This is a genomic window from Embleya sp. NPDC005971 (genome assembly GCF_040629175.1).
Classification (GTDB): Bacteria; Actinomycetota; Actinomycetes; order Streptomycetales; family Streptomycetaceae; genus Embleya.
In genome coordinates this window covers 57672-98861 of record NZ_JBEXUX010000038.1, presented here as the reverse complement: position 1 = coordinate 98861, position 41190 = coordinate 57672, and the positions used below count along the sequence as shown (strand labels likewise).

The window sequence follows — 41190 nt, the reverse complement described above, 5'->3', positions numbered from 1 at the left end:
ATCAGGCCCTCGCGGCCGGTCCGGCGGATCTCGATGGTCTTCACCGAGCCTCAAACGCCGGCCGGGCCCGGTTTCGGTCCGGCCGGCGTTTGAGGCCACCCCACGAGCCCTCGGCCCTACCGGGCCACGGCGAGCGCGTCCAAGGCCACCGTGCCGCCGCCGCGGGGCATCACCATCAGCGGGTTGATGTCCAACTCGGCGAGTTCGTCGCCCAGTTCGAGCGCCATGCGCTGTACCCGCATGACCACGTCGACGAGCGCGTCCAGGTCGGCGGGGGGCTGGCCGCGCATGCCCTGGAGGCACTTGAGGCCGCGGAGTTCGCCGAGCATGCGCTTGACCTCGTAGGCGCCGAACGGCGGCACCCCGATCGCGATGTCGTCGAAGACCTCGACGAAGATCCCGCCCAGACCGACCGAGACGGTCGGCCCGAACAGGTCGTCGTGCGAGATGCCGACCACCATCTCGACGCCGCGATCGACCTGCTGGCACACCAGGACGCCTTCGAGCCGACCCGCGCCCGCCTCCTTGGCCGCGTCGGTGATCTCGCGGTACGCGTCCCGCACCTGGCTCGCCGAGCGCAGGCCCAGCTTGACCAGACCCAGGTCGCTCTTGTGCGGCAGTTGCGGGCCGCACGCCTTCATCACCACGGGGTAGCCGATCAGCCCGGCCGCCCGCACCGCGGCGGCGGCCGAGGTGACCAGTTGCTCGCGCGGCACCCGGATCCCGTACGTGCGCAACAACTGCTTCGCCGAGTGCTCGGACAGCGGCTTGCCCGAGGACAGCAGCCGCTTGGCCTTGGCCGCGGCCGGCGACGCGAGCCGCGGGACGTCCTCGAACGGCGACGAGTACTGGGTGCGGAAGCGGTGGTAGTCGAAGTACGCCCGCAGCGCCCGCACACAGTTGCCGAACGTGCGGAAGACCACCACCTTGTTCGACTTGAGCAGGATCTCGCGATAGGCGCTTTCGTCGCCCACCGGCGAGCCCCAGACCACGCAGACCACCTTGTCGGTCGCCTCCGCCGCGTCCACCAGGTCCTGCGCGAGCCGGTCGCTCATCGGCGGGAACGCGCCGGTGATCGGACACACCAGCACCCCGATCGCGGGATCGGCCAGGATCGCGTCGATGATCTTGCGGCCCCGCTCGTCCCCGGCCGGGTGGCCGCCGTTGTCCACGGGGTTGGACACGGTCAGGTAGGGCGGTATCCAGGTGTGCAGCTTCTCCTGGGTGGACCGGTCGAGCGGCGGCACCGTCAGGCCCTCGGCGGCGGCGAGGTCGGCCATGTGCGCGCCGGTGCCGCCGGAGATCGAGTAGACGCAGACCCCCTGCGCGAGCGGGGTCCCGGTGCGCGCGAACAACTGGGACGTGTCGATCAGTTCGTCGAGGCCGTCGACCCGGGTGACCCCGTACTGGCGGAACACCGCCGACGCGGTGCGGTCGCCGCCGGTCAGCTTGCCGGTGTGCGACTGGGCCATCCGGGCCCCGGTCTCGGTCCGTCCCACCTTGACCACGACCACCGGTACGCCCTGCCGGGCCGCGTGGTCGGCCGCCAGCGCGAAGGTCCGGCCGTCCTTGAACCCCTCGACGTAGGCGGCGATCACGCCGACCTCCTCCTGATCGGAGAAGTGTCGGACGAAGTCCGCGATTTCCAGGTCCGCCTCGTTGCCGACCGGGGCCCAGTGGGACACCCGGATGCCGATCTCCTGGGCGGCGAAGACCGGACGGCCCTGGTGCCCGCTCTGGGTGATCAGCGCGATCGCGGGGCCTTCGAGGTCGGTGCGGAACTCCTCGAACGCGTTGAGGTTGGTGTTCGGCCCGAGCAGGCGCAACGAGCCGCCCGAGGTGAGCTGGGCGAGCCGGGCCTGGGCCTCGGCTCCGGCGGCCCCCGCCTCGGCGAAGCCGGCCGCGAACACGACCGCGAAACCGACGCCGGCGCCCGCGAGTTGCTCCAATACCTCGGCCGGGTCGCCGACCAGGACAACGGCCAGGTCGACCGGCTCGGGGACCGCCGAGATGTCCGCGTGGCACGGTCGGCCGGCGATTCGCTCGTGTTTGGGGTTGACCGGGAACAACCGCGCGCCCACTCGATCGGCCCACGCGATCAGTTGCGCGGTGATCCGTGCGCCGGGTCGGCCCTCGGTGTCCGAGGCGCCGATCACGGCCACCGTGCGAGGTCGGAAGAAGCGGTCCAGGTCGGCGGGGCGGAGCGCGAGTGGTCGGCCGGTCACGTCGAGTTCGGCCGACGGATCCGCGTTCACGGTGACGCTGGTTCGAGTGTGCCCCGGGAAGTGGTGTCCTCTGCTGTCGTGAAGCATCATCGCGCCCGTCCCTTTTTCGATCTTTCGTCGCCGCCAGATCCGATCGACACTGGAATCGAGCTGACGGTTAGTCAGTTAGCTTGCTGATGGGACGTCAGGGCTGTCCACTGTCTCACCGGCCCGGTCCCGACGCATCTGTCCGATCACCTGGACATTTGCTGACTTGGTCAAACATGTTGCTGATATCTGCTGGTCATCGCGCGGTTACTAAATGTCCCCGAAGGACTTCTCACGTTCGGTCAAGGATCTGCGGTCCACTTTGTCCATCCCGGTGAGCGGTAGCTCAGGCACGATCCGGATCGCCTCGGGAAGTTTGTGCGCGGACAACCGCGAGGCCGCGAACTCACGCAATGCGGCCAGTGATGGCTCGGATGCGGCACGTGACACCACGACCGCGACGCCGATCTCGCCCATCACCCGACTGGGTCGGGGGACGACCGCGACCGAGGCCACGTCGGGATGGTCGAGCAACACCGCCTCCACCTCCTGCGGATACACGTTGTATCCGCCGCGGATGTACATCTCCGTCATCCGCCCGGTGATCCGCAGGCAGCCGGCCTCGTCGATCCGGCCGAGGTCGCCGGTGTGCAGCCGACCGTCGCCGTCGAGGGCGGCGGCGTCGGCTTCGGGGTCGCGCCAGTAGCCCGCCATCACGGCGGGCGAGCGCAGGCAGATCTGCCCCTCCGCGCCGACCGGCAGGACGGTGCCGGTCCGCGGGTCGCGGATCTCCAGTTCGGTGCCCGGCCGGGGGCGGCCGACCGTGTGCAGCGCCTCCGAGTCGGGGGCGTCGAACGCGGTGAGCGTACCCAGCCCCCCGGACTCGGTGGACGAGTAGCGAATCGAGTAGCCCGCCCCGAAACGGGTCCGGGCCTCGTGCACGAGGGGGGCGGGGGACGGCCCGCCGCCGACGATGAGACCGCGTACGTGGGTGAGGTCGTAGCGGTCGAACTCCGGTCGGCCGAGCAGGAGGGAGACCTGCGCGGCCACGCCGCCGAGGTAGGGGATCTGCTCGCGGGCGACCAGGCGCAGTGCGTCCTGGGCCCGCCAGCGGCCGAGCAGGTGCAGGGTCGCGCCCATCTTGAGGTAGCCGGCCAGTTTGGTCATGAAGCCGACGTGCGGCAGGCCGGTGGCGACCAGTTGCGGGCCGCCCTCGCCCCAGCGGTCGCCGGTGTCCATCGCGGTGATGGCGGCGATCTGCCGGGACGTGAACAGGGCGCCCTTCGGGGTGCCGGTGGTGCCCGAGGTGAACACGACCGTCTCGGGCAGGTCCGGGTCCTGATCCCCGGTCACCGGTGGTGCGGGCGGAATCTCCTCGCGGCGGAGTTCGGCCCACACGTCCTGCGCGCCGGCGGCCGGCACACAGCGCAGGATTTCGGGTCCGGCCGGGACGCCCTCGGCCAGTTCCTCGGTGGCCAGCACCAGATCCGGTGCGGCCCGGTCCAGGATCGCGGCGCGCTCGGTGGGGGTGTAGCGCGGTCCCACGCCGGTGGTGATCGCGCCGAGCCGGGCCAGGGCGGTGTAGGCGACCACGTACTCGAGCCCGGACGGGAGCACGAGGGCGACCAGGTCGCCGGGCCGGACACCGCGCCGGGCCAGCCCGGCGGCGACCTGGTCGGTCAGCGCGTCCAGCCCGCCGTAGGTGAACCCGCTTCCGCCGTGCACGAGGGCCCGCCGCTCGGGAAAGCGTCGGGCGGCCTCACGAAGCACCTGGGCGAGCACGGTCACAACGGGTCCCTTCGGCCTGCGCGCGAAGTATCGGCGTGGGGGTGGTGTATGCCACACAACACGACACGCCCGGGGTAAGGCGACGTTTCGGAGGTGTGACGAAAGCAATGTTCCAAGGGTATGACGGTGTGTCAGATACTGGTGCTCGCGGGCTGCCGGATCGTCAATGGGGCCGACCGGAACTCGGGCCGGGCAACCGTCCCGACCCGCACGACATGAGTGCCAAGGAGTTGCGGTACGTGGACGTCGAGTTCAGCGATGAGCAGCAGGAGATCCGCAGAGCACTCCGGGACGTGTTCGACAAGCACAGCGACTCGCCCGCCGTCCGGGCCGTGATGGCCACCGAGACGGGCTACGACGCCAAGGTGTGGCGGCGCGTGTGCGAACAGACCGGGCTGGCCGGTCTCGCGATTCCGGAGGAGTACGGCGGGGTCGGTTTCGGCTTCACCGAGTTGGTCGTGGCCCTGGAGGAGATGGGCCGCTCGCTTTTCCCCTCACCGTTCCTGGCGTCGTCGGTGCTGACGGCGTATGCGCTCGTGCACGCGGGCGACGAGGGCGCGCGGGCCGAGTACCTGCCGGGCATCGCGGCGGGTGAGACGCTCGGCGCGCTCGCGCTGGCCGAGCCGGGGCGCCGGGACGTGCGCGCGGTCGAGGCGACCGCGCGGGCCGACGGCGACGGGTGGCGCGTGGACGGCGTCAAGACGCACGTGATCGACGGCTTGATCGCGGATCTGATCGTGGTGGTGGCACGGGTCAATGGCGACCTCGCGCTGCTCGCCGTGGACAAGGACGCCGCCGGGCTGACCCGGACGGCGCTGCCGACGTTGGACCAGACCCGCAAGCAGGCCCGGCTGACCTTCGCGAACACCCCCGCCAGGCTGCTGGGTACGCCCGGCGCGGACGCGGCCGTGGAGCGGGTCCTGGCGCTCGCCGAGATCGCGGTGGCCGCGGAGGCGGTCGGCGGTGCGGCGCGCTGTCTGGAGTCGACCGTGGAGTACACCAAGGGGCGGGTGCAGTTCGGTCGGCCGATCGGTTCGTTCCAGGCGATCAAGCACCGCTGCGCGGACCTGTACGTCGAGGTCGAGACGGCGCGCTCCGCGCTGTACTACGCGGCCTGGGCGGCCACCGAGGCGGAGGCGGCCGGACTCGCGGCGCCCGGCGAACTGGCGGTGATGGCACCGCTGGCGATGACGACGGCGACCGCCGCGTACCGGCATGTCGCCGAGGAGATGATCCAACTGCACGGCGGGGTCGGCTTCACCTGGGAGTACGACTGCCACCTCTACCTGAAGCGGGCCATCACGTCCGCGCACCTGCTCGGTGATCGGGGCGCACAGCGCGAGCGGATCGCGGAGTTGGCGGGCATCTAGGGATCCAGTCGTGTCCTCGAACGCCGGACGGGCCGGTATCGGCCCGTCCGGCGTCTGCGCACACGCGTTGCTACCGGGTCGGGGGCTTCTTCCCCGTGACGCCCATGAACACCAGCGTGGACAGCGCCGGGCGGACGTCCTTCATCTTGATGTTCCAGGATTCGAAGCCCTTCTGGTGCCCGGCCACCGCCGCCAGCATCGCGACGAGGGTGCCCGCCATGGCGTTGGGCTGCACGTCGTCGCCGACCTTGCCCTTGGCCTGCATGTTCTCGATGGCCTCGGTGAGCGAACCGGTGACCGCCGTCAGAATCTTCTGGCGCACCTTGTAGAAGCGCTTGTCGCCCTCGGCCGAGGCCAGGTCGACGACGCGCAGGATCGGCTCGTAGTCCCGCCAGAACTCGAGGAATCCGTCGGCCAGGGCCTCGGCGGCGGCGAAGCCGCCCTTGCCGGACCAGTTCTGGTCCTCGGCGAGAGTCTTCAGCCGCTGGCCGTCCTTGGCCATGTCGTTCGCGATCTCCAGGATCGCACTCTCGACGTCCTGAAAGTACTGGTAGAAGGTGGCGGGAGAGGTGCCTGCCATACGGGCGACGTCGATGACCTTGACGTCCCGGTACGGAGACGTGTCGAGCATCTCGCGGAGGCAGTCGAGCAGCTTTTGCCGCGTCGCCTGTCCGCGTCGCCCGGCGACGCGGCCGTCGACGGTGCGAACTTGTCCTGTCATGCCGTCAGTTTACGGGCGCATGATCGGTCTCGCTGTCCGCCGCACGGAGGAAAGCGGGCATTTCCCCGCCACCGTGCATGAGCAGTTCCGCTCCGCTGACGTACCGTGACATCGGCGACGCGAGGAACAGGCATACGTCCGCGACGTCGGAGGGGTCGGCCATCCGACCGAGCGGAATCGTGTCCGCCACCCGCTGCACGCCGGCCTCGTCCCCGTAGTGCAGGTGCGCCTGTTCGGTCCGGACCAGGCCCACGATCACGGAGTTGAGTCGGATTTTGGGCGCCCACTCGACGGCCAGCGAGCGGGTCAGCGAGTTCATCCCGGCCTTGGCCGCGCCGTAGGCCGCGGTGCCCGGCGAGGGGCGCACACCGCTCACGCTGGAGATGTTCACGATCACCCCGCCGGTTTCTTGACGGTGCATCAAGCGGTGGGCGGCCTGCGCGAAATACAGCGGACCGAGCAGATTCAGCTCGATGATCGCCTTGGAGAACCGCGGCGACGCGGTGGCCGCGTCGGTCTGCGGCGCGCCGCCCGCGTTGTTCACCAGCACGTCCAGCCGACCGAAGCGTTCCTCGACGAACTCCACGGCGGCGAAAGCGGTGTCGGGGTCGCGCACGTCCGCGGAGGTGTACACGGCGGTGCGTCCGCCGGCGGCGGGCAGCGTCTCGGGCTCGCGGCGCGAACACACCACCACGTCGGCGCCGGCGGTCAGGAAACGCTCGCTGATGCCCCGTCCGATCCCCTTGCCGCCACCGGTGACGAGAACGACGCGTCCACTCATGTCGAGCGGGTTGGGGGAGGACGTCATGGCCTGCTCCTGACGGGCTGCGGTGTCGTGGGCGCCACGCTCGCTTCGTCTGGCGTGGGTCGCTCGGGGTCAACTATGGTGGCAGAAATCTGACGATCAGTCAGATCGGGTGGTGATGTGCCTCTCACGACCGGACGGCCGCGTCGGCCGCAGCCGCCGGTACCTGGGACGTCACCGGCCGATCCGACGCACGCGGCCGAATGGATCTGGTTGCCATGGCTATCCGTTACGAGGTGCGTGAGGGCATCGCCGAGGTGGTGCTGGACGCACCCCCCGTCAACGCGCTCACCGTCGCCGGCTGGTTCGAGCTCGCGGACCGACTCCGCGAGGCGAGCCGCGACCCGCAGGTCCGGGCCGTGGTGCTCCGGGCCGAGGGCCGCGGCTTCAACGCCGGCGTGGACATCAAGGAAATGTCGAACACCGAGGGCTTCGACGCGCTGGTCGCGGCCAACAAGGGCTGCTTCGACGCGTTCGCCGCGGTGTACGACTGCGAGGTGCCGGTCATCGCGGCGGTGCACGGGTTCTGCGTGGGCGGCGGCATCGGTCTGGTCGGCAACGCGGACATCATCGTCGCGTCGCACGACGCGTTCTTCGGCCTGCCCGAGGTGGACCGCGGCGCGCTCGGCGCGGCCACCCACCTGGCCCGGCTGGTTCCGCAACACCGGATGCGACAGATGGTCTACACGTCGGAGAACGCCCCTGCGGCCGAACTCCACGCGTACGGCTCGATCTACAAGCTGGTGGACCGGGACAAGCTGGTCGAGACGGCGTTCGAGGTGGCTCGGGCCATCGCGGCGAAGAGCCCGACCGTCATCCGCGCCGCGAAGGCGTCGCTGAACGGCATCGACCCGGTCGACGTCAAGCGCTCGTACCGCTACGAGCAGGGCTTCACGTTCGAACTGAACCTGACCGGCGTGTCGGACGAACTGCGCGACGCCTTCACCGAGGGTCGCGACGCGGACACCTCGAAGTGACGCCGACCCCTCGACGTAGAGACGGAGCAACCATCCATGGCTGACAAGCGCATGACGCCCGATCAGGTCGTCGCACAACTCTCCGACGGGATGACCATCGGCATCGGCGGCTGGGGTTCGCGGCGCAAGCCGATGGCCCTGGTCCGGGCCATCCTGCGATCCGACCTCAAGAACCTGACCGTCGTCTCCTACGGCGGCCCCGACGTCGGGCTGCTGGCCCGGGCCGGCAAGGCGAGCAAGCTCGTCTACGCGTTCGTCTCGCTCGACTCGATCCCGCTGGAGCCCAACTTCCGCCACGTGCGCGAGAACGGCCTGGTCGAGGCGGTCGAGTACGACGAGGGCATGTTCCTCACCGGTCTGCGCGCCGCCGCCCAGCGGTTGCCGTTCCTGCCCACCCGCGCGGGCCTGGGCTCGGACATCCTCAAGGTCTCGCCGCACCTGAAGACGATCGAATCGCCGTACGGCGACGAGACGTTGGTGGCGATGCCGGCGCTGAACCTGGACGCCGCGCTGATCCACGCCAACGTCGCCGACGAGCGGGGCAACGCCGCGCTGACCGGCCCGGACCAGTTCATGGACGACCTGTTCTGCCTCGCGGCCGAGAAGGCGTACGTCTCGGCCGAGCGGATCGTGCCGAGCGAGGAACTGCTCAAGGCGGCGGGCTGCGTGCACACGCTGACCGTGCACCGCTACATGACGCACGGCGTGGTCGAGGCGCCCAACGGCGCGCACTTCACCGAGTGTCCGCCGGAGTACGGCCGCGACGAGGCGTTCCAGAAGGCGTACGTCACCGCCGCCGCCGACCCCGAGGCGTGGGCCGCGTTCGAGCAGCGATTCCTCAAGGTCGAGAGCGAAGCGGCGTACCAGGCCGCCGTCGAGGAGTTCAAGAAGGAGACCGCCAAGTGAGCAGCGAGACCCTGACCGAGGCCACCCGGGCCGACGTGTGCGTCGCCGCCGTCGCGGACTGCTTCCGCGGCGACGGCGAGATCATCGGCAGCCCGATGGGTGCCGTGCCCACGATCGGCGCCCGGCTGGCCCGCGCGACGTTCGAGCCCGACCTGATGCTCTCCAACGGCGAGTCGTACTTCTTCGAGGGCGACGCCCGACTGGGCGCCAAGCCGGACGAGTTCGCCGTGGTCGGCTGGATCCCCTACCGCCAGGTGTTGGACGTGCTCGCCTCCGGGCGGCGGCACGTGATGATGGGCCCGGTGCAGATCGACGCGCACGGCAACGCCAACATCTCCGCGATCGGCGACTGGGCCAGGCCCAAGCGCCAGGTGCTCGGCTCGCGCGGCGGTCCGGGCAACACGATCAACCACACCACCAGCTACTGGATCCCCAAGCACTCGGCGCGCGTGCTCACGCCGAAGGTGGACATGGTCTCCTGCGTCGGCTACGACCGGGCCGCCGCGGTGGGCTCGGCCGGGCGCTTCCACGAGGTGCGCCGGGTCGTCACCAACCTGTGCGTGCTCGACTTCGAGACCGAGGCCAAGGTGATGCGGCTGCGTTCGCTGCACCCGGGCGTCACCGTCGAGGAGGTCGTCGAGGCGACCGGCTTCGAGCTGGTGATCCCGGCCGAGGTGCCCACCTCGCGGGTGCCCACGGACGAGGAACTGCGGATCGTGCGGGACGTGCTCGACCCGCGCGGCATGCGGCTGCGCGAGGTGCCGGCGTGAGCGCGGGTGCGGGCGGGCTGCACCCCGCGCTGAGCAACGGGTTCACCGAGAAGTTCGGCGTCCGGTATCCGATCGTGCAGACCGGCATGGGCTACGTGTCCTACCCCCGACTGGTCGCGGCCACCGCGGAGGCCGGCGGGCTGGGCATCCTGGCCTCGGCCACGATGACCTACGACGAACTGGTCGCGGCGATCGCGGCGGTCAAGAAGAGCACCACCAAGGCGTTCGCGGTCAACCTGCGCGCGGACGCGCCGGACGCGGCCGAGCGGATCGACCTGATGGGCCGCGAGGGCATCGGGGTCGCCTCGTTCGCGCAGGCGCCGAAGAAGGACCTGATCAAGCGCGCGCACGACCTGGGCATGCTGGTGGTGCCCTCGATCGGCGCCAAGCGGCACGCGCAGAAGGTCGCCGAGTGGGGCGTCGACGGCGTGATCGTGCAGGGCGGCGAGGGCGGCGGGCACACCGGCTCGATCCCGACCACGCTGCTGCTGCCGCAGGTGACCGACGTACTGCGGGGCAGCGACGTCACGGTGATCGCGGCCGGCGGCTTCTTCGACGGGCGCGGCCTGGTCGCCGCGCTGGCGTACGGCGCGGACGCGATCGCGATGGGCACCCGCTTCCTGCTCACCTCGGACAGCCCGGTGGGCCAGGCGGTCAAGGACGTCTACCTGGCCACCGACGTCAACGGCACGATCGTGTCCAAGGAGGTCGACGGCGTCCCGCACCGGGTGCTGGCCACCGACTTCGTCAAGCGGCTCGAACAGCGCTCGGCGATCGCCCGCTATCCGCGCTCGATCGCCAACGCGATGAGGTTCCGAAAGCTCAGCGGCAGCAAGCTCACCGACATGGCCCGCGAGGGCCTGGCGATGAAGAAGTCGCAGGGGCTGAGCTGGCCGCAGGTGCTGATGGCGGCCAACACCCCGATGTTGCTCAAGGCCGCGATGGTGGACGGCCGTCCGGACCTGGGCGTGATGGCCTCGGGCCAGGTGGTCGGCGTGATCGAGGACCTGCCCTCGTGCGCCGAACTGATCACCCGGATCACCGAGCAGGCCAGTGGCATCCTGCACGACCTGGAGTCCGCCCGGGTCTGACCCGCGCCGACCCCCGCCGCCGCGCGTGCGAACGCCGGCATCGCCCCCTCCGGGCGGTGCCGGCGTCGTGCGTGCCCGGGGTGCGAACGCACCCGCGGGGTGGGTCTGGACCCACCCCGGGTCGGGGGTTCGACGCAGTGTTCCGCGCGTGCCCCGCCGACAGACTCGAACTGTCAGCGGGACACGCAGTGGAACACGAGGGGACCTGACAATGACCAAGCAGCCGGCGACCGTTCGCGTCGCACGATGGAGCGCCACCCACCCGTGGCGGGCGATCACCATGTGGATCGCCTTCGTCGCCATCTGCCTGGTCGTCGGGGGCATGGTGGGCACCGAGAAGACCACGAACGCGGACATGGGCACCGGCCAGTCCGGTCGGGCCGACGAGATCTCCCGGCAGTACGGCCTCGACGGCGCGGCGAGCGAGAACGTGCTGATCACCGCGAAGAGCGGCACGCTCGACCGGGCCGCGGCCGACCGGGTCGCCGGCGAGGTCACCGCCAAGCTGCGGGCGCTGCCCGAGGTCGCCGAGGTCGCCGCGCCGATCCCGGCCACGAACGGCCGGGCGCTGCTGGTCCCGTTCACCATGAAGGGATCCGCCGACAAGGCCCAGGACCACATCGACCCGTTGCTCAAGGCGACGGCGAGCGTGCAGAAGGCGCACCCCGAGCTACGGGTCGAGGAGATCGGCGACGCGTCGATCGGCAAGGGCATCCAGGACCAGATCGGCAAGGACCTCGGGCAGGCCGAACTGTTCAGCCTGCCGGTCACCTTGATCATCCTGATGGTGGCGTTCGGCGCGATGATCGCCGCCGCGGTGCCGGTGCTGCTGGCCATCTCGGCGGTCGGTGCCTCGATCGGTCTGTACGGCCTGGCCTCCGCGGTCTTCCCGGACTCGGGCACCGTCTCCAGCGTGATCACCATGATGGGCATGGCGGTCGGCGTCGACTACTCGCTCTTCTACGTCAAGCGTGAGCGCGAGGAGCGGGCCAAGGGCCGCGACCGGATCGACGCGATCGAGATCGCCGCCGCCACCTCCGGGCACGCCGTGGTGGTCTCCGCGATCGCGGTGGCCGTCTCGATGGCCGGCATGTACATCGCCGACGACGCGATCTTCTCCAGCCTGGCCACCGGCGGCATCATCGTGGTCGCGGTCGCCATGATCGGCTCGCTCACCGTGCTGCCCGCGCTGCTGGCCAAGTTGGGCAAGCGGATCGACCGGCCGCGCATCCCGCTGCTGTGGCGCCTGACCGCCCGCGAGGACCGCGAGCCGCGCGTGTGGAAGGCGCTGCTGCGTCCGGCGCTGAACCACCCGGGCATCACCCTGGCGGTGTCGGTGGTCGCGCTGGGCGCGCTGGCCCTGCCGGCCTTCGACATGAAGCTGCAGAACACCTCCAGCGACGACTTCCCGCGCTCGATGTCCACGATGCAGACCTACGACCGGATGACGGACGCCTACCCGAGCAAGCACAGCCCGTACAACCTGGTCGCGCTGGCTCCGGTCGGCAAGGAGAAGGAGACCCGCGCCGCGCTGGACCGGGCGGTCGCCCAGACCCGGAACAACCCGCTGTTCACCCAGGACCCGGTCGAGGTGTTGGTCTCCGAGGACGGGCGCGCGTTCAAGGTCGACGTGACCACGCCGCACATCTCCAGCTCGACGCAGGCCAAGGCGGCGCTGAAGCAACTGCGCGAGAGTGTGCTGCCGAACACCGTCGGCAAGGTGGCGGGCGCGGAGTTCGCGGTCTCCGGTGAGACGGCCGAGAACAAGGACTTCGCCGCCCACGTGCAGGACAAGCTGCCGCTGGTGATCGCCTTCGTGCTGCTGCTGACCTTCGTGATGATGTCGGTGACGTTCCGCTCGGTGGTCGTCGCGCTCACCGCGATCGGGATCAACCTGCTCTCCGCGCTGGCCGCCTTCGGCTTCCTGGTCGTGGTCTTCCAGCACACCTGGGCCGAGGGCATCCTGGACTTCCACTCCAGCGGCGCGATCATCTCCTGGCTGCCGCTGTTCCTGTTCGTGGTGCTGTTCGGCCTCTCGATGGACTACCACGTCTTCGTGGTCAGCCGGATCCGCGAGGCCGCCATGCAGGGCATGTCCACCAAGGCCGCGGTCGAGAAGGGCATCACCGGCTCGGCCGGCGTGATCACCAGCGCGGCGCTCGTGATGGTCTCGGTCTTCGTGGTCTTCGGCACGCTGAGCATGCTGGACATGAAGCAGATGGGCATCGGCCTGGCCGCCGCGGTCCTGATCGACGCGATCGTGGTCCGGATCGTGATCCTGCCCTCGCTGATGACCCTCCTGGGCAACGCCAACTGGTGGCCCAGCCGCATCCCCCGCATCCACGCCCCGCAACACGCCGCCCGGCAACACCCCACCGACTACGAGCCGCACGTCTACCAGCGCCAACTCTGACCGAAGCCCCCCCGAAACCCGCAGGGCGCGACCACCATCGGTGGTCGCGCCCTGCGGGCGTTCGCCTGCCGCCGGGTCAGCCCAGGCGTTCGATGATGGTGACGTTGGCCTGGCCGCCGCCCTCGCACATGGTCTGGAGGCCGTAGCGGCCGCCGGTGCGCTCCAGGTGGTGGAGCAGGGTGGTCATCAGCCGGGCGCCGGTGGCGCCGAGCGGGTGGCCCAGGGCGATCGCGCCGCCGTTGGGGTTGACCTTCTCGTGCGGGGCCTTGAGGTCCTTCATCCAGGACAGTACGACCGGCGCGAAGGCCTCGTTGATCTCGACCGCGTCGATGTCGTCGATGCCCAGGCCGGACTTGGCGAACGCGTACTCGGTGGCCGGGATCGGCGCGGAGAGCATCTCGATCGGGGACGCGCCGCGCACGCTCATGTGGTGGATCCGGGCGCGCGGGGTCAGACCGTACTGCTTCAGCGCGCGCTCCGAGACGATCAGCAGCGCCGCCGCCCCGTCGGAGATCTGCGAGGCGACGGCGGCGGTCATCCGGCCGCCCTCCATCAGCACCTTCAGCTCGGCCATCTTCTCCGGCGTGGTGCCCCGGCGCGGCGGCTCGTCGACCGAGACCACGGTGCCGTCCACGTCGATCGGCGCGATCTCCTTCTCGAACCACCCGTTGTCGATCGCGTGCAGGGCGCGCTCGTGCGACGCGAGCGCGAAGCGCTCCATCTCCTCGCGGGAGATGTCCCAGCGCTTCGCGATCAGCTCGGCGCCGTAGAACTGGTCGACCGGCTCGTCGCCGTAGCGCGCCACCCAGCCCTTGGAGCCGGAGAACGGGTCGCTGAAGCCGAGCGGCACGGCGGAGGTCATCGCCGATCCGATCGGGATCTGGTTCATGTTCTGCACGCCGCCGGCCACGACCACGTCCTGCGTGCCGGACATCACGCCCTGCGCCGCGAAGTGGATCGCCTGCTGCGAGGAGCCGCACTGGCGGTCGATGGTGACCCCGGGCACCGCCTCGCTGTAGCCGGCGGCCAGCCACGCGGTGCGGGCGATGTCGCCGGCCAGCGGGCCGATGGTGTCCACGGCGCCGAAGACCACGTCCTCGACCACGTCGGGGTCGATCCCGCTGCGTTCGACCAGGGCCTTGATCACATGGGCCCCCAGGTCGGCCGGGTGCACCCCGGCCAGGCTGCCCTTCTTGCGGCCGACCGGCGTGCGTACCGCGTCGACGATGTATGCCTCGGCCACTGGGGCCCCCTTTGGTCCTCGATTGTTCGACCGACGATTTCGCCGCCCGCGTGTCCGATCGCACGCCGTTTACGGTGTCGCCACACCGCGTGCAACAGCTAACCTGACGACCCGTCAGTTATGCTACCCGTGTCCGACCGGGTTTCGACCTGTGTGTCCTCGGTCTCACACCCGTCGAGGGAGTCGCCCAGTGGATCTCGAATTCACCGAGCAGGAGCAGGAGTTCCGCCGGGAGGTGCGCGCGTGGCTGGCTGCCAACGTGCCCGCCGAGCCACTGCCGTCGATGGACACGCGGGAGGGCTTCACCGCCCACCAGGCGTGGGAGCGCAAGCTCTTCGACGCGCGCTGGGCGGTCGTCTCCTGGCCCAGGGAATACGGCGGCCGTGAGGCCGGCCTGACCGAATGGCTGATCTTCGAGGAGGAGTACTACCGCGCGGGCGCCCCGGGCCGGGTCAGCCAGAACGGCATCTTCCTGTTCGCGCCGACCGTCTTCGAATTCGGCAGCAAGGAGCAGCAGGACCGCTACCTGCCGAAGATGGCCTCCGGCGAGGAGATCTGGGTCCAGGGCTGGTCCGAGCCGGAGGCCGGTTCCGACCTGGCCAACGTGCGCTCGCGCGCCGACCGCGACGACGAGCGCGGCGGGTGGCTGCTGAACGGGCAGAAGATCTGGAGCTCGCGCGGCACCTACGGCCATCGCCTGTTCGGCCTGTTCCGCACCGACCCCGAGGCGCAGCGACACCGCGGCCTGACCTACTTCATGGTCGACCTGGCCGCCGCCGGCGTGACCGTGCGGCCGATCCCGCAGCTCGACGGGGAGCCGGGCTTCGCCGAGGTCTTCCTGGACGACGTCTTCGTACCGGACGCCGACGTGCTCGGCGGGGTGAACGAGGGCTGGAAGATCATGATCGCCACCACCGGCAGCGAGCGCGGGCTCAACCTGCGCAGCCCCGGCCGCTTCGTGGCGCCCGCGAACAAGCTGATCGACCTGTACAAGCAGGACCCGCGCCCGGCCGAGCGGGACGCGGTGGTGCGCGCCTGGATGGACGCCGAGGCGTACCGGCTGTTCACCTTCGGCACCGTCACCAAGCTCCAGGCGGGCGGCGCGATCGGCGCGGACTCCTCGATCAACAAGGTCTTCTGGTCCGAGATGGACGTCGAGCTGCACGCGACCGCGCTGCGCCTGCTCGGCGAGGCGGGCGAGCTGGACGACGGCGACGGCGGCTGGCTGGACGGCTTCCTGTTCGCGCTCGGCGGGCCGATCTACGCCGGTACCAACGAAATCCAGCGCAACACGATCGCCGAACGCATCCTCGGCCTGCCCCGAGCGAAGTAGAAGGATTCCGACGATGCGCCTCGCATACACCGAAGACCAGGAACTGTTCCGCGACACGGTCCGCGACTTCCTCGCCGACCGGTGCACCGGCACCGACGTACGCGCCGCGTGGGCCGCCGACAGCGCGATCTCCGCGCGCTGGGCCGATCTCGCCAAGGTCGGCGTGACCGGCATCGTGGTCCCCGAGGAGCACGACGGCCTGGGCATGGGCGACGAGGAATTGGCCGCCGTGCTGGTTGAGACCGGCTACGCCGCGTTGCCCGAACCGCTGCTCGAATCGGCGGTCGCGGTCGGCCTGCTCGCCGAGTTCGCGGCCGACGCCGGGTGGTTGGCCGAGATCGCCGCCGGTCGGGCCACCGCGTCCGTGCTGCTGCCCGGCCGGCGGCTCGCCGTCGAGGCCGCCGCCGCCGACGTGCTGGTGATCGGGCTGGACAACGGCGAACTGCACGTGACCGAGCCGAGCGCCTGCGAGCTGACCGCCCAACGTTCCGTCGACCGCAGTCGCAAGCTCTACACCGTCGGTTTCCAGCCGACGCCCAAGACCCTGGTGGCCTCCGACGCCCGGCGGGCACTGGCCCGCGCGGCCAACCGCGGCGCGCTCGGCGCGGCGGCGCAACTGCTGGGCCTGACCCGGCGGATGCTCGACATGACGGTCGACTACGCCAAGCAGCGGGTCCAGCGCGGCGTGCAGATCGGCACCCACCAGTCGGTCCAGCACCACCTGGCCAACGTGCTGATCAAGCTGGAGTTCGCCCGCCCGGTGGTGCTGCGCGCGGCCTACTCGCTGGCCCGCGACCTGCCCTCGGCGGACCGCGACGTGTCGATGGCGAAGATCTACGCGGGCGAGGCGGCCGACCTGGCGGCGCGCAACTGCCTCCAGGTGCACGGTGCGATCGGCTACACCGAGGAGCACGACCTCCAGCTCTTCATGAAGCGCGCCTGGGCACTGGGCACAGCGTGGGGCGATGCCGCCGAACACCGCGATCGCGTCGCGACCGACCTGCTGGGGGAGGCCCCGACCCCACCCACCCCCACCTTCTGACCCGCACCCCCGAGAACCGGACGACGCAACAGGGCGGCCGTCGTCCGCCCGAGCCCCGACCCACCTCGGTGGGTCGGGGCTCTCGGCACGCGCTCAGCGGACCCGGAAGTCCTTGCCGCGGTTTTGGAACAGGCCGGCTTGTTCGGACCAGTCGAGGTTGCCCAGTTCGATCATGTGGGGGGCCATGCTCAGGGCCTGGGCGCGGGTGAGGTCGCGGGCCGCCCAGATGGAGCGCACCGAGCCCTGGACGCCGTGGGGCGGGTAGGAGGCGATGGTTTCGGCGGCCCAGCGGGCGGTGTCCAGGAGGTCGGCGGCGGGCACCACCTGCGACACCAGGCCGGTTTCGTAGGCGCGCTTGGCGCTCATCCGCTCGGCGTTGCCCAGCAGGGTGAGCCGCATGACCTCGCCGAGCGGCATGCGCTGCGCGAGGTGCATCGACTCGAAGCCGGACACCATGCCGTACGTGGTGTGCGGGTCGAAGAAGGTCGCCTCCTCCGCCGCGATCACGAATTCGCACTCGCCCAGCAGGTAGAACGCGCCGCCGCAGGCCATCCCGTTCACCGCGACGATGACCGGCTTCCACAGGTCGGAGAACTTCGGTCCCACCTTGAGCATCGGGTCGTCCATCATGTACGGCGACGACGGCTGCGGGATGTCCACACCCCGATCGATGCCGGTACAGAACGCCTTGTCGCCAGCGCCGGTGAGCACCACACACCGCACATCGTCGTCGTGCCGCAGCTCACGCCACAGCGAGTGCAGTTCGTCGATCATGGTGATGTCGAACGCGTTGTGCCGGTTCGGGCGGTTCAACGTCACCCACGCGACGCCGTTCTCCTGCTCGTAGCCCAGCGTCTCGAACTTGCGCATGCCTCAGCCCTCAATCATCGGTGACCACCGCGTCGCGGTGGTCTGCGTCTCGATCGCCGTGATGCCGCTTCCCACGCCGCCATGATCTGACGTACCGTCAGGTTCAATCAACCTCTGGCCTCTCCGGGAGCGATCATGCAAGGGGACCTTGAGTGGGGGAGCATCCCTGCCCTCGTCGACAGCGCGGCGGACCGCTTCGGTGACCGTGAGGCCGTGGTGGACGGCAATGTACGGGTCGATTACGCGGAACTGCGGGACCGCGTACGGCGTGCCGCCGCCGCGGTCATCGCGGCGGGCGTGCACAAGGGCGACCGGGTCGGCATCTGGGCGCCGAACTCGCTGGACTGGATCGTGTCCGCGCTCGGCGCGCTGACCGCGGGCGCGGTCGTGGTGCCGATGAACACCCGGTACAAGGGCGCCGAGGCCAAGTACGTACTGGCCAGGACGCACGCCAAGCTGCTGTTCGTCTCGGGCACGTTCCTCGGCTCGTCCTACGTCGGCATGCTGCGCCAGGCGGCCGGCGGGGCGGCGGAGGGCCGGGCGTTCGCGGACCTGCCCGAGCTGGAACGGGTGGTCGTGCTGGCCGACACCGCGCCGGACGACTGCATCGGGTGGGCGGACTTCCTGGCCGGCGGCGACCGGATCGGCGCCGCCGAGGTGGACGCCCGCAAGGCGAGCGTCACCCCCGACGACATCGGCGACATCATCTTCACCTCCGGAACCACCGGGCAGCCCAAGGGCGTGATGACCACCCAGGCGCAGACGTTGCGCGTGTTCGACACGTGGGCGTCGGTGGTCGGGGTCGTCGAGGGCGACAGGTACCTGATCGTCAGCCCGTTCTTCCATACCTTCGGGTACAAGGCGGGGATCATCGCGAGCCTGATCAAGGGCGCCACGATGATTCCGCAGGCGGTCTTCGACACCGACGCCACGTTGGCGGTGATCCAGCAGGAGAGGGTCACCGTGCTGCCGGGCGCGCCGACGATCTACACCTCGCTCCTGGACGCGGTGGCGCGCGAGGGGGCCGGCAAGTACGACCTGTCCTCGCTGCGGCTCGCGGTCACCGGCGCGGCGGCGGTGCCGTTGTCCCTGGTCACCCGGATGGCGCAGGAACTGGGCTTCGACTCGGTGCTCACCGCGTACGGGCTGACCGAGTCGTGTGGCACGGCCACCATGTGCCGGCAGGGCGACTCGGCCGAGGTGATCTCGTCCACCTCGGGGCGGGCCATTCCCGGCGTCGAGGTGATCACCACGGACGCGGACGGCAAGCCGACGCCGGTCGGCGAGTCCGGCGAGGTGTGGGTGCGTGGTTACAACGTGATGAAGGGCTACTTCGAGGACCCGGAGGAGACCGCCAAGGCGATCGACGCCGAGGGCTGGCTGCACACGGGCGACGTGGGCGTGTTGGACGAGCAGGGCAACCTGCGGATCACCGACCGGATCAAGGACATGTTCATCGTCGGCGGCTTCAACGCCTACCCGGCGGAGATCGAGTCGGTACTTGCGGGGCACCCGGCGATCTCGGAGGCCGCGGTGGTCGGTGTGCCGGACGCGCGGATGGGCGAGGTGGGCAAGGCGTACCTGCTGTTGCGGCCGGGGGCGGAGGTCACGGCCGAGGAGGTCATCGCGTTCTGCCGGCAGGAGATGGCGAACTACAAGGTGCCTCGGGCGGTGGAGTTCGTCAGCGAGTTGCCGCGGAATCCGGGCGGGAAGGTGCTGAAGTTCGAGCTTCGGGCGAGGGCTGCGGAGGAGGCGGCGCGTCGCTGACGCGGGGCCGGGGTTGGCCTCATGCGCGGGCCGGGCTGGTTCGCCTCAAACGCCGGCGGGGCTGTTTGGCCTCAAACGCCGGCCGGGCTGGATTGGTTCGGCCGGCGTTGCGTGTTGGGTTGGCTGGGGTGGCCTCAAACGCCGGCCGGGCTGGTTCGCCTCAAACGCCGGCGGGGCTGTTTGGCCTCAAACGCCGGCCGGGCTGGATTGGTTCGGCCGGCGTTTGGGGGTTGGGTCGGCTGGGGTGGACTCGAAGGTGGGGCGGGTGTTACTTGCCCTCGAAGTGGGCCGGTTTGCGGGCCGCTTTGGCTGCGTAGCCGGCTGTCGAGTCTTCGGAGACCAGGGTCAGGGCTGCGGACATTGCGGTCAGGCCCAGGGCCGCGTCGAGGTTGGCGTCGGCGAAGGTGTCGATGCTGCGTTTGATGCCCTGGACGGCCAGGGGGGCGTTGGCGGCGATTTCCTCGGCCAGGGCGCGGGCGGCGCGGTCCAGGTCGGCCACGGGCACCACCTCCTGGACCAGGTTCAGGCGCTCGGCCAGGGCCGCGTCGATCCGGCGGCCGGTCAGCGACAGCAGCTTGGCCCAGCCCGCGCCCGCCTCCCGGGCGATCCGGATGTCGCCGCCCGCGTCCACCGCGACGCCGATCTGCGCCTCGGGCAGCGCGAACCTTGCGTCGTCGGCCGCGATCCGGATGTCCGCCATCAGCGCGAGCTCGAAGCCGAAGCCCAGGCAGTAGCCCTGCACGGCGGCGATCACCGGCTGCGGCAGCCGGGCGAAGGTGCGAAAGCGCTCGTGTACCCAGCGCAGCCCCTCGTAGTAGTTGCGGGTGCGCTCGGCGCCCGAGCGCCCGGTGATCGCGCCGCCGGGCGCGGTCACGTCGATGCCCGCGCAGAACGCCCGTCCCTCGGCCCGCAACAGCACCACCCGGACCCGCTCGTCGAAGCGGATCCGGTCGGCCATGATGCCCAATTGCCGGGTGGCCTCCCAGCTCCACGCGTTCAACTTGTCCGGTCGACACAGCGTCAGCACCGCGATTCCGGTGGCCTCCTCGACCTCCAGTCGCATCCGCACCTCGGCCTCGTCGATGCTTGGGTCGGTGGTGTTGATCACGGTCCGGTTCCTCCAGGAGCGGTACTTCGGCCTTGTCTGACGACCCGTTAGATCGGAGTATGTGACACGCGTTCGCCACAGTCCAACGATCCCCCTCGATCCCTCGGAGGCACTTCCATGGCCGCGATCCTGCCCCCGGGCACCCTGCACGTCGGCATGCAGCTGCCCATCCAGTCGCAGAGCAAGCTGTACGCGGAGGCATGGGAGGAGACCTCGGGACCGGACGAACTGGCCGCGATCGCGCAAGCCTGCGACCGGGCCGGCTTCGCCTACATCGCGGTCTGCGACCACACCGCGATCCCGCGCAGCCACGCCGGCGCGATGGGCACCGAGTGGTGGGACACGATGACCACCCTCGGCTGGCTCGCGGGCATCACCGAGCGGATCCGACTGATCAGTCACGTGTCGGTTCTCGCCTACCGGCACCCGATGATGTCGGCCAAGGCGTTCGCGACGCTGGACCGGATCTCCAAGGGCCGGGCGATCGTCGGCGCGGGCGCGGGACACGTCGAGGCCGAGTTCGAGATGCTCGGGGTGGACTTCAAGACCCGGGGCAAGGCGCTCAACGAGGCGTTGGAACTGCTCGACCTCGCACTGCGGGACGAATACGTGACCTTCGCGGGCGAGCGCTGGCAGGTGCAGGACATGGGCGCCCTGCCGCGTCCGGTGCAGACCCCCCGTCCGCCGATCTGGATCGGCGGCTCGGCGGGCGCGGCGCTCAAGCGGGTGGCCAGGTACGGCGACGGCTGGCTGCCGCAGGGCAGCCCGCGCGCGACCTACCCCGACCAGCTCGCCGAGCTGCGCCGCTACCAGGAGGAGGTCGGCCGCGCCGACGAGCGGCTGGACATCGGCGCGATCACCGAGCTGCTCTACGTCGGCGAGGCCGGCTGGGACGTCGGCGCCAACACCCTCACCGGCAGCCCGGACAAGCTGGCCGAGTCGCTGCGCTGGTACGGCGAGCAGGGCGCGAACCAGATCCAGGTCCGCTTCCGCAGCCGCGACCTGGCCGAACTGCTGGACCAGATCGCCCTGTTCGCCGCCGAGGTGGCCCCGAACCTGTCCTGACCGCAACGCTCACCCCGGCCTGCGCACCCCGGACCGCCCGCACCCCGGGCCTGCGGGGCTCGCGCACCCGGATCCGCACACGACGCGCCACGCGCCGACACGCACCGCCCCCCGCGCACCACGCGCCCGACCGCACGACGCTCTGACGCTTCATCAGTCTCCGTTCCGAGAAGGGAAGTTCGCATGGGCAAGCTGGACGGCAGGGTGGTCCTGATCACCGGCGCGGCACGTGGCCAGGGAGTCGTGGAGGCCCGCCTGTTCGCGGCCGAGGGGGCGCGGGTCGTCCTCGCCGACATCCTGGACGAGGCGGGCGAGGCGGCGGCGAAGGAGATCGGCGACGCGGCCCGCTACGTGCACTTGGACGTGTCGAACGAGGACGACTGGCAGCGCGCGGTACACACCGCCGTCGACGCCTTCGGCAGCCTCGACGGTCTGGTCAACAACGCCGGGATCCTGGCCTTCGACCCGATCGAGGAGATGTCCCGGGCGGCATACCTGCGGATCGTCGAGGTGAACCAGCTCGGCACGTTCCTGGGCATGAAGACCGCACTGCCCGCGCTCCGCGCGGCGGGCGGACCGGGAACCATCGTGAACATCGCGTCCTACGCGGGACTGGCCGGCATGGAGGGCCTGGTCGCGTACGCCTCCACCAAGGGCGCGGTGCTCGCGATGACCCGCGTGGCCGCCCTGGAGGCCGGACCGGGGATCCGGGTGAACGCGATCTGCCCGGGCGGCGTCCGGACGCCGATGACCAACCCGGCCGACATCGACGGCCTGACCGCACCGACCCCGGCGCCGGGCGAGCCGGACCCGGTGAGCGAGGTCTTCGGCGGCATACCTCTGGCCCGAATCGGCGAGCCGGACGAGATCGCCACCGCCGCGCTGTTCCTGACGAGCGCCGACAGCTCGTACATGACCGGCACCCACATCGTCGTCGACGGCGGCTGGATGGCCGGCGTGAAGCTCTTCTGAAAGCGGCCGCCAAGCGCTCGGCGCCGGTTCGGGTCAGGGCCGGACGCCTTCGGTGAAGTCGTGGAGCAGGTCATCCCGGAACGAGGATGCGTCGTCGGCAAACGGGGCCGGGTCGAGCGCGGCAAGGTAGGCCCGTAATTCCTTGCCGGCTTCGGTCCGGCCGGGTTCCTCGGTGGAGCGTCGATCGTCGGTTTCCACGACGCGCAGGAGGAATTCGGCGAAGGCGGCGAGGTCGGTGTCGACGATGCCGGGGTTTTCGTCGTCGTACACGCGGCCGGTGACGGGACCGTGAGTTCTCGCCCGACACTATCCAGATGGAGCCGCGCCGGAAGCTCGGTCGGGGGAGCGTCGACCGGGACGCGAGCCCTACCCCGGATCAGGGTCCGCCGTATGGCGTCGGCGTCCGCATCGCCCGCTCGTGCGGCTGCGGCAAGTGCGGCATCCATCGCGTCCGACTGAGCCGACAGCAACAAGAGCGCGTCGTCGCGAAGAGCTGCGGGAAGGCCGGCGCCGGCCGCAAGGGCGGGTAGCGCCGAGATCCAGCCGGTGCTTCGAGTCGGGGTGGTCGGTCGTGAGGCGGCGGGGTCGTTTGCCGCCTCGACGCCACCCCTCGATATGCCCGTACGGCATGACTCGGGTGAGCCCCGTCTCATCCCGTGTCGACCCCTGGCGACCTGGTACATCTGACGTACCATCAGTTTCGTGGGTGGGCGGGGTCGGGTATGCGCAGGCATGCGACGGCTGCGTTCGCGGGCAACACCGAGGGCAGAAGGAGCTTCGCCATGCTGGATCACGTCATCACCGGAGCCACCGTCGTCGACGGGACGGGCGCGCCGTCCTTCCTGGGTGACGTGGGCATCAGGGACGGACGGATCGTCGCGGTCACCCCCGCCGGCGGCATAACCGAAGAGGCCGCGAGCACCGAGAACGCCGAGGGGCTGATCCTGGCTCCCGGGTTCGTCGACCCGCACACCCACTACGACGCCCAACTGCACTGGGACCCGTACGCCACGCCCTCGGTCAACCACGGCGTGACCACGATCATCGGCGGCAACTGCGGCTTCACGCTCGCGCCGCTCAAGGCCGAGGACGCCGACTACACCCGGCGGATGATGGCCAAGGTCGAGGGCATGGCGCTGCCCGCGCTGGAGAACGGCGTGGACTGGAGCTGGGAGACGTTCGCCCAGTACCTGGACAAGCTGGAGGGCCGGATCGCGGTGAACGCCGGCTTCATGGCCGGGCACTGCGCGATCCGCCGCTACGTGATGGGCGCCGACTCGGTCGGCAAGGAGGCCACGCCCGAGCAGGTCGCGGCGATGGTGACCGAACTGGGCAAGGCGATGGACGCCGGCGCGCTCGGCTTCTCCACCGGCCAGTCCAACCACACCGACGGCGACGGGAACCCGGTGCCGTCGCGGGCCGCGACGCCGGCCGAGATCCTCGCGCTGTGCGAGGAGGTCGGCAAGCACGAGGGCACCCAGTTGGAGGTCATCGTCGCCGGCTGTCTGGACCAGTTCTCCGACGAGGAGATCGACCTGCTGGTCAAGATGACCACCACGGCTGGCCGGCCGATGAACTGGAACGTGCTCACGGTCGACGCCGCGGCGCCCGATCGTGCGCCGCGGCAGATCTACGCGTCGGAGAAGGCCAAGGAGGCGGGCGGTCGGATCGTGATCCTGACCATGCCGGTCCTGGTCCCGATGAACATGTCGTTCCTGAACTACTGCGCGCTCAACCTGATGCCGGGCTGGGGCCCGATCCTGTCGCTGCCGGTCCCCGAGCGGATCGCGAAGCTGCGCGACCCCGAGGTGCGCGCGGAGATGCTGCGCAACGCGGACAGCCCCGAGGCGGGCGTGTTCCGTCGGCTCGCGGACTTCGGCCGCTACGTCATCGGCGACACCTACTCCGAGGCGAACGAGGGCCTGTCCGGCCGCATCGTCGCGGACATCGCCAAGGAGCGCGGCCAGGACGACTTCTGGACGCTCCTGGAGATCTGCATCAACGACGATCTGCGCACGATCCTGTGGCCGATGCCGACCGACAACGACCAGGCTTCGTGGGACCTGCGCCAGCAGGTCTGGGACAACGAGCACGTGATCCTGGGCGGCTCCGACGCCGGCGCACACCTGGACCGGATGTGCGGCGCGACCTACACCACCCGCTTCCTCGGCGACATGCTCCGCGGCCGCAAGCTGGTCTCCCTGGAGCGCGCCGTGCAGATGCTCACCACCGAGCCCGCCGAGCTGTTCGGCCTGGTCGACCGCGGCCGGATCGCCGAGGGCTTCCACGCCGACCTGGTCCTGTTCGACCCGGCCACCGTCGGCTCCGGCCCGGCCCGGCTGATGCACGACATGCCCGGTGACAGCGCCCGCCTGACGAGCGAGTCCACCGGCGTGGTCAGCGTCCGGGTCAACGGCGTGGAGACCATCCGCGACGGACAGACCACGGGCGCCGCCAACGGCACGCTGCTGCGCTCCGGCAAGGACACGGTCACCGTCTCGGTCTGACCCACCACGAGACTCGGCGGCGTACGGGGGTCCTCCCGTACGCCGCCGCCCCATGTCCGGCGGCGAAGCGCGCGAGGGCGGTCTACGCGACGAGGTCGGCGGGGTCCAGTTCGAGCGGGAAGGGTTCCTGGATTCGAGTGGTGATGCCCGCCGCGAGGCGACGGGTCAGTTGGTACTCGCCTTCGGCGTCGAGCGTGTAGACGAACAGCACCGGGAGTCGATCGAGACCGAGTCCGCGAAACCGTGCCGTCTCCAGGCGCCAAAAGTGCAGGATGCCGGCAGCGGCGTACTTGGCGGGCTTCAGCGTGCGGTCGGTCGTGGTCGTCGACGGCGAGACGATTTCGACGACCAGGTGGACCTGCGACGGATCGGGCATCTTGACCCCGTCCGCGAGAGCGCAACGATCGACGACGAGCACGTCCGGGATCAGGCCGGTTTGATTCCCCATCGGGATGCCGGACGCGGTGACCGCGACGAGGTCGGGCGGTGCCGCGGCGTGCAGGAACATCCTGAGTTGGTCACCCGCGAACTGGTGCTGCATGGATGGCGGCGGGCTCATCAGCACGCTCCCGTCGACAAGCTCGTATCGGCTGCCGTCCGGTGATGCCTCGTTGAGTGCGATCCATTCGTCCACAGTCCAGGGCTGGACGTGCGACTGCGCGGGGAGAGCCGCCATTCGTAGCACCGCCTTCGTGTCGCCCCGACCTGCCCCGATTGTGACACTCTCCACGACCACCGGCACGGCCCTTTCCGGTCCGAACCCTCCAACGATCGAGTCGCGACAAGATCACCCGAACGGCACAGTGCCGACCTGTCGGTACAGGGCATGAACGCCGAGGTCGTCGGGTGGGCACCGGCCCGGGTGACCGGCTCATCGCCGTAGCGGCAACCGGAGTTTGTCGGGGCTGTCGCACCTACGTGACGTGCGACACGAGTCGCAATGGCCTCGATCGTGCGCGCCTACGCTTGGTCCGTTCGGGGGGCGACGTCGCGTCGGCTCCCGTTTGTCGGTTGGGTCGGCGCGTACGAGGTGCGGTCGGCCCGCCGATCCGGCCCGAGCAACAGCGACGACAGCGAGGTGTCGCATGACCCCGACCCCCAACGAGGGACGTCCCACCGAGAGTTCGATGCGGCGTGCGCTGCGGCGAGCCCGAGACGGGGTCATGCTCGACGTCTCGGAAGCAGCCGTGCTCCTGCACGCGCGGGACGCGGACCTGGAGGACCTGAGCCGATCCGCCGCACGCGTGCGCGACGCCGGGTTGGCGGCCGTCGGGCGTGCCGGGGTGATCACCTACAGCCGAAAAGTGTTCATCCCGCTGACCCGGCTGTGTCGCGACCGCTGCAACTACTGCACCTTCGTCACCGTGCCCGGCAAGCTTCGGCGCGAGGGCCACGGGATGTTCCTCAGCCCGGACGAGGTGCTCGAGATCGCCCGCGACGGCGCCGCGCTCGGTTGCAAGGAAGCCCTGTTCACGCTCGGCGACCGGCCCGAGGACCGCTGGCCCGAGGCCCGCGAGTGGCTGGACGCGCACGGGTACGACGACACGCTCGCGTACGTGCGGGCGATGTCCATCCGGGTCCTGGAGGAGACCGGTCTGCTGCCGCACCTCAACCCCGGGGTGCTGTCCTGGACCGACTTCCAGCGGCTCAAGCCGGTCAGCGCGTCGATGGGGATGATGCTGGAGACCACCGCGACCCGGCTGTGGTCCGAGCCCGGCGGCCCGCACCACGGCTCGCCGGACAAGGAACCGGCCGTGCGGCTGCGGGTGCTGGAGGACGCCGGGCGCTCGAACGTCCCGTTCACCACCGGCCTGCTGATCGGCATCGGCGAGAACATGACCGAGCGGGCCGAGTCGATCTTCGCGATGCGCAAGGTCGCCCGGCAGTACGGCTCGATCCAGGAAGTCATCGTGCAGAACTTCCGGGCCAAGCCGGACACCGCGATGCGCTCGACGCCGGACGCCGACCTGATCGAGTTGGCCGCCGCGATCGCCGTGACCCGGATCGTGCTCGGGCCGCAGATGCGAGTGCAGGCGCCGCCGAACCTGATCGGCGAGGAGTACGCGCTGATGATCGCGGCCGGCATCGACGACTGGGGCGGCGTGTCACCGCTGACCCCCGACCACGTAAACCCCGAACTCGCCTGGCCGCAGGTCGAGTTCCTGGCGGCCCGGACCGCCGAGGCGGGCTTCACGCTGCGCGAGCGGCTCAACGTCTACCCCGAGGTGATCCAGCGCGGCGAACCGTGGCTGGACCCGCGGGTGTTGCCGCACGTGCGGGCGTTGGCCGAGCCGGAGACCGGGCTGGCGATCGAGGGCAAGTGCCCCGAGGGGCTGCCCTGGCAGGAGCCCGAGGACATCTTCGCCGCCGCGAGCGGGCGCACCGACCTGCACGTGACGATCGACACCGTCGGCCGCACCGGCGACCGCCGGGACGACTTCGACAACGTTTACGGGGACTGGGAGTCGCTGCGCGAACAGGTCGCCGACAGCGCCACGGGATCGGTGGTCCGGCTCGACTCGGAGGTCAAGGCGGCCCTGGCCCGGGCCGCCGCCGACCCGACCCGGCTGACCGACGACCAGGCCCTCGCCCTGTTCCACTGCGACGGTGTCGCGATGGACGAACTGGCCCGGATCGCAGACGACTTGCGCCGCTCGGTGAACGGCGACGAGATCACCTACATCGTCAACCGGAACATCAACTTCACCAACGTCTGCTACACCGGCTGCCGCTTCTGCGCGTTCGCCCAGCGGCGCACCGACGCGGACGCGTACACCCTCTCCCTGGACCAGGTGGGCGAGCGGGCCGAGCAGGCGTGGGCGGTCGGCGCGACCGAGGTGTGCATGCAGGGCGGCATCCACCCGGACCTGCCCGGCACCGCGTACTTCGACATCGCGCGCGAGGTCAAGAAGCGCGTCCCGGACATGCACGTGCACGCGTTCTCGCCGATGGAGGTGGTCAACGGCGCGACCCGGACCGGGATGTCCATCCGCGACTGGCTGACCGCCGCCAAGGAGGCGGGCCTGGACACCATCCCCGGCACCGCCGCCGAGATCCTCGACGACGACGTGCGCTGGATCCTGACCAAGGGCAAACTGCCCGCCGCGACCTGGGTCGAGGTGGTCAGTACCGCACACGAACTGGGCATCCGCAGCTCCTCGACGATGATGTACGGCCACGTGGACACGCCTTCGCACTGGCTGGGCCACCTGCGCCTGCTCGGCCGGATCCAGGACGAGACGGGCGGCTTCACCGAGTTCGTCACGCTGCCGTTCGTGCACACCAACGCGCCGGTCTACCTGGCCGGCATCGCGCGCCCGGGGCCGACCCTGCGGGACAACCGGGCCGTGCACGCGATGGCCCGGATCCTGCTGCACGGCAAGATCGACAACATCCAGACGAGCTGGGTCAAGCTCGGCGTCGAAGGCACCAACCTGATGCTCGAAGGCGGCGCGAACGACATGGGCGGCACGCTCATGGAGGAGACCATCTCCCGGATGGCGGGCGCCGACAACGGCTCCAAGAAGTCGATCGCCGAACTGGAGGCGATGGCCGCCTCGCTCGGCCGGCGCGCCCGGCAGCGCACCACCACCTACGGCGAGGTGAGCGCCGAGCGCCAGGAGGTGGCCCGTCGACACGACGCCGAGGTGGAGAAGATCATGCTGCCGATCCTGAGCAACTGAGCACACGCACCCCCCGGGGGCGACCCGTCGCCCCCGGGGTCCGTACGATGCCGCACGCCGTCGGACGCGTGTACGACCCCTGGACGACCGGCCGCCGGTACGCTGCGGTGGGGTGTCGGGGGAGGGGAGCACACACATGGCCGCACTCTGGTCCAGAGACCGGTTGCAGGACTTTCGGGCCCGGGTACGGGGGTGCCTGGTCGCGGGGGCGATCGGTGACGCGCTCGGCGCGGGCATCGAGTTCCTCAGTCTCGCGGAGATCCGCGCACAACACGGAGCCGACGGCGTCGCGGGTTACGTGACGGCGTATCACCGGCACGGCGCGATCACCGACGACACGCAGATGACGTTGTTCACGGTGGAGGGCCTGATCCGCGCGCACGTGCGGCGCGACACCGGGGCCTGGCATCCGCCGACCGACCTGCACGGCGCGTATCTGCGCTGGAAGGCGACCCAGAGCGAGTGGGGTCCGGACGAGCGCAAGGACGAGGGCTGGCTGGTCCGCGAGGAGTGGCTGTACAGCTCGCGCGCGCCCGGGTCCGCCTGTCTGCGCGGCCTGGAGGACGAGAGCGTGATGGGCACGCTGGAGCGGCCCAAGAACCCCGAATCCAAGGGCTGCGGGGCGGTGATGCGCTCGGCGCCGTTCGGCCTGCTGGTCGGCTGGCGACCCGAGCTGGTCTTCCAACTCGCGGTGGAATGCGCGGTCCTGACGCACGGTCACCCCACCGGCTACCTCTCGGCGGGCGCGTTCGCGGTGATCGTGCACGCGGTGATGCAGGGCGCGCCGCTGGAGGAGGGCGTGCGGGTGGCGCTGGATCTGGTCAAGGCCCGTCCCGAGCACGCCGAGACGGCGAGCGCGATCGAGGCGGCGCTGGCCGCGGTGCGCGCCGGTGTGCCGTCGGCGGAGCGGGTCGAGGCGCTGGGCCAGGGCTGGACGGCCGAGGAGGCGCTGTCGATCGGGCTGTACTGCGCGCTGGTGGCGCCGGACATGCGCACCGGACTGCTGCTCGCGGTCAACCACGGCGGCGACAGCGACTCGACCGGGTCGATCTGCGGCAACCTGCTGGGCGCGATGCACGGCGACACCGTGCTGCCCGCCGACCTGGTCGCCGAGTTGGAGGGCCGCGGCGCCATCCTGGAGTTGGCCGACGACTTCGCGATGGAGATGACGCAGGGCACCACGCTGCACGGGCCGGACGCCGGCGAGACCTTCTGGGCCAAGCGCTACCCACCCAACTGAGGCCCCGCCGCCCCGACTTCGAGGCGGCGGGGCCGGGCGACGGCCGGGCGATCAGGGCCGGCGGTGGTCCACCCACGTGCCGCCGGCCATCACCGCGCGCACCCGCAGCGCGTCGTCGAGCACCACCAGGTCGGCCCGCTTGCCCGGCTCCAGGGTGCCGACCCGATCGGCGATGCCCAGCGCCCGGGCGGGCGTCGCGGACAACGAACGCACCACGTCGACGATCGGCAGGCCGCCCGCGACGCTGTTGCGCAGCGCCCCGTCCAGGGTGAGCGTGCTGCCCGCGATCGAGTCGCCGTCGGCCAGCCGGGCCACGCCGTCGACCACGTCCACGGTCATCACGCCCAGCGGATACACGCCGTCCGGCATGCCGGCGGCGCCCATCGCGTCGGTGATGAAGGCGACCCGGTCCGGGCCCGCGCTCGCGTACGCCAGGTTGACCACGCTGGAGTGCAGGTGCACGCCGTCGTTGATCAACTCGACCACCGCGTCGCTGTCCTGGAGCAGCGCGGTGACCGGTCCCGGCTCGCGGTGGTGCACGCTGCGCATCGCGTTGAACAGGTGGGTGGCCACGCTCGCGCCCGCGGCCAGCGCCGCGCGTGTCTCGCGGTGGGTGCCGTCGGTGTGCCCCACCGCCGCGATCACCCCCTCGTCGGCCAGTCGACGCACCAACTCGACGCCGCCGGGCAGTTCGGGAGCCAGGGTGACCATCCGGATCGCGCCGCTGCCCGCCTTCAGCAGCGCGGTGACCTCGTCCCGGTCCGGCGACCGCAACTGGGTCGGATCGTGCGCGCCGCAGCGGGCCGCGCTCAGGTACGGGCCCTCCAGGTGCAGCCCGGCCAACCGGCCGTCGTGCACGAGCGGGGAGAGCGCGGAGACGATGGCCAGCAACTCCGCCGGGGAGGCGGTGACCAGACTCGCGACCGTGGTCGTGGTGCCGTGCGAGCGATGGAATTCGGCCACTCGCAGCGCCTCGTCGGGATCGCCGGAGGTGTACGAACCACCACCGCCGCCGTGCACGTGCATGTCCACGAAGCCGGGCACGATCCAACCGCCCCCGACGTCGACCACCGCCTCGGGGCCATCCGGAAGTCCCGGACCCGCAAAGGCGATCCGATCACCCACCACGCCCACCGAAGCGCCTTCGACCACCCCGGAGGGCAGCACCACTCGCGCATTGCCGAGCACCGTCACCCGCGCACCTCCAAGGTGTCCCACGCGATCAGGCCGGCGCCGCGGCAACCGGCCTCGTCCCCGAGCGCCGCGGTCACCAGCGGCGGCACGTGTTGGACCACGGCGCGCTCGGCGAGCAACGTCCGCAAGGGGTTGAACAGTTGTTCCCCGGCGAGCGAGAGCCCGCCGCCGATCACCAGCAACTTCGGGTCGTACAGGGCGAGTCCGGTGAGCAGACCGTCCGCGAACGCGGACAGGCCCTGGCCCCACACAGCCGCCGCGACGGTGTCCCCGGCCGCCACCCGGGCGACCACCTGGGCCGCGCTCAGCGGCGGGTCGTCGCCCGGCGCGGCCTCGGCGAACGCGTGCGCGATGGCGGGCCCGGAGAAGTGCGCCTCCAGACAGCCCACCGCCCCGCAGGTGCACCGGCCGCCGCCCGGACGCACGGTGATGTGGCCGATCTCGCCCGCCTGTCCGTGCGCGCCCGGGTAGGGGCGGCCGTTGAGCACCAGCACCGAGGCGAGCCCGGTGCCGATCGCCACGAACAGGAAGTTGTCGCAGTCGCGTCCCGCGCCGAGTCGACCCTCGGCCAGCGCGCCGGTGCGCACGTCGTGGCTCAAAGCCGCCGGTAGGCCGAGCCGGTCCGCGATCAACGAGCGCAGCGGCACCTCGCGCCACTGGATGCTGGCCGACCACACCGCGACCCCCGCCGGATCGTCCACGATCCCCGGCACCACGACGCCCGCCGCCCGCGGCACGCCACCCAGCTCGACCGCCCGCTCGCGCAGCGCGGCGGCGAAGTCGACGATGCCCCCGACCACCGCGTTGGGGCCCGCGGTCCGGCCGGTGGGCCGCCGCTCGGAGTAGACCAGGTTGCCGCCCGCGTCGACCACGCCGCCCTTGATGTCGGTGCCGCCGACATCGAGCGCGACGACGCAGTCCGCGCCGGACAGGTCGGACGGCGGGGTGTTCACGAGCGGCATCGGCGTCTCAAGTCTGGTAGATGGGGCAGATTGTGAGCCCGAGGGCGGGTGGATCCGAGAATGCGCGTTTGTGCTCACTGGATAGCAGTTGAAAACATGAACATGCAACAGCATCGTTGAGTGAGCGAAGGTTCACGGAAGCCCCGATGCTCGACCCGTGTGGGGCGCCCGCAAGGATGTCCCGAACGATCCGACACGAGTCGGCCAGGGCTGTCGGACACGGCGGGAGGTCACGGGTGAGCCGTTACGAGCGGTGGGGTGCGCTCCTCGAACTGCTGGCCAAGCACGGTCGGCTGGAGGTCGAGGACGTCGCCTCGGAGCTGGACGTCTCGCCCGCGACGATCCGCCGCGACCTGGATCAGCTCGCCCAGCAGCAGATGTTGACCCGCACCCGGGGCGGCGCGGTCGCGCACGCGGTCTCCTACGACCTCCCGCTGCGCTACAAGACCGCCCGGCACGCGTCCGAGAAGCAGCGCATCGCGCAGGCCGCCGCGGCGCTGGTCAAGCCGGGCGAGACGATCGGGCTCAACGGCGGCACCACGATGACCGAGGTGGCCCGCGCCCTGGTCGCCCGGGCCGACCTGCACACCGAGGGCGACTCGAACGCGCAGGCGTTCACGATCGTCACCAACGCGCTCAACATCGCGGGCGAGTTGGCCGTGCGTCGGCATGTGAAGATCGTGGTCACCGGTGGTGTGGCCCGCACCCAGTCCTACGAACTGATCGGCCCGTTGGCCACCGGCATCCTGCGCGAGGTGGCCCTGGACGTGGCGATCCTGGGGGTGGACGCGATCGACGTCGAGCACGGCGCGAGCGCCCACCACGAGGGCGAGGCGAGCATCAACCAGTTGATGGCCGCCGGCGCGGGCCGGGTGGTGGTGGCCGCGGACTCCTCCAAGCTCGGCCGCCGGGCGTTCGCCCGGATCTGCCCACTGGATCGGATCGGCGTGCTGGTGACCGACACCTCGGCGACGGAGGAGGCCACGGCGGCCTTCGTCGACGCGGGCGTTCGGGTCATCCGGGTCTGAACCCGGCCACTCGGCACGCTCCGCCCCGAGTCCACGCGCCCGCCTTCCGGCGGGCGCGTTCGCACGTCCGGGGCATTTGCGCACGCACCGATCAACCAACTCGATGGACCATTCACGGGATCGAACCGGCACCCTCTGTGCCGGTTCTTCTGCATGCGCGCCCGGGCGGGTAACGAATTGCTCTGCAAACTTCCTGCACCCCTCCTGCGAATCCCAAGATTGGTGTAGACCTTTGTTCCGGCGAGGTGTTGACTGCCGACACGGCGAGTCCGCAAAATGCTCGATGCTGCTCAAGAGTTTTCTACAAACCTGCGTTGCGAACAGTTTTGCGCAAGCGAGTGCATGGGTTTAGTGCGACCAAACCCTCACCAACGGTCCTGTTTTCCCGAAGGCATGAAGGCGGTTCTGCGATGAAGCGGCACCAGATGGCATTGGCGGCGACAGGACTGTCGGCCGCACTGCTTCTGTCAGCGTGTGGTGGTTCGGACGACAAGAAGGACGACGGCGACAAGGGGGCGACCCCCGGCGCCTCCGGCGCGGCGGGCGCTCCCAAGGACGGCTCGATCAAGCTGGTCGTGGCCGACTACGGCAGCGGCGACGGCAGCATGCAGAAGTACTGGAACGGGGTGATCTCGAGCTTCAACGAGAAGAACCCCGGGATCAAGGTGAACCTGCAGGTCATCAACTGGGATGACATCGACAAGCAGGTCGCGACCATGATCCAGAACAACGACATGCCCGACCTGCTGCAGACCGGCGGTTATGCCGACAAGGTCGTCGACGACCTGCTGTACCCGGTCGACGACGTGATGTCGCCCGCCACCAAGGCCGATTTCGTGGAGTCCTTCACGCCCGCCGCGACGGTCAAGGGGAAGCAGTACGGCATTCCCTTCACCTCCAGCACTCGGCAATTGATCTACAACACCGAGTTGTTCGCCAAGGCCGGAATCACCGACCCGCCCAAGACCTGGGACGAGGTCAAGGCCGCCGCGACCAAGCTCAAGTCCGCCGGCGTGGCGACCCCCTTCGGCCTGCCGCTGGGCAAGGAGGAGGCCCAGGGCGAGTTCATGAACTGGGCGCTGGGCAACGGCGGCGGCTACCAGACCAACGGCAAGTACACGGTCAACAGCCCGCAGAACGTCGAGGCGCTGAACTGGGTCAACGACAACCTGGTCAAGGCCGGACTGACCGAGTCCAACCCCGGCACCAAGAACCGCAAGGACGTCTACACGGACTTCTACGGCGGCAGCGTCGGCATGGTGAACAGCAACCCCACCATGATCGCCACGCTGAAGAAGGACTACCCGAACCTCAAGTACGCGACCGCGCCGATCGCCGGCAAGACGGGCCCGCTGAACGAGACCCTCGGGGTCTGCGACTGGATGATGGCGTTCAAGAAGAACGGCAAGAAGGACCAGATCAAGGCGTTCCTGGACCACGCGTTCAGCACCGACCAGCAGATCAAGTTCCAGGAGCAGTACAGCTTCCCGCCGGTGACCAAGTCGGTGATGGCCAAGATGACGGCCAACCCCGCCAACGCGGGCCTCAAGCCGTACATCGACCTGCTCCCGAAGGCGAAGTTCTACCCGCTGAACGACGTCGCGTGGGACGTGCTCTCGCCGAAGATCAAGGAACAGCTCGGTAGCGCGGTCTCGGGCGGCAAGTCGCCCAAGGACGTGCTGGACCAGCTCCAGAAGGAAGCCGAAGCGGCGGTCGCGCAGCAGAAGAGCTGACGCGGTACCGGAACGTCCCAGCACCGAAGGAGGAGGACGGCCCCGTGGCCGAAACCGCCGTACGCAGAGCGCCCACCGTCATCACCAGAGTCAAGAAGACGCTGGCCCCGCTGCCGTGGATCGGCCCGGCCGTCCTCCTCATCGGCGTCGTGGTCCTGTGGCCCGTCGTGGTGATGGTCTGGAGCTCCTTCCAGCGCATCCGCCGCACCGGCGTCGTGGTGGGATCCAACGGCACCGACAACTACAAGAAGCTGTTCGACGAGCCGGACTTCGTGGCCGTGCTGTGGAACACCGTGGTCTGGGTGCTGGTGGTCGTCGCCATCACGCTCGTGTTGTCGCTGTTCCTGGCGCAACTGTTCAACCAGCACTTCCCCGGCCGGCGGTACGCCCGCTGGGCGATGATCGTGCCGTGGGCGGCCTCGGTCTTCATGACCGCCGTCGTCTTCAAGTGGATGCTGCACGAGACCCACGGCGCGATCAACACGCTCATGGTCGACCTGCACCTGATGGACGCGGGCAAGGACTGGCTCGGCAGGCCGTCCACGGCGATGCCGTGGATGATGGCGGTCGCGGTCTTCGTCTCGCTGCCGTTCACCACGTACACCCTGCTCGCCGGACTCCAGACGGTTCCCGGCGAGGTGTACGAGGCGGCGAAGATCGACGGCGCGTCCACCTGGCGCACCTACCTGTCGATCACGCTGCCGCTGCTCAAGCCCGCGATCCTGGTCGCGGTGGTGATCAACCTGATCAACGTCTTCAACTCGTTCCCGATCATCTGGGCGATGACCAACGGTGGTCCGGGCTACGAGACCGCGACGACCACGGTGTTCATGTACCAGCTCAAGGCGTCCGACATCGGGGAAAGCGCCGCGATGTCGGTGGCCAACTTCGCGATGATCATCATCCTGGTCGCGTTCTTCCTCGTTGTCAGCCGTAACAAGGAGACCGACCGATGAGCACGACCACCGCCGCCGGCCGTAAGCCGGGCGCCGGCGCCGCGAAGCAGCCTTCGGGCGCCGCGGGCGGCGGGAATGGGTCCGGGCGCAAGAAGTCCGTGCTCGGGGGCTCGAAGTACAGCCAGAAGCAGCTCTGGTTCGGTGCGCTCGCGTGGGTGATCGCGATCGTCTTCGTCGCGCCCTACATCGAGATGGCCATTACCGCGCTGCGGCCCAAGGACGAACTGACCAGCGACGGCTACCTGCCGACGAAGTTCGAATGGGCCAACTTCGTCGACGTGTGGGACAAGTCCACACTCGGCGACAACCTCAAGATCTCGCTGCTGGTCGCCGGCATGTCCACGCTGCTCGTGCTGGTGGTCTCGCTGCCCGCGGCCTACTACACCGCGCGCAAGCGATTCCGCGGCCGAGGCGTCTTCCTGGGGCTCGTGCTGGTCACCCAGATGTTCCAGCCGACGTCGTTGCTGGTCGGGCTGTACCGGGAGTTCTACATCCTGGATCTGCTCGACTCGTACTGGGCGCTCGTGCTCGTCAACGGCGCGTTCAACCTGGCCTTCTCGGTGTGGATCCTGACCGCCTACTTCAGCGCGATTCCGGTCGAGCTGGAGGAGGCCGCGATGATCGACGGTGCCTCCCGTCTCGGGGCACTGCGTCGGGTCACGCTGCCACTGGCGATGCCGGGCATCGTCACGGCGGTCATCTTCACCTTCATCGCGGCGTGGAACGAGTTCACCGTCGCCCTGGTGCTGGTGACCACACCGGAGAAGCAACCGCTCACGGTCGGCATCAACAGCTTCCTCGGTGCCTACCGGGTCGAATGGCAGTACCTGTTCGCCGGTTCGGTGGTGGCGATCGTGCCCGTGGTGATTCTGTTCGCCTACATCGAGAAGCACGTGGTGTCGGGTCTGACCGCCGGGTCGGTTAAGTAGGTTCGGCCGACTCCCGAAAGCACGAAGCCCACAGGTCTCGGGGCCTGTGGGCTTCGTCGCGTCCGGGAGCCGGTGAAAGAGGGCCTACGGCAGGGTGATGTGGTACGCCTTGCGCAGCGTCTCGTGCACCGTCCACACCGTCTCGTCGCCCTCCTGGAGCACGCACGCGTCGCCCGGCCCGACCTCGATCGTCGCGCCACCGCGGATCTCGATGGTGGCCCGACCGGAGACGACCACGAACAGCTCGTTCGCCTCGGTGTCGGTCACCACGCCCGGGGTGATCTGCCAGATGCCGCGAATCTGCTTGCCGTCCTCGGATTCCCACAGGACCCGGCCCGAGACCTCGGGCGTGCCGGAGACGATCTGGGCCGGGTCGAGCGGGTCGGCTTCGAGCTCGGCGGCGGGGATATGGACGGCAAAAGTAGACATGCGGCGGAGCATATAGGTCTCTGTGTCGATCCCTCCCCTCGGGTGATTCACGGCTTTTCCGGCGAATCATCGCGCCGGTGCGGTGGTCCGTCGGCGCGGGCGGGCACAATGCCGAAAGCGGGTCGACGGGCCCGGGCGAGGTACCGAAGGGGTGACCGATGGGCGAGGAACACGACGCGCGGCCCGAGGTGCCCGTGATTCCCGGGCAGGGCGCGCCGGCGCACCCGCCCGAGTCGGTGCCCGCGGGCGGGCTGTCCGACCGGGACCGGGACATCCTCGAATTCGAGCGCCAGTGGTGGAAGCACGCCGGCGCGAAGGAACGCGCCGTGCGCGATCGTTTCGGTTTCTCCGCGACCCGCTACTTCCAGGTGCTGAACACCCTGCTCGACCGGCCGGAGGCCCTGGAGCACGACCCGATGCTGGTCCAGCGGCTGCGGCGGTTGCGCGAGGCCCGGCAGCAGGCCCGGTCCACCGTGCGCCGTCCCGGGCACTGAGGGGCGGGACGGGTGTTCGGGCGCCACCGGGACGAGTACGACGTCTTCGCCGGCTTCGGTCGGTACGGCCTGATCTGGACCAACGAGGACCTGGGGGCCGAGGAGGTCGAGGCGGATCCGGAGCTCGCCCCCGAGCACGATGCGTTCGGCGGCCTGCGGCCCCAAGCCCTGCTCGCGTGGGTGCGCTCGCGGCGCGGGCTGCTCCCGGTGGCCGCGCTGACGGCGATCTGCGTCGTGGCCGGTGTGCTCGCGATCGGCCGGGACGAGCCCGCCTCCCGGGTGGCCGCGGACCGGGTCCGCCACAGCTTCGGGCCGGCGCCGGTCGCGGGCCCGGCCGGATCCGCCCGCCCGGTGCCGCCGGTCCGGGCGCCCGCGGCCCCGCGTGGTGCGCACGGCAAGGTGGTGCTGCTCGATCAGAGCAAGGTGCCGGCGCTCGCCAAGCGCATGGGCCGGCGGCTGGAGGCGGCGGGCTGGGAGGTCGCCGGCACCGACGTGTTCCGCGGCTCGGTCCCGGCCACCACCGTCTACCACCCCGTCGGGCAGGAGAAGCAGGCCCGCGCGCTCGCCGCCGCGCTGCCCGGGATCGACCGGATCAAGCCGGCCTTCGGTGGCATCCCGCGGCATCGACTCACCGTGATCGTGGTCGACGACCAGGTGGTCCCGCTGGCCGATCGACTGCTCGGTTCGCTGACCACTGGGTAGGTTGGACGGCATGACCACGAACCGGTCCATGCTGCCCGAACCCACCACGACGGCCGGCCGAACGGGCCTTGCCGCGTTGCTCGGTGAGCCGGCCCGAGCGGTCGTCGCCCTCGACTTCGACGGCACCCTCGCCCCGATCGTCGACCGCCCGGACCAGGCCCGCGCGGATCTGCGCGCGGTGACCGCGCTGTCCCGACTGACCCCGCACCTGGCCGCGGTGGTGATCGTGACCGGCCGCCCGGCCGCGGTCGCCGTCGAGTACGGCCGCTTCCGCGGCGTGCCCGGACTCGAACAGCTCGTCGTGCTCGGACACTACGGACTGGAACGCTGGGACGCGGCGACCGGCCGGATCAGCGCGCCGGAGCCGCCGGCCGGGGTGCACGAGGTGCGCCTCGCGCTGCCCGGTCTGCTCCAGGCACTCGACCTGTGGGAGACCACCTGGGTCGAGGACAAGGGCAGCGCGCTCGCCGTGCACACCCGCCGCGCACCGGACCCGGACGCCGCGCTCGCGCTGCTGCGCGATCCGCTCGACGATTTGGCGGCGCGGCACGACCTGGCCGTCGAGCCCGGGCGCTACGTGCTCGAACTGCGCCCCCGGGGGATGGACAAGGGCCGCGCGCTGACCGGCTTCCTCAAGGAGAAGCAGGCCGGCTCGGTGTTGTTCGCCGGTGACGACCTCGGCGACCTCGCCGCGTTCGAAGCCGTCGAGGAAGTACGCCACCAGGGCACCGCCGGCCTCACCGTATGCAGCGGCTCGGCCGAGGTGCACGCCCTCGCCGAACGCGCCGACCTGATCGTCCCCGGCCCGGAGGGCGTCGCCGACCTGCTCACCGGCCTGGCCGACCACATCGCGCCGGACAGGGCCTAGACCGGCTCGGCGGGTGTGGGTGCCCGGTCGGGATCGGCCGGGCACGGTTCGGGGGTTGCCGTCGCGACCGCGAAGCGGGCCCGCGGATCCAGGAGCAACGCGACCATCGCGCCCGCCGGTTGCGCCGTCTCCACCCGCAGGTCGGGCTCCACCCGGACGCCGTGCTCGGCCAGCGCGGCGCGCGCGCTCGCATATCGGTCCGGCGTCAGCCGATACGCGCACGGCATCGGCCCGACCGCGCCCAGGCCCGCCGGGACGTTGTCGGCCCCGGCGAAGTACACCGCTCCGCCACCGCGCGCCGCCCGCTCCCGGGACGTGCGCACCGCCGCCGTGATCGCCTCGCCGCGTTCGGCGGCCATCCGCAGCGTGGCCTGCGCGGCCACCAGGTGCGCGGCCACCCGCCGCCGACCCAGCAGGCCCGGATCCGCGCGCTCCAGCGCCGAGACGGGCCGGGTGGCGACCTCGACCAGCACCGCCACCGCGTGGTCCAGCGCGGCCGCGTTGCGCAACAACCGCTCGTCCCCGTCGCCGCCGAGCGGCCGACCGGTGTCCTCCTCCCCGTAGACACCTGCCGCCCAACCCGCCGCGGGCAGTGCCGTGCCGATCCGATCGCGCGCCAACTCGACGGCCAAGGAACGCAGTTCGGGGGCCACGTTGAGATTGCGCGGCCACAGGTACAGGGCCGGCGTGGAGTTCGCCGTATCCGCCGGCACGGTGAACTCGTGCAGGTCGTGCACGATGTGCGGGCGCGCCTCGCGGAGCACCCGGCGGATCGCCCGCGCCTCGGGCGTGCTCACCGCCACGTGGTCCCGGTTGAGATCCACCCCCTCGGCGGTCGCCCGGGTGCCCGCCGCCGATCCGTCCGGATTGGGCGTGGCCAGCACCAACACGGTGACGCGCTCCAGCAGCCGACGTCCCGCCGGCGAGCGGTCGGCGGCCAGGTCCCGGATCAGCTTCAGGCAGGACTCCCGACCGGCCGGCTCGTCGCCGTGCTGGCCGCAGACGAACAACACCCGGACCGGCTCGGCCACCGAGCGGGTGCCGGCCACGGTGATCAACTCCAGCGGCCGGCCGCGCGTGCTCGTGCCGACCCGGGTCACGGTGACCCGGGCGGCGCCCCAGCCGGCCCGCTCCGGGCCCGGCGCCGCCGCGACCAGGTCGCGCAGGTAGTCCCGCTCCTCGGCGAGGGTGGTCCACAGCGTGCCACCGCGCCGCTCGAACCCGGTCGGCACCCGGCCGGCGCGCCCACCGCCCACCGGGGTCGGCGCGAGCACGACCCCGGCCACCAGCGCCATCGCGAGCACCGTCCGCGTCGCCCACACCCGCATCCCGACCCCATCCCCTCGTGCCCACCAGGACAGCCACCGCCTCGCCGCGCCACACCCACACGCCGCACCGCACCGCACCGCGCGCAGCCACGCACCGGGCCGCGCTCCGCCGCGTCCCCCACCTCACCGCGCCACGCGCCACACCACACCGACCCGGCCGCGTTCGCGCGGCTCGCACGTCGGGAACCGAGCATGGCGCGGCAAAGGCGGTTGATGGCAGAGCCGGACTGGCCTAGGCTCGCTCATTCCGCTGTCCCACCCAGTGCAGTGATCGGGAACCGTCTTCGGCGCCCGGCACCGGTGGGCCGCGCGGGCCGCCGCCTTCGGGCATCCGGCCCGCGCCCTTCGCAGGGGCGCACCAGGACGTGGCATCGCACACGGCCGGGCTCCGATTTGTCGCCGCCTCGAACCGGAGAGTCATGTCCGCGCCCGCCACCACCGGCCCCGCTCTGCCCACTCCCGACCCGCTCGGTGTCGAACGCGCCTACCTGGACGCCTCCCGCGCCGCCCTGCGCCGGATGCGCGAGGAGACCGAGGCCCTGGACCTGCGCGACGTCGGCGCCACCGCCGTCGCCAACGAGACCGCCCAACACCTGATCGCCAAGCGCATCGCCGCACTCGCCGACCACGCCGGCTCGCCGCTG

Annotated in this window: 35 protein-coding genes (1 of these 35 cut by a window edge); 22 read left to right on the top strand and 13 right to left on the bottom strand. The window is 70.6% G+C overall.

Annotated elements, in window-relative coordinates:
* Positions 1-116: 116 nt before the first annotated feature.
* Both ABZ374_RS29470 and ABZ374_RS29465 read right to left on the bottom strand, forming a co-directional pair.
* Positions 117-2312 (bottom strand): acetate--CoA ligase family protein, encoded by a 2196-nt coding sequence (locus tag ABZ374_RS29470; protein ID WP_360316513.1) that lies wholly within the window; start codon positions 2310-2312, stop codon positions 117-119.
* 210 nt (positions 2313-2522) lie between these two features.
* The gene (locus ABZ374_RS29465; protein WP_360316502.1) at positions 2523-4040 is read right to left on the bottom strand and encodes a class I adenylate-forming enzyme family protein; all 1518 of its coding nucleotides are present in this window, start codon (positions 4038-4040) and stop codon (positions 2523-2525) included.
* 215 nt (positions 4041-4255) lie between these two features.
* Here ABZ374_RS29465 and ABZ374_RS29460 point away from each other — a divergent pair, with 215 nt between their 5' ends.
* Positions 4256-5410 (top strand): acyl-CoA dehydrogenase family protein, encoded by a 1155-nt coding sequence (locus ABZ374_RS29460; RefSeq protein ID WP_360316500.1) that lies wholly within the window; start codon positions 4256-4258, stop codon positions 5408-5410.
* Positions 5411-5480: 70 nt separating this feature from the next.
* Here the strand turns inward: ABZ374_RS29460 and ABZ374_RS29455 are convergent, their stop codons facing one another.
* Together ABZ374_RS29455 and ABZ374_RS29450 are read right to left on the bottom strand one after the other, a co-directional pair.
* Entirely contained in the window at positions 5481-6131 is a 651-nt protein-coding gene (locus tag ABZ374_RS29455) for a TetR/AcrR family transcriptional regulator (RefSeq protein ID WP_360316497.1), read from the bottom strand.
* Between the two features lie 4 nt (positions 6132-6135).
* Entirely contained in the window at positions 6136-6939 is an 804-nt protein-coding gene (locus tag ABZ374_RS29450; protein ID WP_360316495.1) for an SDR family oxidoreductase, read from the bottom strand.
* 215 nt (positions 6940-7154) lie between these two features.
* On the opposite strand from ABZ374_RS29450, the gene ABZ374_RS29445 reads away from it, so the two are divergent.
* The 5 genes from ABZ374_RS29445 to ABZ374_RS29425 all read left to right on the top strand — a co-directional run bounded on the left by ABZ374_RS29445 (position 7155) and on the right by ABZ374_RS29425 (position 13093).
* Positions 7155-7913 (top strand): enoyl-CoA hydratase family protein, encoded by a 759-nt coding sequence (locus ABZ374_RS29445; RefSeq protein ID WP_360316492.1) that lies wholly within the window; start codon positions 7155-7157, stop codon positions 7911-7913.
* A gap of 36 nt (positions 7914-7949) precedes the next feature.
* Entirely contained in the window at positions 7950-8819 is an 870-nt protein-coding gene (locus ABZ374_RS29440) for a CoA-transferase (protein ID WP_360316490.1), read from the top strand.
* On the top strand, positions 8816-9589 hold the full coding sequence (locus ABZ374_RS29435; protein ID WP_360316487.1) for a CoA-transferase: 774 nt from the start codon (positions 8816-8818) through the stop codon (positions 9587-9589). Before ABZ374_RS29440 ends, ABZ374_RS29435 begins: the two co-directional genes overlap by 4 nt.
* Positions 9586-10680 (top strand): nitronate monooxygenase, encoded by a 1095-nt coding sequence (locus ABZ374_RS29430; protein WP_360316484.1) that lies wholly within the window; start codon positions 9586-9588, stop codon positions 10678-10680. Before ABZ374_RS29435 ends, ABZ374_RS29430 begins: the two co-directional genes overlap by 4 nt.
* A 211-nt stretch (positions 10681-10891) precedes the next feature.
* A complete protein-coding gene (locus tag ABZ374_RS29425) occupies positions 10892-13093 on the top strand; it encodes an MMPL family transporter (RefSeq protein ID WP_360316482.1) in 2202 nt (733 codons plus the stop codon).
* Positions 13094-13169: 76 nt separating this feature from the next.
* Here the strand turns inward: ABZ374_RS29425 and ABZ374_RS29420 are convergent, their stop codons facing one another.
* Positions 13170-14336 carry an acetyl-CoA C-acetyltransferase gene (locus ABZ374_RS29420; RefSeq protein ID WP_360316480.1) on the bottom strand — a complete coding sequence of 389 codons (1167 nt, stop codon included), beginning with the start codon at positions 14334-14336 and terminating at the stop codon, positions 13170-13172.
* A gap of 190 nt (positions 14337-14526) precedes the next feature.
* Here ABZ374_RS29420 and ABZ374_RS29415 point away from each other — a divergent pair, with 190 nt between their 5' ends.
* Both ABZ374_RS29415 and ABZ374_RS29410 read left to right on the top strand, forming a co-directional pair.
* Positions 14527-15669, top strand: coding sequence for an acyl-CoA dehydrogenase family protein (locus ABZ374_RS29415; protein ID WP_360316477.1), 1143 nt, complete (start codon positions 14527-14529; stop codon positions 15667-15669).
* Between the two features lie 13 nt (positions 15670-15682).
* Positions 15683-16711: an acyl-CoA dehydrogenase gene (locus tag ABZ374_RS29410; protein ID WP_360316474.1), complete on the top strand. Its 1029-nt coding sequence runs from the start codon at positions 15683-15685 to the stop codon at positions 16709-16711.
* A 93-nt stretch (positions 16712-16804) separates the two neighbouring features.
* On the opposite strand, the gene ABZ374_RS29405 is transcribed toward ABZ374_RS29410, so the two are convergent.
* The gene (locus ABZ374_RS29405) at positions 16805-17581 is read right to left on the bottom strand and encodes an enoyl-CoA hydratase/isomerase family protein (RefSeq protein ID WP_360316472.1); all 777 of its coding nucleotides are present in this window, start codon (positions 17579-17581) and stop codon (positions 16805-16807) included.
* Between the two features lie 135 nt (positions 17582-17716).
* On the opposite strand from ABZ374_RS29405, the gene ABZ374_RS29400 reads away from it, so the two are divergent.
* A complete protein-coding gene (locus ABZ374_RS29400) occupies positions 17717-19348 on the top strand; it encodes a FadD3 family acyl-CoA ligase (RefSeq protein ID WP_360316470.1) in 1632 nt (543 codons plus the stop codon).
* A gap of 268 nt (positions 19349-19616) precedes the next feature.
* Here the strand turns inward: ABZ374_RS29400 and ABZ374_RS29395 are convergent, their stop codons facing one another.
* Complete coding sequence (locus tag ABZ374_RS29395; RefSeq protein ID WP_360316468.1) at positions 19617-20456, bottom strand: enoyl-CoA hydratase/isomerase family protein; 840 nt, start codon at positions 20454-20456, stop codon at positions 19617-19619.
* Positions 20457-20573: 117 nt separating this feature from the next.
* Here ABZ374_RS29395 and ABZ374_RS29390 point away from each other — a divergent pair, with 117 nt between their 5' ends.
* Both ABZ374_RS29390 and ABZ374_RS29385 read left to right on the top strand, forming a co-directional pair.
* Complete coding sequence (locus ABZ374_RS29390; protein WP_360316466.1) at positions 20574-21521, top strand: TIGR03619 family F420-dependent LLM class oxidoreductase; 948 nt, start codon at positions 20574-20576, stop codon at positions 21519-21521.
* 183 nt (positions 21522-21704) lie between these two features.
* Positions 21705-22493 (top strand): glucose 1-dehydrogenase, encoded by a 789-nt coding sequence (locus ABZ374_RS29385; protein ID WP_360316464.1) that lies wholly within the window; start codon positions 21705-21707, stop codon positions 22491-22493.
* 33 nt (positions 22494-22526) lie between these two features.
* Here ABZ374_RS29385 and ABZ374_RS29380 read toward each other — a convergent pair whose 3' ends face one another.
* Entirely contained in the window at positions 22527-22763 is a 237-nt protein-coding gene (locus tag ABZ374_RS29380; RefSeq protein ID WP_360316462.1) for an SUKH-4 family immunity protein, read from the bottom strand.
* 512 nt (positions 22764-23275) lie between these two features.
* Between ABZ374_RS29380 and ABZ374_RS29375 the strand changes: the two genes are divergently transcribed.
* The gene (locus ABZ374_RS29375) at positions 23276-25000 is read left to right on the top strand and encodes a D-aminoacylase (RefSeq protein ID WP_360316460.1); all 1725 of its coding nucleotides are present in this window, start codon (positions 23276-23278) and stop codon (positions 24998-25000) included.
* An 82-nt stretch (positions 25001-25082) separates the two neighbouring features.
* Here the strand turns inward: ABZ374_RS29375 and ABZ374_RS29370 are convergent, their stop codons facing one another.
* Positions 25083-25676 carry a Uma2 family endonuclease gene (locus tag ABZ374_RS29370; protein ID WP_360316458.1) on the bottom strand — a complete coding sequence of 198 codons (594 nt, stop codon included), beginning with the start codon at positions 25674-25676 and terminating at the stop codon, positions 25083-25085.
* Between the two features lie 409 nt (positions 25677-26085).
* On the opposite strand from ABZ374_RS29370, the gene ABZ374_RS29365 reads away from it, so the two are divergent.
* Together ABZ374_RS29365 and ABZ374_RS29360 are read left to right on the top strand one after the other, a co-directional pair.
* Positions 26086-28683: a bifunctional FO biosynthesis protein CofGH gene (locus ABZ374_RS29365; RefSeq protein WP_360316456.1), complete on the top strand. Its 2598-nt coding sequence runs from the start codon at positions 26086-26088 to the stop codon at positions 28681-28683.
* 136 nt (positions 28684-28819) lie between these two features.
* Entirely contained in the window at positions 28820-29923 is a 1104-nt protein-coding gene (locus ABZ374_RS29360; RefSeq protein WP_360316454.1) for an ADP-ribosylglycohydrolase family protein, read from the top strand.
* A 51-nt stretch (positions 29924-29974) separates the two neighbouring features.
* Here ABZ374_RS29360 and nagA read toward each other — a convergent pair whose 3' ends face one another.
* Both nagA and ABZ374_RS29350 read right to left on the bottom strand, forming a co-directional pair.
* On the bottom strand, positions 29975-31117 hold the full coding sequence (nagA, locus tag ABZ374_RS29355; RefSeq protein ID WP_360316452.1) for an N-acetylglucosamine-6-phosphate deacetylase: 1143 nt from the start codon (positions 31115-31117) through the stop codon (positions 29975-29977).
* Positions 31114-32079 carry an ROK family protein gene (locus tag ABZ374_RS29350; RefSeq protein ID WP_360316450.1) on the bottom strand — a complete coding sequence of 322 codons (966 nt, stop codon included), beginning with the start codon at positions 32077-32079 and terminating at the stop codon, positions 31114-31116. The genes nagA and ABZ374_RS29350 overlap by 4 nt, the downstream gene beginning before the upstream one ends.
* Before the next feature lie 236 nt (positions 32080-32315).
* On the opposite strand from ABZ374_RS29350, the gene ABZ374_RS29345 reads away from it, so the two are divergent.
* From ABZ374_RS29345 to ABZ374_RS29330, 4 genes are all read left to right on the top strand, one after another.
* Positions 32316-33107, top strand: a complete 792-nt coding sequence (locus ABZ374_RS29345) for a DeoR/GlpR family DNA-binding transcription regulator (protein WP_360316448.1) — start codon at positions 32316-32318, stop codon at positions 33105-33107.
* 410 nt (positions 33108-33517) lie between these two features.
* Positions 33518-34840 carry an extracellular solute-binding protein gene (locus tag ABZ374_RS29340; RefSeq protein WP_360316446.1) on the top strand — a complete coding sequence of 441 codons (1323 nt, stop codon included), beginning with the start codon at positions 33518-33520 and terminating at the stop codon, positions 34838-34840.
* A 44-nt stretch (positions 34841-34884) separates the two neighbouring features.
* Entirely contained in the window at positions 34885-35796 is a 912-nt protein-coding gene (locus ABZ374_RS29335) for a sugar ABC transporter permease (RefSeq protein ID WP_360316444.1), read from the top strand.
* The gene (locus tag ABZ374_RS29330) at positions 35793-36725 is read left to right on the top strand and encodes a carbohydrate ABC transporter permease (RefSeq protein ID WP_360316442.1); all 933 of its coding nucleotides are present in this window, start codon (positions 35793-35795) and stop codon (positions 36723-36725) included. Before ABZ374_RS29335 ends, ABZ374_RS29330 begins: the two co-directional genes overlap by 4 nt.
* A gap of 84 nt (positions 36726-36809) precedes the next feature.
* Here ABZ374_RS29330 and ABZ374_RS29325 read toward each other — a convergent pair whose 3' ends face one another.
* The gene (locus ABZ374_RS29325) at positions 36810-37154 is read right to left on the bottom strand and encodes a cupin domain-containing protein (RefSeq protein ID WP_360316440.1); all 345 of its coding nucleotides are present in this window, start codon (positions 37152-37154) and stop codon (positions 36810-36812) included.
* A 158-nt stretch (positions 37155-37312) separates the two neighbouring features.
* On the opposite strand from ABZ374_RS29325, the gene ABZ374_RS29320 reads away from it, so the two are divergent.
* Genes ABZ374_RS29320 through otsB form a run of 3 tightly spaced genes read left to right on the top strand, consistent with a single transcriptional unit; the run spans position 37313 to position 39218 of the window.
* Positions 37313-37648, top strand: coding sequence for a DUF3263 domain-containing protein (locus ABZ374_RS29320; protein WP_360316438.1), 336 nt, complete (start codon positions 37313-37315; stop codon positions 37646-37648).
* Between the two features lie 12 nt (positions 37649-37660).
* Positions 37661-38350, top strand: a complete 690-nt coding sequence (locus ABZ374_RS29315) for a LytR C-terminal domain-containing protein (RefSeq protein ID WP_360316436.1) — start codon at positions 37661-37663, stop codon at positions 38348-38350.
* 10 nt (positions 38351-38360) lie between these two features.
* Positions 38361-39218 carry a trehalose-phosphatase gene (gene otsB, locus ABZ374_RS29310; RefSeq protein WP_360316434.1) on the top strand — a complete coding sequence of 286 codons (858 nt, stop codon included), beginning with the start codon at positions 38361-38363 and terminating at the stop codon, positions 39216-39218.
* On the opposite strand, the gene ABZ374_RS29305 is transcribed toward otsB, so the two are convergent.
* Positions 39215-40546 carry a M14 family metallocarboxypeptidase gene (locus ABZ374_RS29305; protein ID WP_360316432.1) on the bottom strand — a complete coding sequence of 444 codons (1332 nt, stop codon included), beginning with the start codon at positions 40544-40546 and terminating at the stop codon, positions 39215-39217. The two genes, otsB and ABZ374_RS29305, sit on opposite strands and share 4 nt — an antisense overlap.
* 419 nt (positions 40547-40965) lie before the next feature.
* On the opposite strand from ABZ374_RS29305, the gene ABZ374_RS29300 reads away from it, so the two are divergent.
* Positions 40966-41190, top strand: the 5' end (the start) of a protein-coding gene (locus ABZ374_RS29300) for an AAA family ATPase (RefSeq protein WP_360316430.1). Its footprint extends 1890 nt past the window's final position; 225 of the gene's 2115 nt are visible here — the first part of the coding sequence; its start codon is at positions 40966-40968; the stop codon falls past the right edge of the window.

Bases quoted from the DNA above. Each gene is read 5' to 3' on its own strand.
- ABZ374_RS29470 (WP_360316513.1), bottom strand. From the start codon at position 2,312: ATGCTTCACGACAGCAGAGGACACCACTTCCCGGGGCACACTCGAACC.
- ABZ374_RS29460 (WP_360316500.1), top strand. From the start codon at position 4,256: ATGAGTGCCAAGGAGTTGCGGTACGTGGACGTCGAGTTCAGCGATGAG.
- ABZ374_RS29455 (WP_360316497.1), bottom strand. From the start codon at position 6,131: ATGACAGGACAAGTTCGCACCGTCGACGGCCGCGTCGCCGGGCGACGC.
- ABZ374_RS29450 (WP_360316495.1), bottom strand. From the start codon at position 6,939: ATGACGTCCTCCCCCAACCCGCTCGACATGAGTGGACGCGTCGTTCTC.
- ABZ374_RS29445 (WP_360316492.1), top strand. From the start codon at position 7,155: ATGGCTATCCGTTACGAGGTGCGTGAGGGCATCGCCGAGGTGGTGCTG.
- ABZ374_RS29440 (WP_360316490.1), top strand. From the start codon at position 7,950: ATGGCTGACAAGCGCATGACGCCCGATCAGGTCGTCGCACAACTCTCC.
- ABZ374_RS29425 (WP_360316482.1), top strand. From the start codon at position 10,892: ATGACCAAGCAGCCGGCGACCGTTCGCGTCGCACGATGGAGCGCCACC.
- ABZ374_RS29410 (WP_360316474.1), top strand. From the start codon at position 15,683: ATGCGCCTCGCATACACCGAAGACCAGGAACTGTTCCGCGACACGGTC.
- ABZ374_RS29405 (WP_360316472.1), bottom strand. From the start codon at position 17,581: ATGCGCAAGTTCGAGACGCTGGGCTACGAGCAGGAGAACGGCGTCGCG.
- ABZ374_RS29400 (WP_360316470.1), top strand. From the start codon at position 17,717: ATGCAAGGGGACCTTGAGTGGGGGAGCATCCCTGCCCTCGTCGACAGC.
- ABZ374_RS29390 (WP_360316466.1), top strand. From the start codon at position 20,574: ATGGCCGCGATCCTGCCCCCGGGCACCCTGCACGTCGGCATGCAGCTG.
- ABZ374_RS29385 (WP_360316464.1), top strand. From the start codon at position 21,705: ATGGGCAAGCTGGACGGCAGGGTGGTCCTGATCACCGGCGCGGCACGT.
- ABZ374_RS29375 (WP_360316460.1), top strand. From the start codon at position 23,276: ATGCTGGATCACGTCATCACCGGAGCCACCGTCGTCGACGGGACGGGC.
- ABZ374_RS29370 (WP_360316458.1), bottom strand. From the start codon at position 25,676: ATGGCGGCTCTCCCCGCGCAGTCGCACGTCCAGCCCTGGACTGTGGAC.
- ABZ374_RS29365 (WP_360316456.1), top strand. From the start codon at position 26,086: ATGACCCCGACCCCCAACGAGGGACGTCCCACCGAGAGTTCGATGCGG.
- ABZ374_RS29360 (WP_360316454.1), top strand. From the start codon at position 28,820: ATGGCCGCACTCTGGTCCAGAGACCGGTTGCAGGACTTTCGGGCCCGG.
- ABZ374_RS29350 (WP_360316450.1), bottom strand. From the start codon at position 32,079: ATGCCGCTCGTGAACACCCCGCCGTCCGACCTGTCCGGCGCGGACTGC.
- ABZ374_RS29340 (WP_360316446.1), top strand. From the start codon at position 33,518: ATGAAGCGGCACCAGATGGCATTGGCGGCGACAGGACTGTCGGCCGCA.
- ABZ374_RS29330 (WP_360316442.1), top strand. From the start codon at position 35,793: ATGAGCACGACCACCGCCGCCGGCCGTAAGCCGGGCGCCGGCGCCGCG.
- ABZ374_RS29325 (WP_360316440.1), bottom strand. From the start codon at position 37,154: ATGTCTACTTTTGCCGTCCATATCCCCGCCGCCGAGCTCGAAGCCGAC.
- ABZ374_RS29320 (WP_360316438.1), top strand. From the start codon at position 37,313: ATGGGCGAGGAACACGACGCGCGGCCCGAGGTGCCCGTGATTCCCGGG.
- otsB (WP_360316434.1), top strand. From the start codon at position 38,361: ATGACCACGAACCGGTCCATGCTGCCCGAACCCACCACGACGGCCGGC.
- ABZ374_RS29305 (WP_360316432.1), bottom strand. From the start codon at position 40,546: ATGCGGGTGTGGGCGACGCGGACGGTGCTCGCGATGGCGCTGGTGGCC.